This is a genomic window from Chitinophaga alhagiae (genome assembly GCF_003568665.1).
In the GTDB taxonomy this organism is placed as follows: Bacteria; Bacteroidota; Bacteroidia; order Chitinophagales; family Chitinophagaceae; genus Chitinophaga; species Chitinophaga alhagiae.
This window is the reverse complement of sequence record NZ_QXMH01000003.1, coordinates 576,457-634,127: the sequence shown is the minus strand read 5'-3', so window position 1 is coordinate 634,127 and position 57,671 is coordinate 576,457. Positions and strand designations below refer to the sequence as shown.

Annotated in this window: 42 protein-coding genes (1 of these 42 running past the window's edge); 35 read left to right on the top strand and 7 right to left on the bottom strand. The window is 53.9% G+C overall.

Annotated features, from left to right (window positions below; all coding sequences use genetic code 11):
• From D3A97_RS18775 to D3A97_RS18765, 3 genes are all read left to right on the top strand, one after another.
• Positions 1-442 carry the 3' portion of a RagB/SusD family nutrient uptake outer membrane protein gene (locus D3A97_RS18775; RefSeq protein ID WP_119080047.1) on the top strand. The gene continues 1,070 nt to the left of window position 1, outside the view, so only the last 442 of its 1,512 coding nucleotides appear in the window; its start codon lies off the left edge, out of view; the stop codon is at positions 440-442.
• Positions 443-460: 18 nt separating this feature from the next.
• On the top strand, positions 461-1,345 hold the full coding sequence (locus tag D3A97_RS18770; protein ID WP_119080046.1) for a LamG-like jellyroll fold domain-containing protein: 885 nt from the start codon (positions 461-463) through the stop codon (positions 1,343-1,345).
• A 149-nt stretch (positions 1,346-1,494) separates the two neighbouring features.
• Positions 1,495-2,334, top strand: coding sequence for a sugar phosphate isomerase/epimerase family protein (locus D3A97_RS18765; protein ID WP_119080185.1), 840 nt, complete (start codon positions 1,495-1,497; stop codon positions 2,332-2,334).
• A 61-nt stretch (positions 2,335-2,395) separates the two neighbouring features.
• On the opposite strand, the gene D3A97_RS18760 is transcribed toward D3A97_RS18765, so the two are convergent.
• Positions 2,396-3,268 (bottom strand): helix-turn-helix domain-containing protein, encoded by an 873-nt coding sequence (locus tag D3A97_RS18760; protein ID WP_119080184.1) that lies wholly within the window; start codon positions 3,266-3,268, stop codon positions 2,396-2,398.
• A 150-nt stretch (positions 3,269-3,418) separates the two neighbouring features.
• On the opposite strand from D3A97_RS18760, the gene D3A97_RS18755 reads away from it, so the two are divergent.
• The 8 genes from D3A97_RS18755 to D3A97_RS18720 all read left to right on the top strand — a co-directional run bounded on the left by D3A97_RS18755 (position 3,419) and on the right by D3A97_RS18720 (position 17,179).
• Positions 3,419-3,973: an RNA polymerase sigma-70 factor gene (locus D3A97_RS18755; RefSeq protein WP_119080045.1), complete on the top strand. Its 555-nt coding sequence runs from the start codon at positions 3,419-3,421 to the stop codon at positions 3,971-3,973.
• Positions 3,974-4,054: 81 nt separating this feature from the next.
• Positions 4,055-5,203 (top strand): FecR family protein, encoded by a 1,149-nt coding sequence (locus D3A97_RS18750; protein WP_119080044.1) that lies wholly within the window; start codon positions 4,055-4,057, stop codon positions 5,201-5,203.
• Between the two features lie 130 nt (positions 5,204-5,333).
• Positions 5,334-8,726: a TonB-dependent receptor gene (locus tag D3A97_RS18745; protein ID WP_198674064.1), complete on the top strand. Its 3,393-nt coding sequence runs from the start codon at positions 5,334-5,336 to the stop codon at positions 8,724-8,726.
• Between the two features lie 21 nt (positions 8,727-8,747).
• A complete protein-coding gene (locus D3A97_RS18740) occupies positions 8,748-10,550 on the top strand; it encodes a RagB/SusD family nutrient uptake outer membrane protein (protein ID WP_119080043.1) in 1,803 nt (600 codons plus the stop codon).
• 36 nt (positions 10,551-10,586) lie between these two features.
• Positions 10,587-11,477 (top strand): DUF5017 domain-containing protein, encoded by an 891-nt coding sequence (locus D3A97_RS18735; protein ID WP_119080042.1) that lies wholly within the window; start codon positions 10,587-10,589, stop codon positions 11,475-11,477.
• 2 nt (positions 11,478-11,479) lie between these two features.
• Entirely contained in the window at positions 11,480-14,347 is a 2,868-nt protein-coding gene (locus D3A97_RS18730; protein ID WP_119080041.1) for a glycosyl hydrolase, read from the top strand.
• Between the two features lie 23 nt (positions 14,348-14,370).
• Positions 14,371-15,591, top strand: coding sequence for a right-handed parallel beta-helix repeat-containing protein (locus D3A97_RS18725; RefSeq protein ID WP_119080040.1), 1,221 nt, complete (start codon positions 14,371-14,373; stop codon positions 15,589-15,591).
• Positions 15,592-15,595: 4 nt separating this feature from the next.
• Positions 15,596-17,179 (top strand): beta-N-acetylhexosaminidase, encoded by a 1,584-nt coding sequence (locus tag D3A97_RS18720; protein ID WP_119080039.1) that lies wholly within the window; start codon positions 15,596-15,598, stop codon positions 17,177-17,179.
• Here the strand turns inward: D3A97_RS18720 and D3A97_RS18715 are convergent.
• Both D3A97_RS18715 and D3A97_RS18710 read right to left on the bottom strand, forming a co-directional pair.
• Entirely contained in the window at positions 17,155-18,003 is an 849-nt protein-coding gene (locus D3A97_RS18715) for a sugar phosphate isomerase/epimerase family protein (RefSeq protein ID WP_232826014.1), read from the bottom strand. The genes D3A97_RS18720 and D3A97_RS18715 overlap by 25 nt on opposite strands.
• Before the next feature lie 8 nt (positions 18,004-18,011).
• On the bottom strand, positions 18,012-18,827 hold the full coding sequence (locus tag D3A97_RS18710) for a phytanoyl-CoA dioxygenase family protein (RefSeq protein WP_119080038.1): 816 nt from the start codon (positions 18,825-18,827) through the stop codon (positions 18,012-18,014).
• Between the two features lie 282 nt (positions 18,828-19,109).
• Here D3A97_RS18710 and D3A97_RS18705 point away from each other — a divergent pair, with 282 nt between their 5' ends.
• From D3A97_RS18705 to D3A97_RS18660, 10 genes are all read left to right on the top strand, one after another.
• Positions 19,110-19,934, top strand: a complete 825-nt coding sequence (locus D3A97_RS18705) for a nuclear transport factor 2 family protein (protein WP_157986625.1) — start codon at positions 19,110-19,112, stop codon at positions 19,932-19,934.
• A 75-nt stretch (positions 19,935-20,009) separates the two neighbouring features.
• Complete coding sequence (locus D3A97_RS18700; protein ID WP_119080036.1) at positions 20,010-20,450, top strand: RDD family protein; 441 nt, start codon at positions 20,010-20,012, stop codon at positions 20,448-20,450.
• 165 nt (positions 20,451-20,615) lie between these two features.
• Positions 20,616-21,251, top strand: a complete 636-nt coding sequence (locus D3A97_RS18695; protein WP_157986624.1) for an RNA polymerase sigma-70 factor — start codon at positions 20,616-20,618, stop codon at positions 21,249-21,251.
• Between the two features lie 105 nt (positions 21,252-21,356).
• A complete protein-coding gene (locus D3A97_RS18690) occupies positions 21,357-22,481 on the top strand; it encodes a FecR family protein (RefSeq protein ID WP_119080034.1) in 1,125 nt (374 codons plus the stop codon).
• 209 nt (positions 22,482-22,690) lie between these two features.
• On the top strand, positions 22,691-26,044 hold the full coding sequence (locus tag D3A97_RS18685; RefSeq protein ID WP_119080033.1) for a TonB-dependent receptor: 3,354 nt from the start codon (positions 22,691-22,693) through the stop codon (positions 26,042-26,044).
• Between the two features lie 24 nt (positions 26,045-26,068).
• A complete protein-coding gene (locus D3A97_RS18680) occupies positions 26,069-27,958 on the top strand; it encodes a RagB/SusD family nutrient uptake outer membrane protein (RefSeq protein WP_119080032.1) in 1,890 nt (629 codons plus the stop codon).
• A gap of 34 nt (positions 27,959-27,992) precedes the next feature.
• Entirely contained in the window at positions 27,993-29,186 is a 1,194-nt protein-coding gene (locus tag D3A97_RS18675) for a DUF5000 domain-containing lipoprotein (protein WP_119080031.1), read from the top strand.
• Between the two features lie 22 nt (positions 29,187-29,208).
• Positions 29,209-29,883, top strand: a complete 675-nt coding sequence (locus tag D3A97_RS18670) for a DUF4998 domain-containing protein (protein WP_119080030.1) — start codon at positions 29,209-29,211, stop codon at positions 29,881-29,883.
• 19 nt (positions 29,884-29,902) lie between these two features.
• Positions 29,903-30,646, top strand: a complete 744-nt coding sequence (locus tag D3A97_RS18665) for an SGNH/GDSL hydrolase family protein (protein ID WP_119080029.1) — start codon at positions 29,903-29,905, stop codon at positions 30,644-30,646.
• Positions 30,647-30,674: 28 nt separating this feature from the next.
• The gene (locus D3A97_RS18660) at positions 30,675-32,657 is read left to right on the top strand and encodes an FAD-dependent oxidoreductase (RefSeq protein ID WP_119080028.1); all 1,983 of its coding nucleotides are present in this window, start codon (positions 30,675-30,677) and stop codon (positions 32,655-32,657) included.
• A gap of 75 nt (positions 32,658-32,732) precedes the next feature.
• Here D3A97_RS18660 and D3A97_RS18655 read toward each other — a convergent pair whose 3' ends face one another.
• Positions 32,733-34,127: an agarase gene (locus D3A97_RS18655; protein ID WP_157986623.1), complete on the bottom strand. Its 1,395-nt coding sequence runs from the start codon at positions 34,125-34,127 to the stop codon at positions 32,733-32,735.
• Positions 34,128-34,230: 103 nt separating this feature from the next.
• Complete coding sequence (locus tag D3A97_RS18650; protein ID WP_198674063.1) at positions 34,231-34,701, bottom strand: MarR family winged helix-turn-helix transcriptional regulator; 471 nt, start codon at positions 34,699-34,701, stop codon at positions 34,231-34,233.
• Positions 34,702-34,796: 95 nt separating this feature from the next.
• Here D3A97_RS18650 and D3A97_RS18645 point away from each other — a divergent pair, with 95 nt between their 5' ends.
• From D3A97_RS18645 to D3A97_RS18590, 12 genes are all read left to right on the top strand, one after another.
• Positions 34,797-35,297, top strand: a complete 501-nt coding sequence (locus D3A97_RS18645) for a transposase (RefSeq protein ID WP_119080026.1) — start codon at positions 34,797-34,799, stop codon at positions 35,295-35,297.
• Positions 35,282-36,448: an FAD-dependent oxidoreductase gene (locus D3A97_RS18640; RefSeq protein WP_119080025.1), complete on the top strand. Its 1,167-nt coding sequence runs from the start codon at positions 35,282-35,284 to the stop codon at positions 36,446-36,448. The genes D3A97_RS18645 and D3A97_RS18640 overlap by 16 nt, the downstream gene beginning before the upstream one ends.
• An 89-nt stretch (positions 36,449-36,537) precedes the next feature.
• On the top strand, positions 36,538-37,113 hold the full coding sequence (locus D3A97_RS18635) for an AraC family transcriptional regulator (RefSeq protein WP_157986622.1): 576 nt from the start codon (positions 36,538-36,540) through the stop codon (positions 37,111-37,113).
• 88 nt (positions 37,114-37,201) lie between these two features.
• Entirely contained in the window at positions 37,202-39,469 is a 2,268-nt protein-coding gene (locus tag D3A97_RS18630) for a heavy metal translocating P-type ATPase (protein WP_119080023.1), read from the top strand.
• An 89-nt stretch (positions 39,470-39,558) separates the two neighbouring features.
• Complete coding sequence (locus tag D3A97_RS18625; protein ID WP_119080022.1) at positions 39,559-39,771, top strand: heavy-metal-associated domain-containing protein; 213 nt, start codon at positions 39,559-39,561, stop codon at positions 39,769-39,771.
• A 117-nt stretch (positions 39,772-39,888) separates the two neighbouring features.
• Entirely contained in the window at positions 39,889-40,272 is a 384-nt protein-coding gene (locus D3A97_RS18620) for an HYC_CC_PP family protein (RefSeq protein WP_119080021.1), read from the top strand.
• A 100-nt stretch (positions 40,273-40,372) separates the two neighbouring features.
• The gene (locus D3A97_RS18615) at positions 40,373-41,665 is read left to right on the top strand and encodes an efflux RND transporter permease subunit (RefSeq protein WP_119080020.1); all 1,293 of its coding nucleotides are present in this window, start codon (positions 40,373-40,375) and stop codon (positions 41,663-41,665) included.
• Positions 41,665-43,599: an efflux RND transporter permease subunit gene (locus D3A97_RS18610; protein WP_119080019.1), complete on the top strand. Its 1,935-nt coding sequence runs from the start codon at positions 41,665-41,667 to the stop codon at positions 43,597-43,599. The genes D3A97_RS18615 and D3A97_RS18610 overlap by 1 nt, the downstream gene beginning before the upstream one ends.
• Positions 43,583-44,833: a TolC family protein gene (locus D3A97_RS18605; protein ID WP_119080018.1), complete on the top strand. Its 1,251-nt coding sequence runs from the start codon at positions 43,583-43,585 to the stop codon at positions 44,831-44,833. Before D3A97_RS18610 ends, D3A97_RS18605 begins: the two co-directional genes overlap by 17 nt.
• On the top strand, positions 44,811-46,025 hold the full coding sequence (locus D3A97_RS18600; protein ID WP_119080017.1) for an efflux RND transporter periplasmic adaptor subunit: 1,215 nt from the start codon (positions 44,811-44,813) through the stop codon (positions 46,023-46,025). The genes D3A97_RS18605 and D3A97_RS18600 overlap by 23 nt, the downstream gene beginning before the upstream one ends.
• Positions 46,004-47,212, top strand: a complete 1,209-nt coding sequence (locus D3A97_RS18595; RefSeq protein WP_119080016.1) for an efflux RND transporter periplasmic adaptor subunit — start codon at positions 46,004-46,006, stop codon at positions 47,210-47,212. The genes D3A97_RS18600 and D3A97_RS18595 overlap by 22 nt, the downstream gene beginning before the upstream one ends.
• A 43-nt stretch (positions 47,213-47,255) precedes the next feature.
• Positions 47,256-47,807 (top strand): DUF3347 domain-containing protein, encoded by a 552-nt coding sequence (locus tag D3A97_RS18590; RefSeq protein ID WP_119080015.1) that lies wholly within the window; start codon positions 47,256-47,258, stop codon positions 47,805-47,807.
• A 63-nt stretch (positions 47,808-47,870) separates the two neighbouring features.
• Here D3A97_RS18590 and D3A97_RS18585 read toward each other — a convergent pair whose 3' ends face one another.
• Positions 47,871-54,077 (bottom strand): T9SS type A sorting domain-containing protein, encoded by a 6,207-nt coding sequence (locus tag D3A97_RS18585; protein WP_262697058.1) that lies wholly within the window; start codon positions 54,075-54,077, stop codon positions 47,871-47,873.
• 1,036 nt (positions 54,078-55,113) lie between these two features.
• On the opposite strand from D3A97_RS18585, the gene D3A97_RS18580 reads away from it, so the two are divergent.
• On the top strand, positions 55,114-55,977 hold the full coding sequence (locus tag D3A97_RS18580) for a DUF4886 domain-containing protein (RefSeq protein WP_119080013.1): 864 nt from the start codon (positions 55,114-55,116) through the stop codon (positions 55,975-55,977).
• A 153-nt stretch (positions 55,978-56,130) separates the two neighbouring features.
• On the opposite strand, the gene D3A97_RS18575 is transcribed toward D3A97_RS18580, so the two are convergent.
• Positions 56,131-56,853 (bottom strand): DUF4197 domain-containing protein, encoded by a 723-nt coding sequence (locus D3A97_RS18575; RefSeq protein ID WP_119080012.1) that lies wholly within the window; start codon positions 56,851-56,853, stop codon positions 56,131-56,133.
• 173 nt (positions 56,854-57,026) lie between these two features.
• Here D3A97_RS18575 and D3A97_RS18570 point away from each other — a divergent pair, with 173 nt between their 5' ends.
• Complete coding sequence (locus D3A97_RS18570; protein WP_119080011.1) at positions 57,027-57,614, top strand: RNA polymerase sigma factor; 588 nt, start codon at positions 57,027-57,029, stop codon at positions 57,612-57,614.
• Positions 57,615-57,671: the final 57 nt, after the last annotated feature.

The window sequence follows — 57,671 nt, the reverse complement described above, 5'->3', positions numbered from 1 at the left end:
CAATCACAAAACGCTCAGCAACCCTGCCATGCGCAACAAGATACTGGACAATTTCAGTTACTGGATGAACGTACGCCTGCTGCGCTATGCGGATGTGGTACTGCTCTACGCCGAAGCCGCCAATGAAACCGGCAATACGCCGGAAGCGCTGGCCAAGCTGGAGCTGGTGCGTAAAAGGGCGCGCGGTACAGACAACAGTATTCTGCCGCAGATCACGGAAACGGATAAAGATCTGCTCCGGGAGATCATCCGGCATGAACGCCGCGTGGAAATGGGTATGGAGTACGACCGCTTTTTTGACCTGGTGCGCTGGGGCATAGCAGGTCCGGTACTGCAGGCCGCGGGTAAAAACTTTGTAGTAGGCAAGCATGAGCTGCTGCCCATTCCGCAAACGCAGATAGACATCAGCAACGGTGTGCTCACGCAAAACTCCGGTTATTGATCCCTTAAAACAAGCATCATGAAGAAATTGATCATATTCATCAGCCTGGCCGCCACTGTTACCGCCTGTAAAAAAGACGGCAACCCGCATAACCTGCCCGATGTATCGCCGGAGGCGTATGCGGGCAAAATAGACGGTTACGCCAGCTCGGACGAGGTGTTCTCCGCCGCGCTGGTAGCCTATTGGTCTTTTGACGGCAGCCAGAACGAACAGTTCAGCGGCACAGCGCCCACCGCCAAGGCCGGAGACGGTTTTGTTGACGGCGGGGTAAGAGGGAAAGCCCTCAGCCTTAACGCCGGTTACCTGTATTTTGCCAATCAGTTCGGCGCTTTCAAAACAGATTCGCTCAAGAGCTTCACCGTTAGCCAGTGGGTGCAGGTGCTGAACAACGGCGCCAAAAAAACAATGCTGTTCCAACTGGCGCGCCCCGGTATATTCAACGGCAACATCAACGTGGTGCTGGAAACCAACCGGTACCCCGCCACGGAGCTGGAGAAACTCACCATTCACCCTACCTTTACCGCGGCCAATAACGGCACGCAGGATAACCTGAACACCGCCAACGGTTCGTTCCCCTTCCTGTCTCCCAAAATAGGGATGGACAAATGGACGCACATCGTGGTTACGTACGATGGGGTGGCCAATAACTTCCAGATATGGGCAGACGGGGTGAAAGTAGGCGTGCCCGCTTTCCAGAACCGCGGTTCCAACTTCTTTAGATCACACGAGCCCAGTGAAGTGATCATTGGCGGCAATTACAACACCATTCCGGGTAAAACGGTGAATGCGGATGTTTCGTTTGCGCCTATGACAGGCAATATAGACGAAGTGAGGGTATACAGGGAATGCCTTACAGACGCGCATATCAAGGCGCTGTACAACCTGGGGCTGGTACACCAGTAACCTGTTGCCGCATATCAGTAAACGTTTGCATAAAAATGAGCGGCCCTTCGGGGCCGTTCCCTTTACCGGAAGGCAGTAAACCGTTTGCATAAAGAAATTGCGATTTCGGCATCTTTTTACTATCATTATTGCAAATAATGAAGCAATACATGTCATCAAGAAGGAATTTTATACTGCAAACGGCTATGGGCCTTGCCGCCACCACCGTGGCGCCGCTGGCCACCGTTGCCGGTACCGCCGTAGCGCGGCCACAGGCAAAAGACCTGCCCGTAGGCATGGCAGGCTACACCTTTGCCAAGTTTGACCTGGAAAAGGCCATTGCCATGATGAAGCGGGTGAACATCACCAATATTTCCGTGAAAGACATTCACCTGCCCCTCAACAGCAGCCCTGAAAAGATACAGCGCGTGCTGGAACAGTTCAAGGCCGGCGGCATTCATGTATATGGCGTGGGTGTTATTTATATGAAGTCTGAAAAGGCGGTGGATGATGCTTTCGCCTACGCCAAAAGAGTAGGGGTGCCGCTGATCGTAGGCGTGCCCAACCCGGAGCTGCTGGACTATACGGAAGCAAAGATCAAGGAATACAATATCAGGCTGGCTATTCACAACCACGGCCCGGAAGACAAGCTGTACCCCGGGCCCAAAAATGTGTATGACCTTATCAAAAAACGGGACGCGCGCATGGGCATCTGCCTGGACATCGGCCACGCACAACGAGCAGGGGAAGATCCCGCCAGGGCTATTGTGGCGTACAAGGAGCGGATATTTGACCTGCATATCAAAGATGTGACCGAAGGCTCCAACAAAGGCAAGGCCACAGAGATAGGCCGCGGGGTGATAGATTTTGCGGCGCTCATCAAAGCGTTGCGGAAGATCAAATACAGCGGTTACTCCAGCATCGAGTACGAGAAAGATATGACGGACCCCCTGCCGGGCATTGCTGAATCTGCCGGGTTCTTCAGGGGCGTGATCAAAACTGTCAGCTAATAATATTTGAAGCCGTTCTTACAATTGGAGGAACGGCTTCTTGTTTTTTATACTGGGTATTTCACCGTCCCGCATTTCTGTACACCTTGGGAGACACCCCGTTCTTCGTCTTGAACGCCTTCGAAAAGTAGAACAATGATTCAAACCCTACCTGGTAGCTCACTTCACTAATGGTCAGGTTGGTATCCGCAAGCAGCTCCTTTGCTTTGTCCAGTTTCAGGTTGAGAAGGTACTGGTTGGGAGATTGCCCGGTGACCCGCTTGAAATCCCGCCGTATTTTGGAATACCCCGCCGGCAGCCGCCGTACAATGTTCTCAATGCTGTCCGGGTTCTGGATAGATTCCCGTAGCAGGAATTTGGTTTCTTCCACCAGGTGGTGCGTATGGTCTGCGTTGAGGTGCTGGTACCGGGCGGCGGCTTGCACCAGTCCCAGTATCTGCAAGGTGATGCCGGCAATGATCTGGTGGTAACCGGGCGCTGCCTGCTGTACTTTTTCCAGCAGTTGCTGGAAGAGCCGCAGCAGGTTGTCATTATGCCCTGTTTGTATAAAAGGGTTGCCGGTGTCAAAGTTCTCCATCAGCAGGTTGGGGTAAGTTCCCTTGAAACCCACCCAGTATTCTTCCCAGCCGCTGTCTACATCCGGCTTGTACCGGTGCCATACGCCCGGGAACAGGAGGAAGCAGGTGCCTTCCTGTATGGTGCGGCTATGCGTTTCCGCGGATTCAAAAATGCCCTGCCCTTTCGAGATAAAAACAAGGTAATAGCCTTCCAGTATCCTTCCGCTGTCCCAGTTGAACTTGTGGCTGTCCGGGTGGTTCGTATTGAGCGGGTAAGGCTGACGGATATCAATTTTTGTATATCCGGCGGTGGTTACATAAAAGCCCCAATTGATCTCCTGTGGGCCAAATGGCAAATATTTACTATAATTCTTCATTTCCGTGGGCTTGGTAGAAGGCAAGCGGGCGTGCTCAAAAATTACAAACTATATCTCAAATTTTGTATTTTTTTTACCTGGTGCTTTATTAACTTTAAGCAGACTTTCTTAATATTATATGCATCATTAACAGGGCAAAACAGTAACGGAATGGGTGGTTACAGCCTATATAGCGACCAGCAACTGACTACATTGTTACAAGGGGGAGACGAGCAGGCCTTTACCGAAATATACAACCGGTATTGGCAGCGGATGTTCGTGCTCGCGTCCCGGAAGCTATTTGACCTGGAAGAGGCACGGGAAGTAGTGCAGAACATTTTTATCAACCTATGGGAGCGCCGGGCGCGGTTGGAAATAGACAGCAGCCTGTCTGCATACCTGTCTGTTTGCGTGAAGTACAGGATCATCAATGCCCTGGATAAACATTACGTGCGCAAGAAACACGCGGCGGAATTTACGGCAACCGTTACCGACAATGCTACAGAAGAATGGCTTGAATTTGAGGAAACCCGGGCGCGGCTGGCGAGGCTGGTGGCAGACCTGCCGGAAAAATGCCGGATGGTGTTCACCATGAGCCGGGACAAAGGCATGTCACAAAAACAAATTGCCGAAGCGCTGCATATCTCCGAAAAAACGGTAGAAGCCCACCTCGGGAAGGCCCTGAAAGCCCTGAAGGCGGGGCTCAGAAGCTATCTTCTTCTCTGACCCCGCTCCCCCCGGAAATTTTTTTATTCTCCACTAAGGGATTCCTTTCCCTGAACTGACATAGTTATAAAAGCCACGATCATGAGCAGCTCCGAAGAGCGGCAACGGTACGAATACCTGGCCCACAGATGGAAAAATAAAAGCATCTCTCCAGAAGAGGAGACGGAGCTGATGGCATGGCTGAACCGTGACAGTGATGAGCCGCTGGCTGTTCCCGATACCTTTGCGGCATCTGCGCAGCAGCTGAGAGATGACATGTATGCGCGGATAAAGGCCGGTACCGGCAAAAAGCAGCCTGTTATCAGGCGCTGGGTAGCCGTGGCCGCCGCTGCGGCTGTGCTGTTTGCCGTGGCGTTCTCGGTATGGCTGGGCAATACGCCCGCCTCCAGGCAGCCAATGGCCGGGCCGGTGCTTCCGGGAGATGTGCCCCCCGGCGGGAATATGGCCACGCTGACCCTGGGCAACGGAAAAACCGTGCAGTTGAGCAGCGCCCGCAGCGGCGTGGTGATCAACACGGCCGGGCTGACCTATAATGACGGTTCTGCCGTAGATGCGCCCGCGGGCAGTGGCGGCCCGGAAAACCTGGTGGCTACCACGCCGCGTGGAGGCACTTACCAGATCATTTTGCCGGACGGCTCAAAGGTGTGGCTCAATGCGGCATCTTCCCTTAAATTCCCCTCAACGTTTAAAGATCAACCTATACGCACCGTGGAACTGAGCGGCGAGGCCTACTTCGAAATTGCCAGGGTGAAGCAAACCGGCGGAAAGGGCATGGTGCCTTTTATAGTGAGCAGCAACGGGCAGCAGGTGGAAGTGCTGGGCACACAATTCAACGTTAGCGGTTACCCTGAAGACGGCCAGATCAGGACCACGCTGGTAGAGGGCAGCGTACGCATCAACGGCGGCAAAGGGCAGCCGGTATTGCTGCAGCCGGGCCAGCAGGCGGTATGGACAAACGGAGCGGTGGCAGTGCGCCAGGCTAATATCGAAGAAGCGGTGGCATGGAAGAACGGCTATTTTATGTTTAATGATGAACCGCTGGGAAGCATTATGCAAAAGCTGTCCCGCTGGTACAATATAGATCCTGTATTTGAAGACGACCTTACCAGGCATACATTTTTCGGCATGGTATCCAAATCGAAGCCTATCTCCGCAGTGCTCAACATTATGGAGACCACAGGCGGCGTACATTTCAAGATAGAAGGACGGAAGGTCATTGTAAAAAAATAACAACCAAATTCTGAGGGCATACAAGAAAGCCTTCACCACCAAACCAACAGAATACATTATGATGGATTATTTTCTCGGTCTGTACAGACCCGGGCGGGCCGTTTGCATGCCTGGCCAGATGAAGCGCTGTATGAAACTGGTCATGTTGCTGATGACGGCATTGCTGCTGCAGGTGAACGCGGCATCGTACGCGCAGCCCATTACGCTTGAAGTAAAGAACGCATCTTTAAAAAGTGTGATCACCACGTTAAGGTCGCAGAGCGGGTATGACTTTATGGTTAGCTCGGAAGTGCTCAATGCTGCGCGTCCCATCACCGTCAGCCTCCGGAATGCCAGCCTTGAAGCCGCGCTGGAAGCCTGCTTCAAAGGGCAGGAGCTGACCTATACTATTGTAGACGGCAGTGTTGTGATTAAACCGAAACCGCAGCAAACAGGCAGCCTCTTTGCGCTCATTGATATAAAGGGCAAGGTAACGAACAGCAAAGGCGCCCCGGTGCCGGGCGTGGTGATCAGGGTGAGCGGCAGCAATAAAAATACCGTGAGCGATGACGAGGGCCAGTACAGGCTGAGCGGGGTGGCAGACAACGCGGTGCTGCTGTTTTCCATGATGGGGTTTGCCCCGCAAACCGTATCAATTAACGGCAGAAAGGAAATAGACGTGGTGCTGGTGGAAGCGGATACCAAACTGAACGAAGTAGTGGTGGTAGGTTATGGCAGCATGCTGAAAAAAGACCTGACGGGTGCGGTAGGGCAGGTAGACCCGGCAGAAATGGCCAAGGCGCCGGTGGCCACCTTTGACCAGGCGCTGGCAGGGCGTGTGGCCGGGGTCAGCGTATCGTCAGGAGACGGGCAGCCCGGTAGCGTCAGTAATATCGTGATCAGGGGCGGCAACTCCCTCACGCAAAGCACCTCACCCCTGTACGTGATAGACGGGTTCCCGGTAGAGAACTTTGAACAGTCCCCGGTAAGCCCGGAAGAAATTGCCACGTTCACCGTACTGAAAGACGCGTCTGCCACCGCTATTTATGGCGCCCGTGGCGCCAATGGCGTGATCGTGATCACCACCAAAAAGGGCCGCAGCGGAAAACCTGTGGTAGATTACCGCGGCTCCGTTGGGGTGCAGCAGGTGACCAATACCATGGAAATGATGAGCCCCTATGAATTTGTGAAATACCAGCTGGAACTGACGCCGGCTCCCGCAAAAGAGACTTACCTGGACAAGCACGGTCTTACACTGGAAGACTACCGGAGCAAACAAGGCTATAACTGGCAGGACCTGCTGCTCCGCACCGCACCTATGCAGATCCACAACATTGCCGTGAGAGGAGGTACTGGGGGCACCCGTTACAGCATCTCCGGCTCGCTGTATGACCAGGAAGGCGTGATCATCAATTCCAATTACAAGCGTTACACCGGCAGGGTAGTGCTGGACCAGGATATTTCACCAAAAGTAAAAACGGGCGTGAACATTGCCCTGGGGCAAACGGCTACCAGCGGGTACCCTATTGCGCAGGGCGGCGCCAGCATGCTGGGGTATGTGATGTACAATGCCTGGGCTTACCGGCCCGTTACGGCCGGAGACGAGAACCTGGCGGAAGAGTTCATAGACGATGACCCCCAGAACACCGGCTCGTTCCTGCGCATCAACCCGGTGATCAACGCCCAGGAAGAGTTTTACAAGAATACACATACCGATGTTTCCGTAAACAGTTATCTTTCTTACAATATCCTGGACGGCCTGACGCTCCGCGTTACCGGCGGCCTGATCAGCAGGAAATCGCAGAACCAGTATTTCTATAACTCTAAAACATCTCGCGGTACGCCGTTTGGCGCCACCAATATCAGGGGCGTTTACGGCGGGGTGGTGAACAGCACGAGCCGCTCGTGGCTGAACGAGAACACGCTTAATTACCACAAGGTCTTTAACAGGAAACATACGGTAGACCTGCTCGGCGGCTTCACCGTACAGCAGTCTAACAGTGAACGGTATGCGTTTGAGGCATCAAAAGTGCCCAATGAAGAACTGGGTATTGCCGCGCTCGGCTCCGGTACGCCCTACAGCAACACATCCGCCCAAAGTGTCAACACCATGGCTTCCTATTTTGGCAGGGTCAACTATAACTATGATTCACGCTACCTGCTTACGTTCACCATGCGTGCAGACGGTTCCTCCAAATTTCCCGGCAACAACAAATGGGGATACTTTCCCTCCGGTGCGCTGGCCTGGCGTATGAAGGGAGAGCGCTTCCTGAAAGACAGCCGCCTGGTGTCTGATGCCAAATTGCGTGTAAGCTATGGCGTTACGGGCAATAACCGGGTAGGTGATTTTGCCTATTTCCCCGGGCTGGTGCTGAATGACAACTACGGTTATTCCTATGGTGATGCAGACCCGGTAAAAGGGCTGATCTACGGTTCCATGGGCAACGCGCTGCTGAAGTGGGAAAGCACCGGGCAGCTGGACATTGGCCTGGAGCTGGGGTTCTTCAATGACAGGATCTCCCTGAGCGCGGACGTGTACCGCAAAACCACGTCTGACCTGCTGCTCAATGCCAGCGTGCCGCGCACCACCGGTTTTACCACCGTGTTCGAGAACATCGGCTCCATCCGTAACCAGGGCCTGGAGCTGACCCTGAATACCGTGAACATCCGTAAAAAAGATTTCAGCTGGGAAAGCAATTTCAACATCGCTCTCAACGGCAACAAGATCATTGGCCTGGTAAGCGGGGAAAACAACCTGCGCACCGCCGTAACCTGGGACAATTTTTACCAGACCCCGCTGTACATTGCCCGCGTTGGGCAACCGGCGGCGCTGTTCTATGGGTATATATGGGATGGCAATTACCAGTACAGCGATTTTGACGAGGTGGCCCCCGGCCGCTACGTGTTGAAAAGCACGGTGCCTACCAGTGAAAGCACCCGCCCATCTGTGTCTACCGTACAACCCGGGGATGTCAAGTACCGGGACCTGAACGGAGACGGCGTGATCACCTCCGCAGACCAGGGCATTATCGGCAACCCGCAGCCCGCGCACACCGGTGGTTTTTCCAACAATATCAGCTACAAGGGGCTTAGCTTGAATGTGCTCCTGCAATGGTCTTACGGCAACGATGTGTACAACGCCAACCGCATGGTGTTTGAAGGCAACTCCCTGGGCCGCCCCGGCATGAACCAGTACGTGGAATACACTAACCGCTGGACGCCGGAGAACCCCAACAACACCATGTACCGCACCGGCGGGCACGGGCCGCTGGGATACTATTCTTCCAGGGTGATAGAAGATGCGTCTTTTTTACGATTGAAAACCGTTTCGCTGGCATACCGCGTTCCGCCCGTTTGGTCAAAAAAACTGAAGATGAGCAACCTGTCTTTCAACCTCTCCGCGCAAAACCTGCTGGTATGGACCAACTACAAGGGGATGGACCCGGAAGTATCTGTGCGCCATTCAGCCCTTACGCCCGGCTTCGATTTTTCAGCTTACCCGCGCGCAAGAACGGTTGTGTTCGGGATCAACGCCACTTTTTAGCCAATCAAAATCAACAGGAACATGAAGATCAAACATATTATACCACTTGTATGCCTCTTGTCTGGCGCCACCGCCTGCAAGAAGTTTTTGGATACCAAACCGCTGGACGTGCTGGCCCCGGCCAACTATTACACTACAGAAGACCACCTGCGTTACGGCCTGGCCGGCGTATATGATATTCTCGGCAAAGCGCCCCTGTATGCTTATAGCATGACGGTGAAGCTGGCTACGGAAGCGGACGAAGGGTACTACATGCGGGCCACCCAGATCAACGGGCCGCAACTGTACAACTTTACTTCCAGCGACCCGGAGATACTGAACCTCTGGACCACGCTGTACCAGGGCATCAGCCGCGCCAACGCCCTGCTGGAAAACGTGGGCAAGCCGGTGATGGACGAGACCGTGCGCGGCCACATCAAAGGTGAAGCGCTGTTTTTGCGGGCGTATTATTATTTCCTGCTGGTGTCCAACTTCGGGGATGTACCGCTCATCCTGAACACCGTTAGTTCCGTGCTGGGTAACGATGTGGCCAGAAGTCCCGCGGCGGATGTGTACGAGCAGATCACTAAAGACATGAAGGAAGCGGAGCAACTGGTGCAAACGGCCAGCCAGGCTGCTATTGGCGGCCGGATCAGCCAATCTGCCGTAAGGGGCGTACTGGCGAGGGTATACCTGTACTGGGCCGGTTACCCGCTCATGAACACGGCCAAATACCAGGACGCGCGTGACTGGGCTAAAAAAGTAATGGACGATGCGGAAGCAGGCCACCAGCTGAACCCCTCATTCAGCCAGGTGTTCGTCAACTATGCGCAGGACAAGTACGATATCAAGGAAAGCATCTGGGAAGTAGAATTTTCCGCCAAGGGAAATACCCGGGAGCTGGGGCAGATCGGCTCCTGGATCGGCATTACATCATCGAATGCCACCATTGGTACGGCGTACGGTTTCATTGGCGTTACAGACCACCTGTACCGCTCCTATGAGCCCGGAGACCTCCGCCGAGACAGGGCCATTGCCAATTTCAGTTATACGGCCGCCGGCGCAAAAACCTTCCATGCCGCCACCGTTCCCGGGTATAACAGAACAGTGGGCAAGTGGAGAAGGGAAGAAGAGCTGGTGAACCCGAGGCCCAACCAGTCTACCCCGCAAAACCTGGCGCTGCTTCGCTATTCAGATGTGTTGCTGATGTTTGCTGAAGCGGAAAACGAAGTGAACGGCTCGCCCAGCCAGGCAGCCATTGACGCGGTGAACGAGGTGAGGCGCAGGGCCTGGTCTACCGGCGTTAAGGCAATTACTATACTTTCCGGTGGCAGCGGGTATACCAGCGCGCCTGCTGTTACCTTCAGCGGCGGCAACGGCTCCGGCGCGGCGGCAACGGCCACGGTAACCGATGGGCAGGTGTCTGCCATTGTACTGGACCCGGATGCCATTACCGGCACCGCTATGGGGCAGGGGTACAGCACGCCTCCTGTTATTACCATTGCAGGCGGAGGCGGCAGTGATGCAACGGCGTCTGCCAGCATTTACGCCGTGGAAGATGCGGACATACCGGCGTTGGACAAGGCGGGCTTTCTCAAGCTGATACAGGCAGAACGCTCCCGCGAACTGTGTTTTGAAGGCATGCGGAAATACGACCTCATCCGGTGGAACATTTTTGTTTCCACCCTGAAAGAGGTGGCGTCGGAATTTACCGAGGACGCGCCGGCCAACCTGAAATATGGCGCCCTGAGCTTTAACAATGCGCAGTCCCGGAACGAGCTGTTTCCTATACCCATCACGGAGCTGGGCCTCAACAAATTGTTGGTGCAAAACCCCGGGTGGTAAAAATAAAGGTGTACGATTCAAAAAAGACCAATACGCATGAAAACATACATATGCTTTTTGACAGCGGCTATGCTGCTGGCAGCCGCGGGTTGCCGGAAAGACCTGGCATTCAGCGAACCGGATTTTGAAGTGTCTGTAGAGAGAGACCAGTACCAGGTGGGAGACACGGTAGCGTTCCTCTTCCGGGGCAACCCCGACTATCTCACGTTCTATTCCGGCGAAAGCGGTAACAACTACGCCAACCGCGAAAGGACCAGCGTTACCGGCACTCCGAAGATGAGCTTCACCTCTTTTGCTCAGTACGGCACGCAGCAAAACACCCTCAGCCTGCTGGTGTCTACAGACTTTAGCGGCAAGGTGGATGCGGATATTGCCCAGGCTACCTGGACGGACATTACCTCCCAGGCAAAACTCTCCACCGGGGCAGATAACACCCCCTCCGGCGAAATTGATCTTTCTGCCTTTGCCGATGGGGACAAAACGGTGTATGTAGCATTCCGGTACATTGGTACGCAAAGCGCCACTTCCGCGCAGAAAACCTGGACCATCAAGAACTTCCAGCTGTATACCGAAACGGCCGCCGGGGAAAAGGTATATTCCGTAAACGCCATTCCCGCCGCGGGTTTTACCGCCGTGAGCATCAAGAACGATGACAAGAAATGGACGCAGAACGCCACGCAGCTGCAGATGGCCGGGGGAGGCGCTAACACGCCTGACAATGAAGACTGGATAGTGGCGGCGCTCATCCCCAACCGCGTGAACCCCGATTGGGGCGTGGGCATCAAGGATGTGACCGGTACGCTGAACACTTTCAGGTACGTGCTGCAGCAGCCGGGAGACCGTGAGGTGGTGTTTGTGGCATCCAATGCCAACGTGACCGGCGCCAAATCCATTACCAGGAAAATAAACATCCACGTTTCGCAATAAGTATGAAAAGATTTTTCACCGCATGGCTGCTGCTTACGGGCATCGGGCTGCCATGCTTTGCCCAGCAGGATCTTGACGCCGCCCTGTTCCGCGAGCCACCGTTAAGCTATGGCCCCTTTACCCGGTGGTGGTGGCCCGGTAATGATGTGAACGAACAGGAATTGAGAAGGGAAGTACGCCTTTTTGTGGAAAAGAAATTCGGTGGCGTGGAAATTCAGCCGCTGACGGTAGGCATCAATCCAGCCAGCCATGACCTTGACCGCGTATATAGCTGGCATACGCCTTCCTTCTACAGCCATGTGCGCGCCGTTATGGAAGAAGCCGTTAAAACAGGCCTCACGGTAGATATGAACGGCGGCAGCGGGTGGCCTTTGGGCGGGCCGTTTGTGAAACCGGCGGAAAGCATGCTCACCATGGAGTCTGCAGATACCGTGGTGGCGGGCGGAACAGCGGTAAACATGCCCGTGCCCGCCCTGCAAACAGACTACTCCGCCATTACCCGCAACGGCAACCCCGTTTACAACCCGGTAGATCTTTCCCAGGCGCGGCTGCTGTCTATCTGTGCGGCCAAAATAACCGGGCAGCAGAAAGGCACCGCCTGGCTGGACCCCGCCAGCGTGGTGCAACTGCAGCTGCATGTACGCGCGGGGCGGCTGCGGTGGAAAGCTCCCGCAGGCGGGGAATGGAAGATCATTGCCATGTACATGCTGCCCAACGGGGAAAAGCCCATGTACATCGGTACGCGGCAAACAAGCCTGGTAACAGATCATCTGAACGCCAAAGCGGTAGAAGACAGTTATACGCAATTGTTTGGAGAGGGCACAGGGCTGAACAGGTACTACGGCAAACCCTTCCGGGCCGTGTTCAATGACAGCAAGGAGTTCATCACCAGCCGCCACATCTCCGCGGATTTTATAACGCAGTTCAAAAAAAGAAGGGGATACGATGTTCGCCCCTGGCTGGCGGCCAATATGATCCCCAATTATAACAACGCCTATTCTTTCGGGCGCGATACCGTGCCCCGCTATGCTTTTTCCGCGGAAGACTGGCGGTTGCATTATGATTACAACCTGACCATCTCCGAGCTTTACAAAGAAAACTTCCTGCACGCAAGCAGGCGCTGGATGGAGCGGCGCGGCCTGCAGCACCGCACCCAGGAATACGGGTTGATGGTGGATATCATCGGCGCCAGCGGCCTTGCTTCCATCCCCGAAGCGGAGCAATTGTCTGCCGGCGGGTCTGACGGGCTGGTGAAGCTGGTGGCTTCCGGCGGGCATCTTTACAACCGGCCGGTAATAGCCCAGGAATCATATGTTTTCAGCCAGCGCGCGGGCATGACCACGCCGCAAAAGATAAAGGCCTTTGCCAACAAATCTTTTGCCGCAGGCATCAACCAGCTGGTGTACCACGGTACTTCCTACAAGTACCAGACGGGAGAGTATGGCGTGGAGGGATGGAACACCTGGTCTACTCCTTTCCGCAACTTCAACTACGCTTCCAATTTCAGTGAAAGTTATAACTACTGGAACTATATGGGGGAGATCAACACCTTCATTGCCAGGAGCCAGTATGCGCTGAGAGCGGGAAAGCCGCGGGCAGATGTGCTGGTGTACTTTCCTTTTATAGACGCCGGCCCCTCACAGTTTGTGTACAACCCGGAAGAAACATTCGTGAACGGGTATTTTGAAGACCTGGAGCCTTTTGGCGGCGGCGCCACAAAAAAACGCATTCCCGACCCTACCGTGATACAGCAGTGGTTCATAGCTACCTGGCCTTTGCTGAACAAGCTGGAGGCAGCGGGGCTGACGTGGGATTATGTGAATGACGAGTCGCTGCTGGCCGCATCACATGCGTCAGGCGCTATCACCGTGCGTGGCAACAAATACCAGGCGCTGGTATTGTCAGGCGTACCGTACATGCCGGTTGAAACGGCGGAGCAGGTGCGGCGGCTGGCGGAAAAGGGCGCAAAAGTGCTGATATATGGAAAAGCGCCGGCAAAACAACCCGGCTTCAGGAACTACCGGGCCAATGACGCAAAGGTGGCCGCCATCTTTACAGCGGTGGCCAAAGGCCCGCAGGTACGGCAAATACAGGCGCCGGAGGCGGCTCAGGAATGGTGCGGGCATATGAACATGCCTGTCCGTTTTGAACAGCCGTATAATTTTATCAGGCAGGCGCAAAGAGAAATGAAAGACGGCAGCCGCCTGCACTTCTTCTGGAACAAGAGCACCGCGGTACAGCATATATCGCTCAGGATAGATAAAAAGTTTTCACAAAGTTACCTGCTTGACGCGGAGACCGGCCAGATCACCCGCAATGCAGGCCCCATTGTGCAAGTTGAGCTGCAGCCTTACAGCGCAGTGTTTTTATACGCTACCGTTGCAGGCAACATCACCGCGCCGTTACCGGCAGGCCGGAAAGAAGGCAGGGTAGTGGTGCAGCCTTCGGTATGGCAAATAAAAGCGGGAACGGTACAGCTTGAGAACAGCCGGTTGTTTGACTGGCGGGAGGATAGCGTGCTGCAATATTCTTCCGCAGCAGCTGATTACAGCGCCGTTTTTCCCCTTTCCATGAACAAGCGGGCCAGCTACAGGCTGTCACTGGGCGCCGTCTATTTCACGGCGGCGGTATGGATCAACGGGCAGTACGCGGGCAGGCGCCTCTGGCCGCCGTATGAGCTGGATGTGACCCGTTTGCTGAAAGAAGGGGAGAACACCATACGCGTACTGGTAACGCCGGCCAACCGCAATTTTTTTGTAGGACAGGGAGAAAAAGGCAACCCCCGGTACCAGCAGTTCAGGGGGCTGGGCAAAACACTGCTGCCCGCGGGCATAACAGGGCCGGTGCTCATCAGCGAAATCACTGACTAACGCATATCACTAAACCACAGACCATGAAAATTTCACTTCACCTCATTTTACCGGCAGTTGCATTGGCCATGATGTCTTGCAGCCGCGATGCCATGACCCCTGAAGGGGAAAAACCGGCAGTTGACGGGGAACTGGCTGCCACCACTTTGCTGCTGGCCAGCCATGTGATACAGAACGGCATGACGCTGACGGATATGAACAACGTAATAGCCGGCGCCAGCGCGGGAGATACGGTACTGGTAGAAGCCGGTACCTACCACATCACCGGCAAGCTCAATATGAAACCCGGCATTGTGCTGCTGGGCCAGGGATGGCCGGTGTTTGACGCCACCACCACGGCAGGCGGCACGGCGGCCACGCAGTTGCTGACCATGTCTTACACTACAGACATCAGCAATTGTCTGGTAAAAGGTATCAGCTTCCTCAACATCCGGTACCTCATCACCGGGGCCAACAAACCCATGATCGCTTTCTGCAAATTCGACCAGGGAAAAAAACTGCCCGCGTGGGACAAACTGTATTATCATGATGCCTACATCCACCTGTCCGGCACAGACAGCGCCGTAGTGGATAATTGTGAGCTGTACCGCAGAACGGGCCACCCTGGCCGCGGCATATGGAACACACAGGCTACCTACACGCGCATTATCAACAACACCATTGGAGATGGGGGAGCGGGCGGTTATTTCGTAACGGCCATCAATGACACGCAAACAGACCATACCACCATCCAGGCCAACACCATAGGGCGCAACACGGCCCTGAACACATCTCCTCAATATACGGACCATGGTATTTATGTACACAGCTTTGCACAAATGCTGATCAAGTACAACACCATAGGCGGCTGGCCAACAGATGCCTCGGGCGGTGCGGTAAAGGCGCGCAACGGCCACTACATCTCCATTTTCGGCAACATCATGCACGGGTCGGGCGTGTTGCTGTATGAATATGATGTGCCGGCGTACAACTACTTCAAGTTCGTAGACGTTTCTTACAACACTATCAACGTTGCTTCTCCCGTGAATGACATGTATCACGGTATCGGCTACTGGCGGAATAATACGGTAGGGTTTGAACATTCTATCCGCATCACGCACAACACCATGCCCAACGCTACTATCTGGGCCAACTTTGCGGCACTGAACGTGACCAACTTCAACGCTGCGTCGGGCGGTGTGTTTGACAATGACATGGGTTTGCTGAACCTGAAAACGGGCATTAATGCAAGCGGTAATTTTTAAGTATATGCAGATAAAAAAACTGGTCTTCCTGATATTGTTCCTGTTAACCCCAGGCGCGTATCTGGCGGCACAGCAAGCCTGTCCTGTAGTCCCCTTGCCCGTACAGGCCGTGAAAGGAAAGGGCGCCTTCCGTTTTGGAGAGGATACCCGCATTGTTTGCCGGGATGGGCGGACCATGCCCGTAGCGCATTACCTGCAGCAGGAGCTGTTCCGGCGCCACCGGCTAACGGTGGCCATGAAGCCCGCGCAGGCCGCGCAAAGCATTTCGCTGGTATATGACGGTAAATGGAAAGGCCCGGTGGGCGCGTATGGGCTGGAGATAAGAGCAGACCGGGTAACCATTACCGCGCGGGACAATGAAGGGCTGTTTAACGGGGTCGTTTCCCTTGTTCAGCTGGTCAGGCAGGAAGGCTTGTCTTTTGAAGCCGCCAGCTGGAGCCTGAAAGACCAGCCGCTGTACCAGTGGAGAGGGTTGATGCTGGACGAGTCCCGCCATTTTTTTGGCAAGGAAAAAGTGAAGCAGATACTTGACTGGATGGCCTTTTACAAGCTGAACCGTTTTCACTGGCATCTTACAGACCAGCCGGGCTGGCGGCTGGAGATCAAACAATATCCCAGGCTGGCCATGGTGGGCGGTATCGGCAACTCCAGCAACGAAAATGCCGCTGCCGCCTATTATACACAGGAAGACATCCGGGAAATAGTGGCTTACGCCGCCGAACGTTTTATTGTTATCATACCGGAAATAGATATGCCGGGCCATGCCACGGCGGCCAACAGGGCGTACCCCGAGTTCAGCGGCGGCGGCTCCGCAAAGTTCCCTCACTTTACGTTCAACCCGGGAAAGGAAGACACCTATCAGTACATCAGCCGCATCCTGAAAGAAACGGATGTGCTGTTCCCCTCGCAGATGGTCCACATTGGCGGGGACGAAGTGCATTTTGGCAATGAACAATGGCGATCCGATACCGGTGTGCAACGCCTGATGAAGCAGGCCGGGATGAAAGACCTGGTAGCTGTAGAGCGGTATTTTGTGGAAAGGGTGGCAGATTCGTTGCTGCGCATCCAGAACAAGGTGCTGGCCTGGGATGAGGTTGCGGACTTTGCGTTGAAGCCAGACAGTACCATCGTGTTCTGGTGGCGGCATAACAAGCCGGAGCAATTGCAGAAGCTTATAGACAAGTCTCTGCCCGTTGTACTTTGCCCCCGCCTGCCGTTTTATTTTGATTATATGCAAGACAGCACGCAGGTACATGGTCCAAACTGGCGGAAGTTCGGGCTGAACTCAACGGCAGCCGTGTACCGCTTCACGCGGGAAGCGCTCCCGGTAAAGTTCCGGGATGCAGAACAGGTGCTGGGCATACAGGCTAATGTATGGACGGAATGGATCGCTTCTCCTCAACGGCTGGACTATATGCTGTTTCCCCGGCTGGCCGCTGTATCCGAAGCCGCATGGACGCCCGCCGCACAAAGAAACTATGATGGTTTCAAAACACGCCTGGCCGCTCATTTCCCGCTGTACCGGGCAGACGGTCTTTATTATTTCGATCTCTTAAACCCCGCTCAAACCGGGGAGCCCAAAGAATAACGCCGCTCCAGCAGCGTTTTCATAAAGCAGTTGATATCCCACTGGCTGGCTACAGGTGTGGTAGTGCCAACCTGGTAAGGCAGGTAAGGATACGGCCCAAACTCCGGCGTAATAGTGCATTGCGTGGCGCCGGAGGCGCGCAGGTGCGCTATCCACTGGTCCCACCATTGCAGGTGATGCTCCAGCGCCTCCCGGTTTTCCGGCGTGCGCGGGTCTGTCACCTGAGGGCCTTCCGTATGGCCCACCCGGGCATGCAGGTGCCGGGTGTGGCGGATGGCCAGGTCTACCGCATCCTGCTGGTCTTCCAGGTAACTTTCAGATACGCATACCCAGTGAGAGAGGTCAAGCGCCAGCTGCAGCGAAGGGAACTGCTGCAGGTATTCTTTAACTACATGCGCGGCAAAAGACCATTTGTTGCGGTGCGTTTCCTGTATAACAGGGATGCCTGTTTCACGGCTCACCCGGTCACAAATGTCAAAACACTCCGCCATCTGGTCTTTTGAATAATATTCCCGCCCGGTTTGAGAAGTGATGAACTGCGGCCGCAGACCGTTTCGCTCAAACGTGCCCAGCAGGCGGAGGTTGTTTTCCAACGCCTGTTTATACGCCGTAAAATTTTTCCCCTCCTTCATTTCCGCATGCAGGAGTGAAAACTCCAGGCCATGGTTTTCAAGGGCCTGGAGCATATCATTTTTTTCGTGGAGGTGCTGAAGCGGGTATACCTCTATCCCATGGAAACCGGCTTGTTTTACCTGGCCGGCAAAACCATTCCAGGCAACAGTTTCCGATCCCCAGCGGGGATAATAGAATTTGACAGACAGCATAAGTTCGTTTATCTGGAATAGATCAATGGGTTCTGTTCGTTGTTGTTCAGCGGGTCTCCCGGTTGGAGAGACTGCACATAGTCATCCGGTAAAATGTTCGGCGTGCCGTTATACGTGTTCCCATCAGGCATGTACGCGCAGGTCATGGCCCGGCGAAAGCCCGGCGTCATATTGGCGTGTGCCCCGTGTATGGTGAGGCCGCAATGGAAAGAGCAGCTGCCCGCTTTCATGGGCGCGGCTACAGACCTGCTTTGTTTAAATTCCGGGTAGGTGGTGAAGATCTCTCCCATGTTCTTGCCAATGCCCGGGTTCTCGAATGTGGCGGTTTTGTGAGAGCCGGGGATGAAGAAGAGGCAGCCGTTCTCAAGCGTGGCATCGTCTAGCGCCACCCAGATAGACATGGCCCGCCGGTCTGAGAAAGACCAGAACGGCGTGTCCAGGTGCCAGGAGGTGGGGTTGGCCCAGGGGCGTTTGATGAGCGCCTGATCATGCCAGATGCGCACGCCGTCAACGCCGGCCAGCTCCGCTATCATTTTCCCGATGCGCTCGTCCAGCATCAGCGTTTTGACTTTTTCGTTGGTTTGCCAGAGGTTCAGCAGCTGGTCAAATACGTTGTTAAAATAGTCCGCTTCCTTGTTAATACCATCATCATCATTAATGGAGATAGACTTGCCCGGTATCTTCAACCCGTTCCTTTCCGCCACGGCTTCCGTAACGGCTTCGCGCCAGGTGGCCAGCTCTTCCGGAGTGAGAAAGTCTTCGATCACAATGTAGCCGTTGTCTGTATAGAACTGTATCTGTTCTTTGGAAAGTGTTGTGTTCATGGATGGTGGAATTTAGTTACTGGTTAAAATTAGCAAGCGGGAGCGGGGGAGAAAATGGGGAAACTGGGGAGAAATTTGTCATTTTTGATACGGAGAGATCCTCCTGCCGCCATATGACCGTGGAGCAATCAAACAAAAAAAATAGTGTTGAAATGAATTTTCAATGTATCTTGGTATTAAGTATAACATACTACCATGTAAAACCAAGAAACTATGAGGATATTGTATTTCATGCTATTACTTTTATTGACCCAAGGTTCAATGGCCCAGGAAAACACCCCTTTGGAGAAGGAACTGGCACGGAAAGACAGCCTGCTCTTTGCCATTGCCATGGGTACCTGTAACCTGCAGCAACTGGAAACTGTGCTGGCAAAAGACTTTATGCTTTTTCACGACGGTGGTTATGCTAATCCCACCAGTGCCCAGCCATATGAAGGGCTGGTCGCATTTATACAAAAAACCTGCAGTAATCCTTCCGTGAAAATGCGGCGGGAGCTGGTAAAAGAAAGCGTACAAGTATTTCCCTTGGGCGAGCAGGAGGCCATGCAAACCGGCGTACAGCGTTTTTATGTGCGGCAAAACGGTGTGGAGCGGCAGGTGGAAGAATCGAAATTTTCCCGTACCTGGCGCCGGGAAGGTAACGAATGGAAAATAGCCCGGGAGCTGGACTACCTGGTGAACACACAATTTGCCACAGAAACACGGTACCAGCCAGCCCCCTATGCGCCGGTATCTGAAATGTTGCACAATACCATTGCCCGGCTTGACAGTATCTATTTCGATACCTACAATACCTGCAACATGGAAAAGATGGCCTCTATGATGTCTGATACGCTGGAGTTTTACCATGACAGAACGGGCCTTTCCACCTCTAAAAAAGATAATCTTGCATCTATCCGCAAAAACATCTGCGGCAAGGTAACGCGGGAGCTGGTGAAGGGCAGCCTGGAAGTGTATCCCATTCACGGTTACGGCGCTGTGGAAATAGGGTATCACCGTTTCCGGAACAAAGCCGAACCGGGTGCCTCGAATCCTTCCAAGTTCATTGTGTTGTGGCAACAGCAGGGTGGTGAATGGAAAATAACGCGGGTGGTAAGCCTGCATTAGCGGTTTGTATAAGGGGAGAGGTGGGTGAAGAAAGCATATTTTCCTTTATCTTTCATCTACTAAATCCCATACCATATGAAAGAAACTTCACCTCATTTGCTGGAAGAGTTTGATCAGGAATTGGCCATAGCCCCTGTTTCCAAAGGCACCCGTTTTGCCAACTACCTGGTAGACAATATCTGTTTTCAGGTATTGTATTACCTGGTATATGACTTATGGCAACCTCCCCGCCAAACCACTGCATGGAGTGACCGGTTGTTAACAGACCTGGCGGTGTCTTTTACCTTGTATTTTGTGTATTATCTTTTCTTCGAAAGCGTGTTGAAAGGCCGCACACCCGGTAAACTGGTAACGGGAACGGTTGCATTGAAAGATAATGGAGGCGCTCTTACGTTTAACGATGTGCTGAAGCGCAGCCTTTACCGCCTGATCCCCATTGAGCCGCTGTCTATTTTCTGGGGAGAAGTATGGCACGATAGTTTTACCAACACCATTGTAACCAGGAAAATAAAGTAGCCGGAACAGATTTAATACCCCCTATTTGCAAAATCGATTTTTAAACAGTACTTTGGATACCGGTATTGCATACCCCGGTATGCCCCGGTTCCACGAAGATCATTATCAACCAATTCCACTCCGGTATGTCTACAGAGAAGGTGTTCACGAAAAAACATGGCGCGTATGAAAGATGGTAAGGCTGCTCTGAATGCTTTATGGCAAAGGGTTTGGCAGGAAGGTGACCACCGTGCTTTTGAAGAGATGTTTCACTGCTGCTACCAGGGGCTGGTACGTTTTGCCGTGGAGTATGTAAACAGCCGCGAGTCTGCGGAAGAGATCGTATCCGACATTTTTATGAAATTGTGGACGGGCCGCCAGGGGTACCAGGAGGTGCTGCACATAGAAAAATACCTCTTTACCGCGGTACGTAACCAGAGCCTCAACTACCTGCGCAAGTTTTCCGGCTACCGGGTGGTATCCACAGACAGCCCGGAGCAATTGAGCATTGTATCTTCACATGACCCCTATAAGGCCTCGGAATGGAAGGAGCTGCTGGCCCAGCTAGACGCCGCGGTAGAAATGCTTCCTCCCCGCCGCCGCAAAATATTCCGCCTCATCCGCGAGGAGGGCTTCCGGCCCAAAGAAGTGGCGGAGATCATGAACCTCTCTCACCGCACCGTGGAAACGCAGTTGTTCAACGCGGTCAAGACCCTGCACAAGGAACTGCAACCCTACCTGACCGTTAAACGTAAATCCCCGTCTGGCGTAAAAGCAGACGTTGCCCTGCTGCTGTCTTTCCTGCTGGCGGTACAGGGGTAGGCGCCTTCCTAATCACTTTTCAGCCACTAAAAAAATTTTCCCGGCAAGTACGTAAGCCGGGTATCTTTCTGTGTCTTATAGGCAAACAGGGCAAATCCCGGCTTTATGCAAACGGACAAAGAAAGATATTTATGGCTGCTGTCGAGGCTGCTTTCAGGAGACATTAGCGGAGAGGAACAGCGGGAACTGGAGGCCCTTACCCATGCAGACCCACAGCGCCGGAAGGAGAGCGAGTGGCTGCAGGCCTACTGGAAAAATAATGAGGAGAAGGGAGATGAAGACAGTACCAGGGCAGCTTTTGCACGGCTGACAACGCAAATGAATGCCGCAGACCCGGCGCTGTGGCCGGCAAGTGACGTGAAAGCTACCGCCGTGATACCGGAAAATGCCGGTGAGGCAGCGGAGCAGTACCTTGCTGAAGAGCAGGCCCCGCCGGTAAAGTGGTACATGCTGCTGGCCCGCATGGCGGCCGCCATATTTTTTTTGGTGGGTACCTGGTACCTGCTGGACTCCACAGGCTTGCTGCCTGGCAGGGAAGATGGCCTCCGGGCGGAATACAACATCCGCGGCACCCGCTCGCATATCAAGCTGGCAGACGGTACCTCCGTTTGGTTAAATGCGGACAGCGAGCTGAAGTACCCCCTCCGCTTCAAAGGCGGCACGCGGGAGGTATACCTGAAAGGGGAAGCCTTTTTTGAAGTGACGCCGGACGCGGCAAAACCGTTCATCGTACACACGGAAACCATGCATATTAACGTACTGGGTACCAGCTTTAATGTAAAGGCCTACCCGGGAGACAAAGTGACGGAGGCCACCCTCATCAGCGGGGCGGTAGAAGTGCAGCTGAAAAACCAGGCGGATAAAAAGATACGCCTGAAACCTGCGGAGAAACTGGTGGTCACCAACGGGAAAGATTCCATGCAGGACCAGCCGCAGCCCGGCGTACCCGTGATCAGCACGGCTACTTATTTCCCGAAAGAAGACAGCGCCATTATTGAAACGGCCTGGATCGACAATAAACTCATATTCCACGACGAATCATTTACCAGCCTGGCCACCCGTATGGAGCGCTGGTATAATGTATCCATCCGCTTCGAGAATACAACCATCCAGCAACTGCGGTTCACCGGTATGTTCAGGAACGAAACAGTGACCCAGGCACTGGAAGCGCTGCAGCTCACGGAGCAGTTCAATTACCGGCGCGGAGAAGATGCCATCATTATTTATTAAGAGAAAACCAAAATCTTTTGCCTTTGGAATAAACACAAAAAAAACGGGAAATGTGCAACCATTCCCCGCCATTAGCCTAATGGGTACAGTCTCTGTAGTGGGATGGCTGTGCCCGATTATTAACAACTAATTCTACGTAAGTTATGAAAAAAAAGCATTTAGCGCATGCTTACAGACCGCCGTGTGCGCTAATAAAGGTATTTGTGATTATGAAACTGACCTTTTTCCTGCTCCTTCTGTCTTTCCTTCACGTAACAGCCGCCGTGCACTCGCAGGACAGGGTGTCTCTCAACCTGGAGTCTGCGGACCTGAGAAAGGTGTTGCTGATGATAGAGGCCCAAACCAAATATCATTTCATCTTCAGTGAAAGAAAGGTAAGGATAGACAAGAAGATAGACCTCTCCGTAAAAGATGAAACAGTATTTAAAGTGCTGGAAACAGTGCTGCCGGTAGCCAACCTGGAGTACCGGCTGCTGGAGGGTAACCTCATTGCCATTACCGCGCGGGAAGAGAAAGGAGATATTGTGCTCAAGAAAGACGTGCGCGGCACGGTAACAGACACGCTGGGCTCCCCGCTGCCGGGGGTGACCATTGCGGTAAAAGAGGCGCCCAGCATTGGCACCACCACAGACCTGAGCGGAAAGTACGTGCTGGACATCCCGGACAACGCCACCACGCTTATATACAGCATGATAGGGTACGATAAACAGGAAATCCCCATCAACGGCCGGGCCGTAATCAACGTGCAACTGGCCGTGGCCTCCAACCAGCTGGAAGAAACCGTGGTAGTGGGTTTTGGCAAGCAAAAGAAAAAAGAAGTGGTGGGCGCCGTTACCACCATCAACCCCAAAGAGCTGAAAGTGCCCTCCAGCAACCTCACTACAGCGCTGGCCGGCCGGCTTTCGGGCGTAATTGCCTACCAGCGCAGCGGCGAGCCAGGCGCTGATAATGCGGACTTCTTCATCCGCGGCGTTACCACCTTCGGGTATAAAAAAGATCCCCTCATCCTGATAGATGGTATTGAAGTGAGCACTACAGAGCTTTCCCGCATGCAGGTAGACGATATTGCCAGCTTCTCCATTCTGAAAGATGCCACCTCTACCGCATTGTACGGCGCCCGCGGCGCCAACGGCGTTATCCTCATCACCACCAAAGAAGGGGTGGAGGGCAAGGCCCGCGTATCTGTAAGGCTGGAAAACTCCATGTCTGCTCCTACAAAGAACGTAGAGCTGGCAGACCCTGTAACCTACATGCGCCTCGGCAATGAGGCCGTGCTCACCCGCGATCCGCTGGGCGTATTGCCTTACCCTGAAGCCAAGATAGATAATACCATTGCGGGCACCAACCCCTATGCCTACCCGGCTACAGACTGGCGGAAGGAGCTGTTCAAGGATTATACCATGAACCAGCGCGTCAACTTCAACGTATCCGGCGGCGGCAAGGTAGCACGTTACTACCTGGCGGCTACCATGAACCAGGACAATGGCATGCTGAAAGTAGACAAGCGGAACAATTTCAATAACAATATCAAGCTCAAGACCTATTCCATGCGTTCCAACGTCAACATCAACCTGACCAAGACCACGGAAGTAGGCATCCGCCTTTCAGGTACGTTTGACGATTACAACGGCCCCATCAGCAGCGGTACGGAAATGTATAAAAAGGTGATACAGTCCAACCCGGTGCTTTTCCCCGCCTATTACCCGGTAGACGAAGAGCATGCCTACGTTCGGCACATTATGTTCGGCAACTACGGAGATGGCAGCTACATCAATCCCTATGCGGAAATGGTGAAAGGCTACAAGGAATACAACCGCTCGGTGCTGCTGGCGCAATTTGAACTGAAGCAGAACCTTGCTTTCATCACCGAAGGCCTCAACCTGCATGCGCTGTTCAATACTACCAGGAGGTCTTATTATGACGTGTCCCGTTTCTACAATCCTTTCTGGTACCAGATGGGCAGCTATGACAAGTATGCGGACAAGTATACCCTGACCATGCTGAACCCCAACACAGGCACAGAATACCTGAACTACAGCGAAGGCCCGAAAGACGTTAATTCTACTACTTATATACAGGTAACGGCCAACTACAACCGCACTTTTAACGAGCGGCACAATGTAAGCGCCATGGGCGTGTTCCTGATGAACAACCAGGTGAACGCCAACGCCGGTTCCCTGCAGCTCACGCTGCCGCACCGCAACATCGGCGTATCCGGCAGGCTGACCTATGCGTATGACAGCCGTTACTTCCTGGAATATGATTTCGGGTACAATGGTTCCGAGCGTTTCTATGCAGACAAACGTTTCGGTTTCTTCCCGTCTGTAGGGGGCGCCTGGCTGGTGTCTAACGAGCCCTGGTTCAAGCCGCTGCAGCCGGTGATCAGCACCCTGAAATTGCGCGCTACTTATGGCATGGTGGGTAATGATGCTATTGGTGATCCTAAATCGCGCTTCCTGTACCTGGCAGACGTGAGCATGAAAGACGGCGCCCGGGGCATTTCTTTCGGTACGGACTATGCCTACTACCGGGACGGTATTTTCATTAACCGGTACGGCAATAACGACATTACCTGGGAAACCGCCATCAAGACCAACTGGGGCGTTGAAGTGAGCCTGTACAACAAGCTGAACATATTGCTGGATATCTACAGCGAAGACCGCAAGAACATCCTGATGAACAGGGCCTACATTCCCGTAACCATGGGCCTGCTCAGCAATGCAGACATACAGGCCAACCTGGGGCAGGCCACCGGTAAAGGTTTTGACCTGTCTATAGACTACAGCCACAGCTTTAACCGCAACCTCTGGTTACAGGCGCGCGGTAATTTCACGTATGCCACCAGCAAGTTCAGTGTATATGAAGAGCCGGATTATGAAGAAAGGTACCTCTCCCGCGTGGGCTATCCCATGAGCCAGCAATGGGGGTACATTGCAGAGCGCCTGTTTACGGATGACACAGAAGTGGCCAACTCTCCCGTGCAGGCCTTTGGAGAATACCGCGCCGGTGATATCAAGTACCATGACATTAATGGTGACGGACAGATCACTACTCGTGACAGGGTGCCCATCGGTTACCCCACCACCCCGGAAATAGTGTACGGCTTCGGCTTTTCCGTTGGCTATAAAAACTTTGACCTGTCCGCTTTCTTCCAGGGGCTTACCCGTGAATCTTTCTGGATAAACGCGGACTCCACTGCGCCTTTTGTGAACAACAGGGCTATGCTGAAAGCGTATGCAGACAGTCACTGGTCTGAAGAAAACCGCAACCTCTATGCCACCTGGCCGCGCCTGAGCGCCAGGCCGCTTTCCAATAACTCGCAGACCAGCACCTGGTTCATGCGCAACGGGGCCTTTTTGCGGCTTAAAACAGTAGAACTGGGCTATACGCTGCCTGCCTCTCTCACCCGCCGCATCAAAGTAGAAAAAACGCGTTTCTACCTCAGTGGCATCAACCTGCTGCTGCTCAGCAAGTTCAAGCTGTGGGATGTGGAAATGGGCGGCAATGGCTTGGGGTATCCCGTTCAGAAGGTGATCAATATAGGCGCACAACTGTCGTTCTGATAAAATATTTTAAAAGAGACTGTTATGAAATACTTGAAAATATGGCTGGCGGCATTATCGGGTTCCTTCCTGTTTTCCTGCCATTACCTCGATATAGTGCCTGACAACATTGCTACAATAGACAATGTGTTCAGGATGCGCAATACGGCGGAGCAATACCTGTTTACTATTTACAGCTACCAGCCGCGCTTTACAGATGCCTATAACTATCCCACCTTCCTGGGAGGTGACGAGCTGTGGGCCAATGAATTTAACGTGAACCTGAACAAGCCCGCCTGGCAGATAGCCAAAGGCTTTCAGAATATTGTAGACCCTTACTCCAACTATTGGGGCGGTACCAATGGCGGCAGGGGAATGTTTGTGGCCATCCGTGACTGCAATACCTTCCTGGACAACATTCACAGCGTGCCGGACATGGACGAGTATGAAAAAGTAAGATGGGCGGCGGAAGTGAAATTCCTGAAAGCCTATTATCATTTTTACCTTTTCCGCATGTACGGCCCTATTCCGCTGATCAGGAAAAACCTGCCCATTACCAGCACTACGGAAGAAGTGAAAGTGAAACAGGAGCCGGTAGATACTTGTGTGGCCTATATTGCTTCCCTGCTTGATTCTGCTGCTGCAGACCTGCCGGATCGCATCACTACAGAAGCCACAGAACTGGGCCGCGTAACAAAATCCGTAGCGCTGTCTATCAAGGCGCAGTTGCTGGTAACGGCCGCCAGTCCTCTCTTTAACGGCAACACAGACTATGCTTCCTACACCGGGAAAACGGGGGTGAAGCTGTTCAATACCACTTATGACCCCGCCAAATGGACGGCGGCGGTCAATGCCTGCCGGGAAGCCATTGAAGAATGCGACCGCGCAGGTCATGAACTGTACTATTACAATGCGGCCTTTTTACCTTTCCCCGGCTCTCCGGCCACCATCACGGAAATGAGCGTGCGGAATGCGCTGTGCGAGAAGTGGAACAAGGAAGCGATCTGGACGAGCACCGCCGCCCGCGCTTCCACCCTGCAACTGGAAAATCTGCCGCGCCTGTATTCCAGCGACAAGCAGAATGTAACGCTATCTTCATTTGGCGTGCCCATGAAGGTAGTAGAGCAGTTCTATACCAAAAACGGGGTACCTATTACGGAAGACAAAACCTGGAACTACAACGCCCGTTATGCCACCAAAACGGCTACCTCTGCAGACGCGTTGCGCCTCAAGCCCAATTATGTAACCGCCAACCTCAACTTTGACCGGGAGGTACGTTATTACGCCAGTCTTGGTTTTGACGGCGGCCGCTGGTTTGGTCAGGGCCGGTTTAACGATGCGGACAACGTATACGTAGAGGCCAAGCTGGGGCAAATTGCCAATAACCACGCTTGGGCCTATTCTATTACGGGTTATTGGGCCAAGAAGCTGGTGAACCCTCAAACTGTTTCTTCCACTACGGAAATTACGGTGCAGCAATATCCCTGGCCGCTGATGCGCCTGGCAGACCTGTACCTGATGTACTCCGAAGCGATCAACGAAGTGGAAGGGCCCGGTGCGGAAGCATATAAGTGGATAGACCTGGTGCGCAAGAGAGCTGGCCTTGCCGGTGTGCAGGAAGCGTGGACGCAATTTTCCACCTCCCCCGGCACGCCCAATACCAAAGAAGGCCTCCGGAAGATCATTCACCGGGAACGCCTGATAGAGCTGGCATTTGAAGGCCCGCGTTTCTGGGACCTGCGCCGCTGGAAAGAAGCGGAAAGGGTCATGAGCGAACCGATCACCGGCTGGAACTACGCAGGTAAAACAGCGCAGGATTACTACCAGGTAAGGTATCTCTACAACCAGGTATTCCGGAAAAAAGATTACCTGTGGCCGGTGAGGGAGGAAGACCTGATCGAGAACAAAGAGCTGGTGCAAAGCCCCGGCTGGTAAGTATCCCTTATCTGATCAAACTAACATCACTATCATGCAAAAATATTCACTGATCATATGCACGTTTCTCCTGGTAGCCCTGGGCTGCAAGGAAGAAAAACTGGGACCGCTTACCAAAGGCGGCAACGCGCCCGGCCAGGTATCGAACGTAACGGTAGAGAACCTGCCCGGCAGGGCAACACTTCGCTACAGCATTCCTTCAGACCCTGACCTGCTGTACATTAAAGCTGTGTACGAGACCCGGCCCGGCAAAACGATGGAGGTGATCTCCTCCTTTTATAACAACAGCATGACGCTGGAGGGTTTTGGCAATACGGAAGAAAGAGAAGTGCAGTTGTACAGCGTAAGCAAAACCGAAGCTGCCTCAACACCGGTAACCGTAAAGGTGAAGCCGCTTACCCCGCCGGTACAGGCCGCTTTTGCCTCGCTTGCCTTTGAACCTGATTTTGGTGGCATAAGGGCCACGTTCGTAAATGAAGATTCCGCCAATATTGTGATAGGCGTGCTCACCCGGGACCCGCAGGGCGAGCCGTTACCTGCGGATATGCACTACACCAGCCAGAAGGCGGGCGCCTTCTTTGTACGCGGCTTTGACGATACGCCCCGCTGGTTTGGCCTTTACGTACGTGACCGCTGGCAGAACCATTCGGATACCGTTTGGAAACAGGTAACGCCCTTGTTTGAAGAGAAGCTGGACAAGAAGCTGTTCAAGGGGATGAGCCTGCCAACAGATGCCAAGGCATGGGGCTCGGTGCAGTTGCAGAATCTCTGGAATGACGTAGTATCAGGCGGTCAGAGCTCTTCTACTACCTGGTTCCGCACGCAAAACGGCTCCGGTGTTCCGCATCACATCACTTTTGACCTGGGGGTGACTGCCCGCATCAGCCGCATAATACAGGTACCCCGCGGTGCTTTTGACGAAAAAACACTGCTCTATAGCGCCGGAGACCCGCAGCTCTATGAAATATGGGGCTCCAACAGCCCCGCAACAGACGGCAGCTTTAACGGCTGGACGAAGCTGCAGGACTGTGAAGTGGTTAAAGTGTCTGGCCTTCCTATTGGCATTAACTCTGACGAGGATATTAGCCGGGCACAGGCGGGGCACGAGTTCATGATCCCAGCAGATGCGCCCCCCGTGCGGTACATCCGCATCAAGATGTTGCAGACCTTCGGTAATGCGGATTATTTCTGGATGGCCGAGCTGACCTTCTTTGGGGAAATACAGTAATTGATCACAAATAAATGACCACATGAAAATCTTCAAATATATATGCTTTACACTGGCGGCAGGCTTCGGCCTTGCTGCCTGCGATAAGGCAGACGAGGCTTACAAAGACTTTGCGCCCAACGGGGAGATCACCTACCCGGGCAAGGCAGACTCCCTCAAAGCCAATCCGGGTAAAGAGCGCGTAGAGCTTACCTGGTTGCTGACAACAGACAGCCGCATCGTGAAATGCCGGATCTACTGGAACCGCAAGGCCGATTCGGCAGACATTAACGTTACCCGCACGCAGGGGGTGGATACCATCCATCATATTCTCAACCTCGGTGAAGGCCCTTATGTGTTTGAAGTATACACCTTCAATGCGGAAGGTAACCGTTCTATCAAGGCAGAAACGAACGGGGACGTGTACGGCAGCTTCTACGAAAGCGGCCTCGCCAACCGGGTGCTGAAAAGCGCCGTGATCACCGGTGGCAATGCAAAGCTGGAATGGGAAGATGCGGACCCCCGTTCTCCCGGCGTAGAGCTGTCTTATAAAGACCAGGCCGGGGAGCCGCAAACCCTGCGCATCCCTTCTGCTGAAAAAACAACTGTAATTACCGGTACCCCACAAACAGGTACCATGGAATTTAAAACTTTGTATCTTCCGGTACCGAATGCCATAGACACCTTTGCGGCGCCTGTTGTGAAGGTGGATTTGTAAGACCAGATAAATATAATACGTGCAACGCAGAACATTTTTATCTACCACAGTACTGGGCGCGCTGGGGGCCGCCATCAATACGCCCGCCAGCGGGGCCGGCCATATTGCGGCCGCTGCCGGAACGCAGGCCTATACCGTCATTAACGCCGGCATAGGCGGCAACAATACGGTTGACCTGCTGAAACGGATCGACAAGGATTGCCTGGCGCATTCCCCCGCGCTGACCGTGCTGATGATAGGCACCAATGACATGAACAGCCGGAAATACGTTCCGCTGCCGCAGTACCGCGAAAATCTTTCCTCCCTCATCGAAAAGATAAAGGCTGTGAAGAGCGAGGTGTTGCTGATGACCATTTGCCCCTACATAGAAGAATACCTGTTTACCCGCCATAACCGGGATCATTACGGGCAAGAAGGGCCTGCGGGCAGAAGAGCGGCCGTCAACAACTGCATTAAAGAGCTGGCGGCAAAGTACAATACATCGCTGCTTGACCTGGGCGCCTTGTTCGACAAAGCGGGCAGGGTAGGGCTGGAAAAAATATCACTGATACAGAACGAGGCCAACAGCAACAAAACAGACGGCGTGCATCCCACGCCGGAGGGCTACCGGTTTATCGGGCTGGCAGTGTACCAGCATATCATGTACAACCGGCTGCCGCAGAAAGGCATTGTATGTTTTGGGGACAGCATCACGGCGGCAGACGGGGGCGTGAACAAGAACAGCTATCCGGCCTACCTGCTCAGGCTGCTGGCAACATCGTAACCATCTTTAAAAACAATTGATATCAGTCATGCAATTTAAACTCCTGATCTGCGCCGTTCTGGTGCTCTTACTAAAACTGCCGGCGCGGGCGGACCACCAGGTAGATATTTGTATTTACGGCGGCAGCTCTGCCGGTGTTATTGCTGCGTATACGGCAAAAAAAGCCGGCCATTCCGTGTTGCTGATAGAGCCGGGCAAGCGCCTGGGCGGCCTCACTTCCGGCGGCCTGGGATATACGGACATCGGCAACAAGTACGCCATCCGTGGTCTTTCCCTGGAGTTTTACCGCCAGGTAGGCCGCCACTACGGCAAATTTGAGCAGTGGATATTTGAGCCGCACGTAGCCGAAAGCCTTTTTACAGATTACGTGCAGCGCGCAAAGCTGCAGGTGTTGTATCAGCACCGTATTGTAGCGGCAGACAAGGAGAACGGGCGTATCAGGTCTATCCGGCTGGAAGCCAACGGCACTACCGTGAACGTATCGGCCAAAATGTTCATTGACTGCACCTATGAAGGGGACCTGATGGCAAAAGCCGGCGTAAGCTATATGGTAGGCCGGGAAGCCAATGATCTGTACAATGAGACCTACAACGGCGTGCAGTTGCTGGACGGCCACCAGATCCCTGACGGCGTGGACCCGTATAAAACCCCGGGAGACCCTTCCAGCGGCCTGCTTTGGGGTATCAGCCCCGCAACGTTGCAGCCGAAGGGCAGTGGCGACAAACTGGTGCAGGCCTACAACTACCGCATCTGCCTCACCAATGACCCCGCCAACAGGGTGCCCATTACCCGCCCGGATAACTATGACCCGGCACGTTATGACCTGCTGGCGCGCCTCATCAAGGCCCAGCCGCAAAGAACGAAGCTGAACGATTATTTTATCTGGAGCCGCATGCCCAATAATAAAACAGATATCAACAACCGCAACGGTTTTTCCACGGATATGATAGGCGCCAATTACGAGTACCCGGAGGCAGACTATGCTAAACGCGCGGAGATCATCAAGGCGCATGAAGACTATACCAAAGGGCTGCTCTATTTCTTTGCCACAGACCCCCGCGCACCCAAACCGGCGCAGGAAGAAATGCGCCAATGGGGCTACCCTAAAGATGAGTACGTAGAAAACGGCCACTGGTCCCCGCAGTTGTACATCCGCGAAGCCCGCCGCATGGTAGGCGCTTATGTGATGACGCAGGCCAACTGCACCGGTAAGGAAGTAGTGCAGGACGGCGTGGGCATGGCCGCTTACACCATGGACTCTCACAATACCCAGCGCATTGTGGTTGAAAAGAACGGGAAGAAGATGGTGAAGAACGAAGGCAATGTGGAAGTAGGCGGTTTCCCGCCGTACCCGGTATCTTACCGCGCCCTCATTCCCAAAGCGGAAGAGTGTAAAAACCTGCTGGTGCCGGTGTGTTTGTCTGCCAGCCACATAGCCTATGGCTCCATCCGTATGGAGCCGGTGTTCATGGCCCTGGCGCAGGCCTCCGCGGTGGCCGCGCATGAAGCTATTGCCGGCAATGTTTCCGTGCAGGAAGTAGACGCCGCAAAGATCATCAGCACCCTCCGCACCAATCCCCTGGCAGACGGCCGCAATGGGGACATCCTGATAGACAATACAGACAACCCGCAGTTGGAAGGCTCATGGAAAACACAGAAAGGCCGCGGCAGCTATGGCCCTGACATGCTCACGGCTGAGGCGAATGCAAAAGCCACCTTCCGCCCCAACATCCGTAAGGCCGGCCGCTACAGCATTTACATGTATTACCCGCACCTCAAGACCAACGCTGCTGTTATGAACGTGAAAATACTGGCCGGCAAAAAAGAACATGCCGTACCGGTAAAGCGGGATGAGATAACGGTAGTAGGCCAGACGTCTGGCGAATGGGTGAAGCTGGGCACTTTCAACCTGAAAAAAGGTGAAGGCTCAGCGGTTGAGATATCAGCCGGTGCCGGTGAAGACGGCGTAGTGATAGCGGACGCGGTGCTGTGGGTGCCGGAAAAACGGTAAAACAACAACCGGATAAATATTAAAGGGGCAACTGAAAACGCTATTTCAGTTGCCCCTTGTATTTTGACAGTATGGTTATTTGCGCCGGTCAAAAAAGTCGATAAGACCGTACACCTGCGTGTTCAGCTCCCGCATCTTGTCCGTAAGGCCGTTGTACACGGTATAGTCAAGTTGTACAATGCCTTTGTTGGCATCGCGGTTGGAGGGGTCTGTTTTCAGGTTGCTGGGATCATTGTCCTGGTACTTGAACCAGTGAAAACCCACGCAATTGCCGCTTTCGAGTAGGGCCAGCGCAAAGTTCTGATAAAAGAGGCCACGGTCTTTTTGTGTGTGTACGATCCAGCCGGCGCCGGAATAGTTGGGCATGCCGGAGTCTTCCCCTTTGGCGTACCACTCCGTGATAATAAAGGGGCGGCCGCTCCAGGCCGTCCAGTTGGCAATGTCTTCCGCCAGGGGCGTCCACTCGCGGTAATAATTGATGGCGATCACGTCTATGTATTTTCCCGCGGCGCGGAACACTTCCGGTACTTTCTTTTCATATGAGTGGAAGCGGCTGCCCAGGTAGAGGTGGTTGGGGTCGTACTTTTTGATGGCTTTGGACACAATGGAAAAATAGGTGTCTGCCATATATCCCAGGAACTCGTGGCGGATGGTGTCTGTGAGGGCGGCCGCGTTGTACCCTTTGTTTTGCAACCACTTTCTGGCGGCTATGCACCCCGGGTCCGTGGTATCTTTCTTGGCCAGGTAACGGTCAAGAGAAAGCCGCTGGAAAGGCATTTCATTGTCGGAGAAATAGCCGAACAGGTTTTTATCGTCTTTATACTTTGCCAGCTGCCGGGCATATTCATCACAGAAAGAAACGAACGCCGGATCAAATACAAAAATGGTATTGTCAGGATAACCGGTATGGCCCGGGGCCTGGTAGGTACCGCCTCTTTTTTTTCCATACTCGCTCATGAAATTTTTGATGATGGTGTAGGAGAGCGGCCGGGCAGGCTGGGAGGGCGTATTGATGAAAGACTCGGTGTCTGACCATGCGCCCAGCGCATTGAACCCGAGAGATTGTATGAGGGCTTTGGTTTGCGCGGCCCATTCCTGTTTCGTGCCGAACCTCTTTTCCATCAATTGCCGGCTGCTGTCTGAGACGGCCGTGCTCACGCTGTTAACGCCCAGGTTCACCATCAGGTTCCCTTCAGGATCTATGATCCACCAGCGCGGGCCGATCTTTTCCGCGCGGAAAAATCCCGTAGCCTTCGCCTTGCGGTCTGTGCGCCCCCCATAGCGGTCTGTTTTTACGGTAACGGGCTGATAGCCCTGTAAGGTGGAAACGGCGCGTGTGGGATTGTGTTTCCATTCGCCGTAGGTCTTCTTTGCGCTGTTGGCCATCATGCTTTCTACCTGCAGGGTATATTCCTGGGCCTGGGCGGCGGTAGAGAACAGGAGCAATAAAACGGACGATATTTTCTTCATAGCCGGTATCCTGGGTTTAAATGAGGCTACCGGCTAAAGTACAGGTTTTTCCAGCGTATTTTCCTGCAGTTGTAATATTTTCTGCGGGGACAACCAAAATGCGCTATTTCTTTCCCTTTTTCAATTCTTCCGTCAGCTCTTCCATGATCTTCACTGCCTCGCCAATATAACTTTTCACCACTTTCAGCTCTTTGTCGGAATACTGCTGCACAAGCGCCGTAAGCCGCTCCTGCAGGGAGCCGAATACATTGCCGAACAGCTTGCCAGCTTTTTGCAGGTTGGGCACTATCAACACCTTTCGCCGGTCAGTGGCATCTGCTTTCCTTTCCACCAGCCCTTTTTTTTCCAGGCGGTCTATCAATCCCGTTACAGCGCCGGTGGTGAGGCCGGAAGCCACCGCCAATTCCCCCGCTGTCATGGCCCCTTTTTGCATGAGCATACTGAGGTACTTATGGTCAGCAGGCGCCAGCCCCGCGTACTGGGCTATCTGCAGATGCAGCAACACCGTGGCGTCAGAAAAACGGCGACCGTATTCATTCAGCTCATGGATTTTTTCTTTTGAAATGTTTGCCATGTCAATTAAAATAATATCTTTGTGACTAAGATATTTAGTTTATAAGATAAATATCTTCCCTGCAAAATTAACAAACAGACATCAATTGCCTGAACATGAATACTATTAACTATCAACGCGCCAACCTGTGGCTATTTCTGGCAGTAAGCGCCTATTTTGTGATGAACGGCGCCGGTATATGGGAAACCTTTGTGCTGATACCGCGGTGGACGCTGGCGCCCCCCGCCTCGCTGCATTTTCTGCAAGGCCCCTACGCGCTCAACCTCGGCGCCTTCTGGATCGGCATGCATTCCTTCCACGAGGTACTGTTCATAGCCTGCATAGTGTTCAACTGGCGCATAAAGTCCAGAAGGTACGCACTGCTGGCCCTGTTTGCGGGGCATATGGCGCTCCGGGTGTGGACGCTGCTCTATTTTGCGCCCGCCATCGGCTGGTTCCAGGCGCTGCCGCCTTCAGACGGGGTAGATGCCGCCCTGCAGGCCAAGGCAGCCGTATGGCGCCATCTGAACCTGTTGAGAACAGGGCTGTACTGCGTACTGAACGTGGTGATGGCCATGCTTTTACCGATCAAACAACTATCATGGGCCAAAAAGTGATCATTATAGGTGCGGGCGTAGCCGGGCCGGTACTCGGTATACAATTGCAGAACGCCGGTTATCACGTGGAGATTTTTGAAGGGAGGGAAGATGCTGGCCTGGAAGACGGCGCGTTCCTGGGGCTTACGCCCAACGGGCTTAACGTGCTGCTGCGGTTTGTGCCGGAAACGCTGCTCCGGCAGGATTGTACCACCGGCTCCATGCGTTTCTACAACCAGCAGGGCAGGGAAATTGCCGCGCTCATGACGGATTACCAGCGGGAGCTGTACCATTGCGAAACCATACAGCTCAAGCGGCACCGGCTGAATGAAGCGGCCCGCCTTGCCGCATCGGAAAAAAAGGTGCCGGTATATTTTGGCAAAAAGTGCGTGTGCGTGGTGGAAACGGAGCAGGAGGTAACAGCCTGGTTCAGTGACGGCAGCAGCGCCAGCGCAGACCTCCTGATGGGGGCGGACGGTACCTTTTCCGCCGTGCGCAACAGCATGTTCCCCGGTGCGGCGCGGCCGGTGTACAATAAAAATATTTCTACGGGCGGTTATGCCCGCCTGCCGGAATTAAGCACGCCGCTGGATGCTATCCGCATGACCTTCGGGGAGCGGGGCTTTTTTGCGTATAACGTGTCCAGCAAAGGAGAGATATGGTGGTTCAACAATTATTACCGCGCTCAAGAACCTTCCCGGGAAGAGGTGAGAACGGTATTGAAAAGCGAAATAAAGAACGAGCTGCTGCGCATCCATGAGCAGGATGACCCGCTGTTTTCGCGGATCATCAGGGCCACGGACCAGGTGATCGCCTACCCGGTATACGATATTCCCAAGCTGGCCCAATGGCATACCCGCCGTGTTTGCCTGGTGGGCGATGCGGCGCATGCCACGTCCCCGCACATTGGGCAGGGCGCTTCCCTGGCCCTGGAAGACACAGAATGCCTGGCGAAATGCCTGGGTAACGCCACCACGCCGGAAGCCGCCTTTGCGGCTTTTCAGCGGCTGCGGCAGCCCAGGGTGGAAAAGATCATCAAAAGCGCCAGAAAAGTAGGGAATGCCAAGTCAAAGCCCGGCCGGGTGGCTACCTGGTTCCGGGACAGGCTGATCGGCTTTTTTATAAAAGCGCAGATCAAAAAGCTGCACTGGATATATGGTTACAGGGCCTGAAAGCATAATTATGTATAAAATCCCGTCAATTATGTAACAACATACCGCCGCTATTGCCGCATATTTGTACCTTCAAACAGGTGGGCCTTATGGTAAGCGAATACAAGATACAGATCAAGGGAATGGTGTGCGGGCGGTGCATTTCGGCCGTCAGGGAAGCGCTGCAGGAATTGCATGTACCGGTAACGGACGTACGGCTGGGAGAGGTTACCACCGTATCCGCCCTTACCGCGCCGGATATGGAAGCCGTCCGCGCAAAGCTGGCGCCGCTGGGCTTTGACCTGGTGGAAGACAAAAGAACAAAGCTGGTGCGCGAAGTGAAAATGCTGGTAGAGCAGGTGTATTCCGGGGAATACGACTTTCCGCAAGGCTTTCGCTTTTCAGACGTGGTGGTGAAGCACTTTAACAGGGATTACAGCAGCGTCAGCCAGGTATTTTCCGCAGTAGAGGGTATTACGCTTGAAAAATACATCATGGAGTTCCGCGTAGAAAAGGTAAAGGAACTATTGGTATATACCGGCGAACCACTGTCAGCCATCGCCTTCAGGCTGGGTTTCAGCAGCGCCGCGCATCTCAGCCGGCAATTCAGGTCCACTACAGGGCTGAACGCCTCGCATTTCAGGGAAATGCGCCGTGCAAAGGAAGCCTCCCGCCATCAATCCTGAACCTCCTTCCAAATTATATACAAATCACCCTTAAAAGTATAACACCTGCCCTCCCGCCTGTCCGTAGCTTTGCTGAAAATCATACCATATGTCATCAGCTATAGCAGTGCAGCCCTCCGCGGCTGCCGGGAACAAAAAAACAGGCCTGGCGCGAGACACCTTTCCCGTACTGGAAATGACCTGCGCCGCCTGCGCCGTGAGTGTGGAGTCTATATTGAAGTCCGTGCCCGGCGTGCAGGACGCGGGCGTTAACTTCGCCAACCAGAGCGCCTGGGTGCAATACGATGCGCAGGCTGTTACACCGGAAATGCTGCAAGGCTCCGTACGTTCTATTGGCTATGACCTCGTGATAGACAAAGAGAACCAGGACGAAGTAAAGGAAGAAGCGCAACGCAAACATTACGAGGCGGTGAAGCAGCGTACCATCTGGGCCTCCGTGCTGTCCCTGCCGGTGGTGGTGATAGGGATGTTCTTCATGAACATGCCTTACGCCAACTGGATCATGATGGTGCTGGCCACGCCGGTGGTGTTCTTCTTTGGCCGCAGCTTCTTTGTGAATGCCTTTAAGCAGGCGCGCCATGGCAAGGCCAATATGGACACGCTGGTGGCCCTCAGCACAGGCATTGCCTGGATATTCAGCGCATTTAATACCATTTACCCCCAATTCTGGCATGCCCGCGGCCTGCACGCGCACGTGTACTTTGAAGCCGCCGCGGTAGTGATCGCCTTTATTTCCCTTGGCAAGCTGCTGGAAGAAAAAGCCAAGTCCAACACATCTTCCGCCATCAGGAAACTAATGGGCCTGCAGCCCAAAACGGTGCTGTTGGTAGATGCAGACGGCCATACAAGGGAAGTGCCGGTGGCCGCGGTAAAAGTAAATGACCATTTGCTGGTGAAACCGGGGGAAAAGATCCCGGTAGATGGGGCGGTGGCCTCGGGCAACTCCTATGTAGATGAAAGCATGATCACCGGGGAGCCGGTGCCTGTAGCCAAAAAGAGCGGCGATGCCGTATTTGCGGGCACCATTAACCAGAAGGGCAGCTTTACCTTCCGGGCAGAAAAAGTAGGGGCAGACACCTTGCTGGCGCAGATCATCAAAATGGTACAGGAAGCCCAGGGCAGCAAGGCCCCCGTGCAGAAGCTGGTAGACAAGATAGCCGGTATTTTTGTGCCGGTAGTGATCGGCATAGCCATACTCACCTTTGCCGCGTGGATGTTGCTGGGCGACGAACATGCCTTCACCCACGCGTTGCTCACGTCTGTAACAGTGCTGGTGATTGCCTGCCCCTGCGCACTGGGGCTGGCCACGCCTACGGCCATTATGGTAGGCGTAGGCAAAGGCGCGGAGAACAATATGCTGATCAAAGATGCGGAAAGCCTGGAGCAGGCGCATAAAGTAAATGCCGTCATCCTTGACAAGACCGGCACTATTACCGAAGGCAAACCGGTGGTAACAGATGTGGCCTGGACAGATGGCGCTGCCCCGGCACTGCCGCCCGCGGTGCTGTACGCACTGGAACAACAGTCTGAGCACCCCCTGGCAGAAGCTGTGGTAACCCACCTGAAGGAAACCGGTGTGAAGCCGGTGAAGCTGGCCGGCTTTGACAGCATTACCGGTCAGGGCGTGAAAGGCCGCTACGAAGGGCAGGACTATTACGTGGGGAATAAAAAGCTGATGGACGAAAACCGCATTGCCATTTCTCCGCAAATGGCCTGGCAGGCGGGCAGCCTGCAGGAAGAAGCCAAAACGGTGATCTATTTTGCCGCAGGCAGCCAACTGCTGGCCGTCATAGCCATTGCAGACAAGATCAAGGCCAGCTCTGCGGAAGCTATTGCCGCGCTGCGCAAAAGAGGCATTGAAGTATATATGCTGACGGGAGACAACCAGCACACGGCCGCCGCTGTTGCGGGGAAAGTGGGTATCACCAGCTACCGGGCGGAAGTGCTGCCTGCTTATAAAGCGGAATTTGTAAAAGAACTGCAGCAGGCAGGTAAAGTGGTGGCCATGGTGGGAGACGGTATCAATGACTCCCAGGCGCTGGCGCAGGCAGATGTCAGCATTGCCATGGGCAAAGGCTCAGACATAGCTATGGATGTGGCCAAAATAACGCTCATTACCTCAGACCTTAACAGCATACCCAAGGCCCTGCTTCTCTCCCGCAAAACGGTGAGTACCATCAAACAGAACCTTTTCTGGGCGTTTATCTATAACCTGATCGGCATACCGGTAGCGGCGGGCGTGCTTTACCCCATCAACGGTTTTCTGCTGGACCCCATGATCGCCGGAGCGGCCATGGCGCTCAGTTCTGTAAGTGTGGTCAGCAACAGCCTCCGGTTAAAGGCCGCCGCCCTTTAATAATTATATAAAAAGAAGGGCGAATTGTATAACGCCGCCGCCGCTTCAACACAGTAATTTTACATTATCAAACAAAAAATAAACAGATCATGGATACGATGCAATTCAAAACGAATATCAAATGTTCCGGCTGCATAGCCGCTGTAACACCGGCACTGAACGAAGCAGCAGGAAAAGATAAATGGGAAGTAGACCTGCAGAGCGCAGACAAGATACTGACCGTATCAGCAGAAAGAACAGAAGGGCAAAAGATCAGGGAGGCCATTGAAAAGGCCGGATATAAGGCAGAGCAGGTAGCTTAACACATGGAAGGCGGTTTCAGACCGCCTTTTTTGTTGCCCCTTTGATGATAAAATATAAAAGAATACCGGAATTATGTAACAATAAATGCTGTTCCGGCTGGTAATTTTACCCCTGTAATGAAAAAGTTCCTGGCACTTGTTTTACTCACCTTGTACATGGGCTCTTCTACCGGCGCCACCTTTCGCCTGCATTATTGCAAGGGCAGGCTGGTAGCGGTGCAACTGGCAGCGGATAAAACAGACCAGTGCGGCCAATGCGGGGCCATTAACCAACAGGATTGCTGCAAAAGCGAACACAAAACCGTGAAGCTGGAAAAAGACCAGCAGCCCACCGCATATGCCGGTTACGCTATGCCCGTGGCCATGGCGCTGCCCGTCACCTTTCCGCCGCTGATGGAGCCTGATACGGCCCGCATACTGGCGGGCGCGCCGCCTGCTCATGCCCCGCCGCCGGCGCCTAAAGTACACCCCAACGTGCTGCATTGCAGTTTCCGCATTTGATCCCGTAACCCCTCTTCCCCGGGGCGATCTTTCGATACGCCTTTCTCAACTACATCGCTAATTACATGCAGGCAGCTGACTGCCGCTTACAACAACTGATATGGTACATCGTATTATTGAATGGTCGCTGCGCAACCGGTTCATAGTACTGGTCATGGGCCTGGCCATTTTTGGCTGGGGCCTGTACTCGGTCAAAACGAACCCTATAGACGCCATTCCCGACCTGTCTGAAAACCAGGTGATCGTATTCACAGAGTGGATGGGCCGCGGCCCGCAGCTCATAGAAGACCAGGTAACCTACCCGCTGGTCACCAACCTGCAGGGGCTGCCCCGCATCAAGTACGTGCGCGGCTCTTCCATGTTCGGCATGAGCTTCATTTATGTCATTTTTGAGGATGACGTAGACGTTTACTGGGCGCGGGAGCGCGTGCTGGAGCGGCTCAGTACTGTATCCAGCACCTTGCCTGAAGGCGTGACGCCGCAACTGGGGCCAGACGGTACCGGCGTGGGCCACATTCTCTGGTATACGCTGAACGCGCCTCAGATGGACCTGGGAGAACAACGGGCGCTGCAGGACTGGTACATCAAATTTGCCCTTCAAAACGTGCCGGGCGTTAGTGAAATAGCCTCTTTCGGCGGTTTCCAGAAACAATACCAGGTAACGGTAGATCCCAACAAGCTGCTGTATTACCGCCTTTCTGTTGCGCAGGTGATCAGCGCCATCCGCAGCAACAACAACGAGTCCGGCGGGCGCAAGTTTGAACTGAGCGACATCGGCTACATCATCAAAACTTCCGGCTACCTGCAATCCATGGCGGAAATAGAGAACATCCCCGTGGCCAACCAGAACAGCATTCCCGTGCGCGTGGCAGACGTAGCCACGGTGCAGATGACGGGAGAAACACGCCTCGGCATTTTTGATCAGGATGGGGAAGGGGAGCGGGTAGGCGGCATTGTGGTAATGCGCTATGGTGAAAATGCGGACGAGGTCATAAACCGTGTGAAAGCCCGCATGCAGGAAGTGGCCAAAGGCTTGCCGGAAGGCGTAACATTCGATATTGTGTATGACAGGGGGGAACTGATCAAGGAATCTGTTCGCTCCATCAAAAACACGCTGATAGAGGAAATGATAGTGGTCTCCCTGGTAGTGATCATCTTCCTGTTCCACTGGCGCAGCGCCCTCAGCATCATCATACAGATACCTATTACCCTGGCCGCCAGCTTCATCCTGCTCAATGCGTTCGGCATATCGTCCAATATCATGTCCCTTACCGGCATTGCGCTGGCCATCGGCGTGATCGTAGACAATGGCATCATTATGAGCGAAAACGCATATAAACACCTGGCAGAGCGCTATGCACAATGGCAGCAACAACAAAAAACGGAGCAATAATGAAATGGTTTAGCAAGATATTCAAAAAACAACCGCAGTGGATCAGTGAAGAAGAGCGGCTGAAGGTGATAGAGCAGTCCAGCAAACAGGTATCGCGCGGGGTGTTCTTTGCCACGGTGATCATCATCACCTCGTTTCTGCCGGTGTTCATGCTTACCGGGCAGGAGGGCAAACTGTTCCACCCCCTGGCCTATACAAAAACGTTCATCATGATAGTGGACGCCCTGCTGGTGATCACCCTGGCGCCGGTGCTGATCTCCTTTTTTATGAAAGGGAAGTTCAGGCCGGACCATGCCAACCCTGTGAACCGCTTGGTGGAAAAGGTGTACGAGCCGGTGATCAGAACCGTGCTCAAGTGGCGGAAAACCACCATCGCTATCAACGTACTGGCACTGGTGGCTACCATTCCCCTGCTGAAAAGCCTGGGCAGCGAGTTTATGCCGCCGCTGGACGAGCAGAGCATCCTGTTCATGCCCATAACCCTGCCGGATGTATCTAACGCGGAAGCCAAGCGCATTTTGCAGGTGCAGGACAAGATCATCCGCTCCGTGCCCGAAGTAGACAAGGTACTGGGCAAAGCCGGCAGGGCCAGTACGGCTACGGATAATTCGCCCATCAGTATGATCGAGACCATCATCATGCTCAAGCCCAAATCCGAATGGCGCGAGGGCCTCACCAAAAAAGACATTATCAGCGAGCTGGATGCTAAACTGCAAATACCCGGCGTGGTGAACGGATGGACGCAGCCCATCATCAACCGCATCAACATGCTGGCTACCGGCATCCGTACAGACGTGGGCATTAAAGTATACGGTCAGCACCTCGATACCATTGCCGCGGTATCTGAAAAAGTGAAACAGGCCCTGGAGGGTACGCCTGGCATTGCAGACCTGTATGTGGAGCCGGTTACGGGCGGCAAGTACCTGAATGTAGCCGTGCGCCGCGCAGACCTGGCGCGTTACGGCCTGAATGTAGATGATGTGAACCTGGCCGTAGAAACCGCGCTGGGTGGCGCTCCCATAGGCAACACCATAGAAGGCCGGCAGCGTTTTTCTATCAGCGTCAGGCTGGCGCAGGAATACAGGAACAGCGTGGAGCGCATCCGCCGCATTCCCCTGATGTCTCCCGCCATGGGAGAAGTGCCGCTTTCCGCTGTAGCTGATGTACAGTTCGAGAACGGCCCGCCCATGATCACCTCGGAAAACGCCATGCTCCGCGGCGCGGTGCTGTTCAACGTGCGCGGCCGGGACCTGGGCAGCACGGTGAAAGAAGCAGTGAACAAGATGAATGAGGCCAAGGGCATATTGCCGGCCGGATACTACCTGGAGTGGAGCGGGCAGTATGAAAACCTGGTGCGCGGGCAGCAAACGCTCATGTGGATTGCGCCGGTAGTGCTGGTGATCATTTTCTTTTCCCTCTATTTTGCCTTCCACTCTATCCGGGAGGCCTTCCTGAGCCTCATTACCGTGCCTTTTGCCCTCATCGGCGGCGCCTATATGCTATGGTTCTGGGGCGCTAATCTTTCCGTGGCCGTGGCGGTGGGCTTCATTGCGTTGTTTGGCATAGCGGTAGAAACGGGTATTGTGATGGTGATCTATCTCAATGATGCCATGCAGCAGCTGGTGAAACTGAAAGGCAATTCCGCGGCCACCATTACCCGCGCAGACCTGCAGCAGTACGTGATAGTTGGTGCGGCAAAAAGGCTGCGGCCCAAATTGATGACCGTTTGCGTGTCGCTCTTTGGCCTGGTGCCGGTGCTTTGGGCCACCGGCGTGGGCACAGACGTGATGAAGCCCATTGTGCTGCCTATGATAGGAGGCGTGCTGACTTCTTCTACCCACATTCTGCTGGTAACGCCGCTCATTTTTTTAATGTCGAAAGAGTACGAGCTACGCAAGTACGGAAAACTGGAAATACATGACACACATCATTAAATATATAACACTGCTGCTGTTGCTGCTGCCAGGGCTTTTGCGGGCGCAAGGGCCGGTGCTGCCGCTAGACACCATCCTGCAGCGGATAGACCAGAACAACCTGCTGCTGCAGTCTTACCGGTTCAAGGCAGAAAGTTACCGCCTGAACGCAGATGCGGCCACGGCATGGATGGCCCCGATGGTGGGCGCCGGTACTTTCATGACGCCCTATCCCCGTCAAAACGTGATGGATGACCGGGACAAAGGCAGCCTGATGCTGCAGCTGGAGCAGGATATTCCCAACCCCGCCAAACAGCAGGCCAAAAGGCGGTACATCGCTTCACAGGGCAACGTTGAGGCTGCGGGGCGCGCCGTAACGCTCAACGACCTGAAAGCCCGTGCGCGGCAGCTGTACTATACCTGGCTGGTAGCCAAACAGCGCATAACCGTGCTGGAAGAGAACAGTAAAATTATGCGCACCATGAAGAAAATAGAAGAGGTCAGGTATCCTTATAACCAGTCGCAGCTCGGCAATGTATTCAAGGCCGATGCTAAAATTGAGGAGAATGCCAATATGGTGCGCATGCAGGAAGGCCTTATTGCCAAAGCCCGCGCCTGGCTGAACAGCCTGATGGATCGCCCGGGCAATGAGCCGTTTGAAATAGACAGCGTAGCGCCGCCGGAGTTTGTGCCCGCGGCCGCATTTGACACGGCTGCACTGGCCGTGGCGCGGAAAGACGTGTTTAAGATGGATGAGAGCATCCGCTCCATGCAACTCAATATTGAAAGCATGCGGCAGGAAAAGAAGCCCGATTTCAAGGTCCGTTTCGACCACATGCAGCCGCTCGGCAACATGATGCCAAAAGCGTTCAGCGCCATGGGCATGGTGAGCATTCCCATAGCTCCCTGGTCTTCCCGGATGTACCGCTCCGGTATCAAAGCCATGCAGCAGGATGTGGAGGCAATGCGGTGGGAGCGTGCCGCCATGCTGCAGGAAACGCAGGGCATGTTATACGGCATGCAGTACGAGATACGCTCCATGCAACGGCGTATTGCCGCAATGGAAGAAAAGATAGTACCGTCCCTGCGGCGGGCGCTGGAGGCTGCTTTCCTGAACTACCAGGAAAACAGGCTGTCCCTCCCGGAAGTGATAGATGCCTGGGAAGCGCTGACCATGATGGAACTGAACGTACTGGACGAAAAACTGAAACGTTACGAAATGATCGTGAGCTATGAGAAAGAATTATACCGTTAGCGCACTATGCCTGCTGCTGGCAGCGGCATTGGGCGCCTGCCGGGAGCAGGGGCCGGCGAAAGACAGTGCGGCAACAACCCATCAGCACGGCCCGTTAACAGACAGCACTGTAACGGCACTGACGCAGCCTGTCAATATGCGGGTGGTGACAAATATCAACGCCATTACACCGGAAAGCGGCACACGCATTTACACCGCGGTGGTGAATGGGGTAGTGGCCTATGATACGCGTCAGCAAACCGGCATTGCCAGCCGGGTAGGCGGGCGCATAGAGAAGCTGCTGATCCGCTACAACTACCAGCCGGTGAAAAAAGGCCAGCTCATCATGGAGGTCTATTCACCGGAGCTGGCGGCGGCGCAGCGGGAACTGTTGCTGGTTGCCCGGCAAACCCCCAACCTGCTGGCCGGCGCCAGGCAGCGTTTGCAATTGCTGGGTATGCAACCGGCGCAGGTGGAGCGGGTGCTGCAGACAGGTGACATCATGTACCGTGTACCGGTGTACAGCAACGCTGACGGATATATATTGGAACAGGCAGCGGCCGGTGAATTGACAGCGCCTGCTGCGGCCGGCAACAGCAATGCTTCATCCGGAGGAATGGGCGGCATGGCCGCCGCTGCCGCCCCGCCGCCTCCCGCCGCTCCGGCAACTACCCCGGTGATGCTGCGGGAAGGGCAATATGTAAGCGCAGGCCAGCCCTTGTTCACCATCTATAAGGCCAACAACCTGGTAGCGGAATTTTCTTTGGCACCCGCACAGGCAGCGGCCGTACGGCAAGGGCAAAAGCTGCTCTACCACCCGGTTGCGGAAAAAAATGCATTGCAGCCGGGCAACATCGGCTTAATAGAGCCTGTTTTCCGCAACGGCCTGAATTTTTCGCTGGCAAGGGTTTACCCGAAAGACAACCGGCTGCGGCCCGGGCAGTTGCTGACGGCCTATATTCCCGTGGTATACACCGGCGGTTGGTGGCTGCCGGAAAAAGCAGTGTGGCGGCTGGGCAGCAAAGCAGTAGTGTTCAGGAAAGAAAATGGCACCTACGCACCCTACGAAGTGCAGGCTGAACCGGCCACGCATAATATGACGAGAGTGCTTACCGGCATCGGCTCGTGGGAGGTGGCGGCTAACGCGGCTTACCTGGTAGACAGTGAAAGTTTTATCAAAACCCGATCATCATGGAAAGAAAAAGATTTATAAAGACCATTGCTTTTGCTGCTGTTACGCCCGCGCTGCTGCTGGCGGCCTGTGAAGAAAAGGGCGCGCAGCAAAAAACCGTGGCCGCGCAAACATATACCTGCCCCATGCACCCGCAGATCGTGCAGGAAAAGCCGGGAACCTGCCCCATCTGCGGCATGGACCTGGTGCCGTTTGACAAGAACAATAAAGACGCCTCACTCACGCTTGGCGATAACCAGGTAGCGCTGGCCAACATCAGCACCGCTACCGTGGCGGCCGGCACGCTGCATAATTACCGGCCGCTCAACGGCAGGCTGGCAACAGACCCGGAACAGACCGCGGTAATTTCCAGCCGCGTAGCCGGGCGCATTGAAGCCTTGTACGTAAAAGAAACAGGCGTTGCCGTTAAAAAAGGGCAGCCTTTATACAAGATCTATTCCGAGCAGCTGGCCACCTTGCAGCAGGAATACCTGCTGGCCGTGGCGCAGGCCCGGCAGTTTCCCGCGGACGCACGCTTTCAGCAGATAGAAAATGCCGCGCGGCAAAAACTGCTGCTGTACGGCCAGCCGGAAGCCCGGCTGCACCAGTTGTTACAGGCGCAGCAGCCAGACCCCTTCATCACCTACCCGGCGCCGGTGAATGGCGTTGTGGCGGAGCTGCAGGCAGCAGAAGGACAATATGTTGCAGAAGGCGGCGGCATTATGCGCGTGGAAGGATATGACCGGCTATGGGTGGAAGCGGATGTATACCCCGCTGAAGCGGGCGGCATTCAAACAGGGCAGGTGGTGCAGGTAGTAGTAGCCGGCTGGGAGCAGGAGCCGCAGGCCATGAAGGTGGCGTTCCTGAGCCCCGCGCTGCAAAGTGGCGCCCAGGTAGTGCAACTGCGCGGCACATTGACCAACCCAGGCCACCGTTGGCGACCGGGCATGCAGGCTGCTGTATTATTGCCGTCGGGCAGCAAGGGGGATGTGCTGAAAGTACCCGCAGATGCGGTAATACGAGACGGGCATGGCGCGCATGTATGGATAGAAACGGCCAGGGGCAAATATGCGCCAAGGCCGGTCAAAACGGGCATGGAAACATTTGACGCGGTGGAAATCTTGGAAGGCATCCGGGAAGGGGAGAAAGTGGTGATCACCGGGGCATATTTATTGTACAGCGAGTATGTGCTGAAAAAAGGCGCAGACCCGGTGGCGCACCGGCATTAAACGATCCATCAATTACATTATAAACTTAAAATCAACAGAACACATGAAACAGTTCCTGAAAACAACCAGCATTCCCCTGGCCGCAGCCCTGCTGCTGGCAGCCTGTGGCAACAGTCAGCAGCCTGCAAAAGAAACAGGGCACGAAGGGCATGACCATGCCGCCGCAGAAGCACCTGCCACTACTGCTGCCGTACAGCTGAAAGATGACAAGCTGAATGCCGTGTACCAGCATTACCTCCACCTCACCAACGCACTGGTAAGCGGGGATGCGGCGGAGGCCAAAATTGCGGGCAACGCAATAGAAACGGGCGCCAAAGCAGTGGAAGGCGGTGAAAAAATTGCGGCAGACGCGGCAAAGATCATTGCTGCCGCAGACATCAGCGCACAGCGCGCGGCCTATTCTTCCCTGAGCAATGAACTGATTGCGCTGGTAAAAAAATCAGGCCTGAGCAGCGGTGAGCTGTACGTAGATTTTTGCCCCATGGCGCTGAATGATAAGGGCGCCTACTGGCTGAGTGCCGCGAAAGACATCAAGAACCCGTACTTCGGGGACCAGATGCTTACCTGCGGGGAAGTGAAGGAAACGCTGCAATAATATTGGCGGGCGGGTATGAAAATGGGCTGCGGACACATTCCGCAGCCCATTGCTCATTTTTAGTTATTTGCGTACTATCACCTTCAGCGTCTTCCTGATATTGGGCGTTTTAATGGCAACAATATAAGTAGCGCCGGCCATGGCTCCGGGCAATTGTACCTGCGTTACCGGCGTTGTGGACCTTTGTGTTGTGATGAGCTTGCCTGTAAGGGAATAGATATCTATCTGCATTTGCGCAAGCTCCTCAACAGGGAAATCCACCTCAATAGTGATGCTGCCGCCTGCCCTGGCCGGGTTAGGGTATAACCTGGCTGCATTGGTGCTTTCAAGCGTTATTGGTGCAATACAGGTTTGCAGTACATCGCCATCAGCTGTTGTCAGTTTTAGATAGTATTCAGCTGTTAACGGGCCGGTTGCGTTGTTGTCACCTGCATAGTACTGCCCGGTACCCACAAGCACGCCGTTCCTGTACCATTCATAAGCTATGAACCGGTAGCCGCCGTTGGTTTGCGGATTGTTATTTACGATCAGCACGCTGCCAAACTGCTTGCTTGCAATGCTGAACAGGTCCATATGTCTTTCGATCACCACTGTATAGGTTTGCGTTGCCGAGCCATCCTGGGAGACAACTGTTACATCCCGGGTATAGATACCGGGGGCAGGGGTCTGGATAGTGAACTCATGGGAAAGTGACACGTCCGCGTTAGCTTCTGTAGTGATGGTGATGTCAATTGCATCTGTATTGTCGTTACAGCCCATCAGGTAGTAGATTTCCCGGGACGGGTTAGCATAGGCCTTATTACCAACCGTGATGGCTGATATGGCCGCATTGCTGCTTTCAATTGTCATTGCCTGCTCCACACTAACAGCGGGCAGCCAGTTTTCATTACCATCCTGGTGCGCCGTAACAAGCACCTGGCCGGATGTTAGCATATCCGCAAAACCTCCCGCAGTTATTGTAGCCGGTGGCTGTGCTGCTGAAAAGCTATAGGTATAATAAACATCAAGTCCTGAAGACGCGGTAGCGCCTAATTGGAAGTCCGGGTCTGTTTCAAGGTTCCTGACAGGTATTTCATCAAAAGTAATAATCTGCGGAGCCTTGTTGACAGTTATCGTAGCTGTCAGTGTAACGGGGCCGCAGCCAGGAGCTGCGGCTGGCGGGGTCAGGGTAGCGGTTACGGTGTATGTGCCGGCGTTGATGGCGCCGTTACCGCTGCCTGTTGCCGGGGCAATGCTGTAGGCTGCCGCTGCGCCTGCGGGAAGGTGGCTGACCGCGATGGACTGAACGCTGCCATTGTATGTAAACACGGCGTTGTTGAATGTTACCTGGTTCAGCGGCGACGCTTCTACAACAATGGTCTGCGTTTGTGAAGAAGTGTTGCCATTACCGTCGTTGTATGTCCATGTGATGGAGTATGTTCCGGGGGCGGTATAGTCAAGCGGGTCTGTAGTGGTGGCTGTAATCCGGCCGTTGCAGTTGTCAGTGGCCGTAGGCGCCGGGATATCTTCATGCAGCACCTGGCAGTAGCGGGTAATGGTTGGCAGGTTAGCTACGTCTGGTACAGCCGGTGTAACATCCGGGGTGGTATTAACGGTGATGGCCTGTGTGGCCGTACATCCGTTCGCATCCGTTACCTGCACGGTATATGAGCCTGCAACAAGCGCGGTAGCCGTTGTGGTAGTTTGTACCGGGGTGGTGTTCCATGAGTAAGCATATGGAGCAACACCGCCAGATGCGGTTACCGTGGCAGTGCCATCATTATACCCCGGGCAGCTTGTGCTTGTGGACGTTAGCGTTAAGCTGAGCGCCGCCGGCTGGGTGATGGTGACGCTTTGCGTATTGGTGCATCCGTTGGCGTCCGTTACGGTTACCGTGTAAGTGCCTGCCTGAAGCCCTGTAGCTGTGGCTGTGCTTTGCACCGGCGTTGTATTCCAGGAGTAGGTATAACCGGAAGTACCGCCCGCCGCGGTAACAGTTGCCGTTCCGTCAGCGCCGCCATTGCAAGACACGTTGGTCTGCGATGTTGTAGCGGTTAAGGCCGCGGGCTGGGTAATAGTGAAACTTTGCGTGTCTGTGCATCCGTTGGCGTCCGTTACCGTTACTATATAAGTCCCTGCGGCCAGCGCGGTAGCGGTGGCGGTAGTCTGGGCCGGGATAGTGTTCCAGGAGTAAGTATAACCCGGCGTGCCGCCTGTTACCGCTACGGTAGCGGAACCTGTGGAAGCGCCGTTGCAAGCCACGTTCGTTTGGGTACCTGCCGTTGCATTCACTGCCGCAGGCTGCGTGATGGTGAAGTTTTGCGTATCGGTACAATCATTCGCATCGGTTACTGTTACGGTGTACGTGCCTGCGGCAAGTCCTGTTGCCGTTGCAGTGGTTTGAACGGGGATAGTGTTCCATGCGTAAGTATAACCCGGCGTGCCCCCTGTTACGGCTACGGTAGCAGAACCTGTAGCATCACCATTGCAGGTTACGTTGGTTTGTACGCCTGCAGTGGCATCCAGGGCGGGCGGTTCTGTAATTGTAAAGCCCTGTATCAGGGTACAGCTATTGGCGTCCGTTACGGTTACACTATAGTTGCCTGCTGCAAGTCCCGTAGCAGTAGCCGCCATACCACCTGAAGGAGACCATGAATAAGTATATGGCGCTATGCCGCCCAATGCGGTTACGGTGGCAGTGCCGCTGTTATCACCGTTGCAAAGCGGGTTTGTTTGCGATGTGGTAACGCTTATAGCGGACGGCTGGGTGATATTAAAGGTGCTGGTTGTAATACAGCCATTGGCGTCCGTTACGGTCACGGTGTAGCTCCCTGCCGAAAGTCCTGTAGCGATAGCATCCGCACCTCCTGATGGGGACCATGAATAGGTATAACCAGGCGTACCGCCGCTGACGGATACGGTAGCAGATCCGCTGGCGCCTCCGTTACAGGATACATTTTCCTGGGAGGCTGCTACTGCGGCGAGTGGGGCAGCCGGAGCGGAGATCGTAACGTTTTGGGTGGCCTCGCATCCGTTGGCATCGGTTACTGTTATGGTGTAGCTGCCAGCCGCAAGTCCTGAAGCTGAAGTGCCGGTGCCGCCAGAAGGGTACCATGAATAGGTGTATGACCCTGTTCCCCCGCTCGCCGCTACGGTGGCGGAACCATCCGAGCCTCCATGGCAGCTGACATCAGCCTGGGCGGCAACTGTAGTGGTTAGCGCAGTGGGTTGGGTAACTGTTGCGTTCACCGTGATGGTACAGCTATTGGCATCGGTGATGGTAACGGAATAGGCACCTGCTGCAAGGTCTGTTCTGTCTTCTGTAGTGATGCCGTCTCCCCAGTCAAAAGTATATGGCGATGTACCGCCTGCAGGAGTAAGGTCAATAGCGCCGTTGCTCCCTCCAAAACAAGTTACATCGGTCACGATGGTTGCTCCTGATACCGCTGCCGCCGGTTGGGTAACGGTGGCATTCACGATATTGCTACAGCTATTGGCATCGGTGATGGTAACGGAATAGGCACCTGCTGCAAGGTCTGTTCTGTCTTCTGTAGTGATGCCGTCTCCCCAGTCAAAAGTATATGGCGATGTACCGCCTGCAGGAGTAAGGTCAATAGCGCCGTTGCTCCCTCCAAAACAAGTTACATCGGTCACGATGGTTGCTCCTGATACCGCTGCCGCCGGTTGGGTAACGGTGGCATTCACGATATTGCTACAGCTATTGGCATCGGTGATGGTAACGGAATAGGCACCTGCTGCAAGGTCTGTTCTGTCTTCTGTAGTGATGCCGTCTCCCCAGTCAAAAGTATATGGCGATGTACCGCCTGCAGGAGTAAGGTCAATAGCGCCGTTGCTCCCTCCAAAACAAGTTACATCGGTCACGATGGTTGTTCCTGATACCGCTGCCGCCGGTTGGGTAACGGTGGCATTCACGATATTGCTACAGCCGTTGGCATCGGTAATGGTCACTGAATAAGCGCCTGCTGCAAGGCCCGTTCTGTCTTCCGTAGTTACACCCCCGCCCCAGTCAAAAGTATATGGCGATGTACCGCCTGCAGGAGTGAGGTTGATAGCACCGTTATTTCCTCCAAAGCAAGACACATTAGTTACCACCACGGTCCCTGATACAGCCGCTGCCGGTTGGGTAACGGTGGCGTTCACAATATTTGTACAACTATTGGCATCGGTGATGGTCACTGAATAGGTGCCTGCCGCAAGGCCTGTTCGGTCTTGTGTAGTTGCGCCGTCTCCCCAGCTGTAGGTATATGGGGCTGTACCGCCTGCAGGAGTGAGGTCAATAGCGCCGGTGGCTTCTCCAAAACAACCTACATGGGTTACCACTGTTGTCCCTGATACCGCCGCCGCCGGTTGGGTAACGGTGGCATTGACGGTATTTGTACAGCCATTAGCATCGGTGATGGTCACGGAATAAGCGCCTGCCGCAAGGCCTGTTCTGTCTTCTGCAGTTACACTGCCTCCCCAGTCAAAGGTATATGGTGATGTGCCACCTGCAGGAGTGAGGTTGATAGCACCGTTATTCCCTTCAAAACAAGACACATCGGTCACGGTGGCAGTTCCTGATAGCGGCCCCGGTTGGGTGACTATCGCGTTCACGGTGTTGGTACAGCCGTTGGCATCGGTGATGGTTACTGAATAGGCGCCCGCCGCAAGGGCCGTTCTGTTTTGTGTAGTTACACCGTCTCCCCAGCTGTAGGTATATGAGGGCGTACCGCCCGAGGGCGTGAGGTCAATAGCGCCGTTATTTCCTCCAAAGCAAGACACATTGGTTGCCACTGTTGTTCCTGATACGGCGGCCGCAGGTTGGGTAACAGTGGCATTGACGGTATTTGTGCAGCCGTTGGCATCGGTGATGGTAACAGAATAAGTACCTGTTGCAAGGCCCGTTCTGTCTTGTGTAGTTGCACCGTCTCCCCAATTGAAGGTATATGGAGATGTACCGCCTGCAGGGGTGAGGTTGATGGCGCCGTTATTCCCGCCAAAACAGGACACATTGGTTACGGTGGCAGTTCCTGATAGTGGCCCCGGTTGGGTAACTATTGCATTCACGGTATTTGTACAGCCCTTGGCATCGGTGATGACAACGGAATACGCGCCCAGTGCAAGGGCCGTTCTGTCTTGTGTTGTGATGCCGCCTCCCCAATTATAGGTATATGGTGGTGTACCGCTTGCAGGGGTAAGATCAATAGCACCGTTGGTCCCTCCAAAACAGGACACATTGGTTACGGTGGCAGTTCCTGATAGTGGCCCCGGTTGGGTAACTATTGCGTTCACGGTATTGGTACAGCCGTTGGCATCGGTGATGAGCACCGCATATGCGCCCGGCGCAAGGTTTGTTCTGTCTTGGGTAGTTACACCGCCTCCCCAGTTATAGGTATATGGCGGCGTACCGCCTCCAGGGGCAAGATCAATAGCACCGTTGCTCCCTCCAAAACAGGACACATTGGTCACAGTGGCAGTTCCTGATAGCGGCCCCGGTCGGGTAACTATTGCATTAACGGTAACGGTACAGCTGTTGTTATCAGTGATGATCACCGAATAAGCACCTGCTGCAAGACCTGTTCTGTCTTCTGTAGTCACCCCGCCTCCCCAGTTATAGGTATATGGCGGCGTACCGCCTGAAGGGGTGAGGTCGATAGCGCCGTTACTCGCTGTAAAACAAGTGGTATGGGTAACTGTTGCGGTCCCGGACAAAGGAGCGGCCGGCGCTGTAATAGTATAGTTCTTCGTTGCCTGGCAGCCAACATTGTCAGTAACGGTTACGGTATAGTTGCCCGGCGCAAGCCCTGATGCCGTGGCACCCGTTCCGCCTGATGGGAACCATGAATAAGTATAAGGGTTAATACCTCCTGATGGTGTCACCTTGGCCTGCCCGTTTGATCCGTTAAAGCACGATACATCTGTTTGAGTACCGGACGTACCAATGCTTATTACCGTAAGTGTAGCCGGACTGGAAGTTGCAGACCCCGCGCCGTTGGTAGCCACACAACGGTACTGGTATCCGTTTATGTCCGTTGTTGCGCCGGTGATGGTAAGTTTGTTTGTAGTAACATCCGAATAGTGCCCGCTATTCGACAAAGCCTGAAAACCTACACCGGTATTTAAGTACCATTGGTAAGAAGTAGCTGCGGGCGCTGTTATTGAAAATGTTGTACTATTTCCTGCGCATACAGTTCTGTTAGGCGGATGTGAGGTAACTACCGGCGAGTATAAAACAAAAGTACAGGTTGAAGGCAATCCTGCCGGAGCGGTGCCAAGTATCCAGTTTGGCATGTCCATTACTGCCGGGCGTATGTTTGCGGAAGAACCGGACGGTACCCCCGTGCAGTTGAATTTTCCTGACTGTGCCTGGATGCCACCTGTTACCGGACCTGTGTAGAATGCGGTGGTGCCTCCTACAAGACCCGGCGGCATCATTGATGCGTCAGGCCCCGCGGCCTCATCCACATTCCAGCTGGCCGTGGTGGCACCGGGCGTGTAAAAATAATTGATACCGGCAATAAGGTTCGCGCCTCCGCCTGCAACACTGCCCCCGCCGCCCTGGAAAGCAATGATCTGGTCACCCGTATTGGATAGTGAAAGCCCGCCTGGTGAGGTACCTTCGGTAAGGGTTGCCGTACCAACACGAGTGAGAGCTGACGAGGCAGGATTGTAAACATAGACGGCAAGCCCGTCAATATAAATTTCTGTACCTAGCGGAAAAGCGCTGTTGGTTATCCACTGTATGGTAGACTCGTCATTTCCCGCCGGCCACCACCCGGCGCCTGTGTAGCCTCTGTCAGTGAAGCTGATGATTGTTCCATAAGAGATATTGGTCAGCAGCACAAAAGAGAACTTGCCGGCACCGGGAGGAGACGTGGCGTCATAGCCGGTAAAAACGATATCTCCCGCCGAAAGAAATGTTTGTGCCCGGGAGGTAACAGGAAGGAACGTAGCAGCTAAAAGGAGGATGTTTATTAACATCCGGGTACGGAAGTAGAGATTTGCCATCAAAAGTAATTTGGAGTAAGCGTGATTTGCTGTCAAAAAGGCATGGTAACCAAGGAGATATGCATCGGGATCTTAGCCCGGTAGTTTGCTTACAATAATCTAAAAAAACAACATAGGTATATGATTGAAACGAGAATAAGCAGTGGTATGGAATAAGTTATGTCAAAGGTTAGAAAAATAAAATATTTAATATAATTTTTAATGCATTTTTTTTATTAACCGCGAAAAATCCAGCTGCGCTTGCAGAAGATGCCTTATTCCATCCTTTATTTAATAAATTGCCGTTTCATAACGTACACGTCTAAACAAACCACGCATAATGTTATCAAGATTTCAATTTCTCCTGTATGTATTGTTGAGTGTATGCATTACCGTACAGGCACAGACGGGAAAGAAAACCCGTCTTTTTATTATCGGCAACAGCTTTTCGGGCAATGCAGCCTATTTTCTGCCGCAGCTGGCCAAAGAGGGCGGTTATGAACTGGAGCTGGGCCGCGCCGAGCTGGGTGGCTGCTCGGTGGAACGGCACTGGAAACTGGCTGAGGCCAATGAAAAGGCCTACAAGGGCAAATCGCTGCGCGAAATGCTGTCTGACGGCACCTGGGACATTGTGACCATCCAGCAATATTCCCTGCTCTCCGGAGACCCTGATACCTACCGCCCGTATGCGCAGCGCCTGGTGGCATTGATCAAATCTCTCCAGCCGAACGCAAAGATCTACATCCACCAGATATGGGCTTACCGTAACGACGCCAAGGCCTTCGGGAAAATAAAAGGAGAGGAGCGTGCTAAAACCGATGTTGAAATGCATCAGCATGTAAGAGCCGCCTACCATCTTATTGCACAGGAACTTAACCTGGGCGTGATCCCTACGGGAGATGCCTTCCGGGCCATGGCTGCCAACAGGAAATGGGCCTACAAAAAAGATCCCGCGTATAATTTTGATGCGCCGCAGTCTCCCAACCTGCCTGACCAGACCAATTCCCTGCATGTTGGATACGGCTGGAACAAAGGCAAATTCACGTTTGATGCCAATCACGCCAACCCCGCCGGTTGTTACCTGGGCTCGCTGGTATGGTATAAAACGCTGCTGGGCGGGAATGTGAAGAAAGTGCAGTTCAAGCCTGAGAACGTATCAGACAAAATGGCAAAGCAGTTCAAAAAAGTAGTGGCTTCCCTGTAACCGGCAGGGCTGTATAAGAAAGAGGGCTGTCTCAAAAGTAATTTGATGGGCTTGAGAATCGCGTAAACGAAAGATCTTTCCATCAATACCTGAATAAAATCAGGTAAAAATTACTGTTGAGACAGCCCTTTTTGCATATCATAATTCCTGCTTTTACCTGTTCTGGGCCAGCGGGCTGCCGAATACCGTTTTCAGCAATTCTGTTACCCGCGCCGCGGGGTCTCTCCTGATCTTCTGCTCTTCCAGCCCTACCTCATGGAAAATACCGCTGATGGCCCGCTCCGTAACATATGCGGTGAGGTCTGTATTCACCGGCGTTTTGGAGAAGCGGTTATATACCGTGAACACGTCTGACCAGTATTTCGTGGCGTCTACTTTTTTCAGCGCATTGGCAATAACGGGACTGAAAGCGCTGGTGAGCGCGGCAGTGGTCTTTTGCTTGAAGTAGTTGGTGGCGGCAAAATCCCCGCCCCGCAAAATGCCGAGGGCATCTGTAATGCTCATCTGTTTGATGGCGTTCACGAAGATAGGGGCCGCGGATTTGGCTGCCTCTTCCGCGCCGCGGTTCATAGCCAGCACGGCCTTGTCTACCACGCCGCCCAGGCCAACGCTGCGCAGGGTAGACTCTACCTTTTGCGCTTCCGGCGGCATCAGTATTTTCAGCACGGCGTTCGCAAAAAAGCCGTTGGGGGCCGAAAGACGGCTGGCCGTATGCTGCGTGCCGATGGTGAGCGCTTCCCGCAGGCCGGAGGCTATCTGGAAACTGTTGGGCTGCCCGGTGGTGGTATTGGGCAGGTTGTTGATGATCTGCTGGGTGGTTTCGCAGCCCGTAAATACAAAAAGCGTGATGACGCCGGCAAGGCAAACGTGTTTCATTGTAGGGTGTATTTAATACAAATTTGTGCAAAAATTGCTGTAAATATAGCTGCCGGCGCCAGATAAATGATAAAACCAGCCAAAACAATGCGGTAATATTGCCTGATTGACTAATTTTATAGCGCCTCTTATATTGCCAACAGCAGTTAAACAACAACCAAATATCAGCATTCATGGACGCGTACAGCAGACTAACGGATGAAGAACTGTCAACCCTGCTCAGGTCTGGTGACCAGTCTGCCTTTGCACATATCTACGAACGGCACTGGCGCGTTATTTACGGGCATGTATACAAAATGCTGCTGAACGAGGAAGATGCAAAAGATGTGGTACAGGAAGTGTTCAGCGATATCTGGCTCAAACGGGAAAAAGAAGAAGGATATTCCAACATAGCCGGTTACCTCTACGTAGCCGCCCGCAACCGGGTGCTGAACCTGCTGAAGAAAAACAAGTTCCACGGCGCCTATCTTGACTCCCTGGCCCGCTTTGCCGGGGAATACAGCAATGACACGGTAGACCTGCTGCAGGAAAAAGACCTGGCGGCGGCCATTGAGCGGGAAATACGATCTCTGCCGCCGCGCATGAAAGAAGTGTTTGAACTGAGCCGGAAAGAAAACCTCACCTACAAGGAAATAGGGCAGCGCCTGGGCATCTCTGACAAAACGGTAAAAAAACAGATGCACAAGTCCTTGCAGCAGATCAGGCTCAACCTGAAAGATGGTGGTACGGTGGCCATTGTGCTGCTTGCTTACCTGCGCTGAGAATTTTTTTCTCCCGGAATACTCCCTCCCCGTTTTCCGTTTGTCTATTTATTAAAT

Bases quoted from the DNA above. Each gene is read 5' to 3' on its own strand.
- D3A97_RS18690 (WP_119080034.1), top strand. From the start codon at position 21,357: ATGCAAACGGACAAAGAAAGATATTTATGGCTGCTGTCGAGGCTGCTT.
- D3A97_RS18615 (WP_119080020.1), top strand. From the start codon at position 40,373: ATGGTACATCGTATTATTGAATGGTCGCTGCGCAACCGGTTCATAGTA.
- D3A97_RS18585 (WP_262697058.1), bottom strand. From the start codon at position 54,077: ATGCCAAACTGGATACTTGGCACCGCTCCGGCAGGATTGCCTTCAACC.
- D3A97_RS18700 (WP_119080036.1), top strand. From the start codon at position 20,010: ATGAAAGAAACTTCACCTCATTTGCTGGAAGAGTTTGATCAGGAATTG.
- D3A97_RS18685 (WP_119080033.1), top strand. From the start codon at position 22,691: ATGAAACTGACCTTTTTCCTGCTCCTTCTGTCTTTCCTTCACGTAACA.
- D3A97_RS18635 (WP_157986622.1), top strand. From the start codon at position 36,538: ATGGTAAGCGAATACAAGATACAGATCAAGGGAATGGTGTGCGGGCGG.
- D3A97_RS18640 (WP_119080025.1), top strand. From the start codon at position 35,282: ATGGGCCAAAAAGTGATCATTATAGGTGCGGGCGTAGCCGGGCCGGTA.
- D3A97_RS18645 (WP_119080026.1), top strand. From the start codon at position 34,797: ATGAATACTATTAACTATCAACGCGCCAACCTGTGGCTATTTCTGGCA.
- D3A97_RS18610 (WP_119080019.1), top strand. From the start codon at position 41,665: ATGAAATGGTTTAGCAAGATATTCAAAAAACAACCGCAGTGGATCAGT.
- D3A97_RS18625 (WP_119080022.1), top strand. From the start codon at position 39,559: ATGGATACGATGCAATTCAAAACGAATATCAAATGTTCCGGCTGCATA.
- D3A97_RS18670 (WP_119080030.1), top strand. From the start codon at position 29,209: ATGAAAATCTTCAAATATATATGCTTTACACTGGCGGCAGGCTTCGGC.
- D3A97_RS18605 (WP_119080018.1), top strand. From the start codon at position 43,583: ATGACACACATCATTAAATATATAACACTGCTGCTGTTGCTGCTGCCA.
- D3A97_RS18580 (WP_119080013.1), top strand. From the start codon at position 55,114: ATGTTATCAAGATTTCAATTTCTCCTGTATGTATTGTTGAGTGTATGC.
- D3A97_RS18715 (WP_232826014.1), bottom strand. From the start codon at position 18,003: ATGCTGTCTGTCAAATTCTATTATCCCCGCTGGGGATCGGAAACTGTT.
- D3A97_RS18735 (WP_119080042.1), top strand. From the start codon at position 10,587: ATGAAAACATACATATGCTTTTTGACAGCGGCTATGCTGCTGGCAGCC.
- D3A97_RS18740 (WP_119080043.1), top strand. From the start codon at position 8,748: ATGAAGATCAAACATATTATACCACTTGTATGCCTCTTGTCTGGCGCC.
- D3A97_RS18620 (WP_119080021.1), top strand. From the start codon at position 39,889: ATGAAAAAGTTCCTGGCACTTGTTTTACTCACCTTGTACATGGGCTCT.
- D3A97_RS18650 (WP_198674063.1), bottom strand. From the start codon at position 34,701: ATGGCAAACATTTCAAAAGAAAAAATCCATGAGCTGAATGAATACGGT.
- D3A97_RS18760 (WP_119080184.1), bottom strand. From the start codon at position 3,268: ATGAAGAATTATAGTAAATATTTGCCATTTGGCCCACAGGAGATCAAT.
- D3A97_RS18575 (WP_119080012.1), bottom strand. From the start codon at position 56,853: ATGAAACACGTTTGCCTTGCCGGCGTCATCACGCTTTTTGTATTTACG.
- D3A97_RS18675 (WP_119080031.1), top strand. From the start codon at position 27,993: ATGCAAAAATATTCACTGATCATATGCACGTTTCTCCTGGTAGCCCTG.
- D3A97_RS18595 (WP_119080016.1), top strand. From the start codon at position 46,004: ATGGAAAGAAAAAGATTTATAAAGACCATTGCTTTTGCTGCTGTTACG.
- D3A97_RS18710 (WP_119080038.1), bottom strand. From the start codon at position 18,827: ATGAACACAACACTTTCCAAAGAACAGATACAGTTCTATACAGACAAC.
- D3A97_RS18720 (WP_119080039.1), top strand. From the start codon at position 15,596: ATGCAGATAAAAAAACTGGTCTTCCTGATATTGTTCCTGTTAACCCCA.
- D3A97_RS18770 (WP_119080046.1), top strand. From the start codon at position 461: ATGAAGAAATTGATCATATTCATCAGCCTGGCCGCCACTGTTACCGCC.
- D3A97_RS18750 (WP_119080044.1), top strand. From the start codon at position 4,055: ATGAGCAGCTCCGAAGAGCGGCAACGGTACGAATACCTGGCCCACAGA.
- D3A97_RS18755 (WP_119080045.1), top strand. From the start codon at position 3,419: ATGGGTGGTTACAGCCTATATAGCGACCAGCAACTGACTACATTGTTA.
- D3A97_RS18730 (WP_119080041.1), top strand. From the start codon at position 11,480: ATGAAAAGATTTTTCACCGCATGGCTGCTGCTTACGGGCATCGGGCTG.
- D3A97_RS18745 (WP_198674064.1), top strand. From the start codon at position 5,334: ATGAAACTGGTCATGTTGCTGATGACGGCATTGCTGCTGCAGGTGAAC.
- D3A97_RS18655 (WP_157986623.1), bottom strand. From the start codon at position 34,127: ATGAAGAAAATATCGTCCGTTTTATTGCTCCTGTTCTCTACCGCCGCC.
- D3A97_RS18765 (WP_119080185.1), top strand. From the start codon at position 1,495: ATGTCATCAAGAAGGAATTTTATACTGCAAACGGCTATGGGCCTTGCC.
- D3A97_RS18680 (WP_119080032.1), top strand. From the start codon at position 26,069: ATGAAATACTTGAAAATATGGCTGGCGGCATTATCGGGTTCCTTCCTG.
- D3A97_RS18570 (WP_119080011.1), top strand. From the start codon at position 57,027: ATGGACGCGTACAGCAGACTAACGGATGAAGAACTGTCAACCCTGCTC.
- D3A97_RS18590 (WP_119080015.1), top strand. From the start codon at position 47,256: ATGAAACAGTTCCTGAAAACAACCAGCATTCCCCTGGCCGCAGCCCTG.
- D3A97_RS18660 (WP_119080028.1), top strand. From the start codon at position 30,675: ATGCAATTTAAACTCCTGATCTGCGCCGTTCTGGTGCTCTTACTAAAA.
- D3A97_RS18630 (WP_119080023.1), top strand. From the start codon at position 37,202: ATGTCATCAGCTATAGCAGTGCAGCCCTCCGCGGCTGCCGGGAACAAA.
- D3A97_RS18695 (WP_157986624.1), top strand. From the start codon at position 20,616: ATGAAAGATGGTAAGGCTGCTCTGAATGCTTTATGGCAAAGGGTTTGG.
- D3A97_RS18725 (WP_119080040.1), top strand. From the start codon at position 14,371: ATGAAAATTTCACTTCACCTCATTTTACCGGCAGTTGCATTGGCCATG.
- D3A97_RS18600 (WP_119080017.1), top strand. From the start codon at position 44,811: ATGAGAAAGAATTATACCGTTAGCGCACTATGCCTGCTGCTGGCAGCG.